Raw genomic sequence first — 46,453 nt, forward strand, 5'->3', positions numbered from 1 at the left:
CCCTGCCTTATCAACTCCTTCTGGCTTCGATGAACTGAAGCGTAACCGCTGTCGAAAACTGCGTAACTCATTGTTTACCAAGGAGTTTTCCGTTTCGACTGCGCCGGAAGTGGGGCGAATTATAGACGTCCTGAATCTGCCGTCAACCTCTAATTACGCCTTTCTTGCAGAAGGTGCCTTTTTAACGATTAAACGTGGAATTCGGCGCGTTACAGGCGGCAATCTCAATACTAATAACAACGCACCTATAGAAGCGTAGATCGCCCACTCCCTCAGATCGGCGCGAACGATCCACAACATATGCAGCAACCCAAGCCCGAGAATCACATAGACCAACCGATGCAATCTTTTCCAGCGAACGCCCAAACGCCGCTGACTGTAACGATTGGAGGTAACCGCCAGCACCAACAAACCGAGAAGCCCCAGCACCCCGACGATAATGTACGGCCGCTTGCGCAACTCGATACCCAGTTGTGACCAATCAAAGCCGAGGATGAACGCCGTATAGCCGCTCAAATGCAAAACCACATAGGCGAAACACCACAACCCCAACTGCCGTCGGACAGCTATCCACCCCGACCAACCGGTGAGCTTCTGCAAAGGCGTCATGCTTAACGTAATGAGCAGCAGGACAAGCGCCCCCAACCCCAGACGATCAACCAGCACCTTTCCCGGATCAGGCCCCAGCACATCCGCCCAGGCTTGATACAACCAAAGCAGCGGCCAAATCGCCGCGGCGATAAAGACACCAATACGCCAGAACAGATATCGCATCAGTAATTCTTCCGCAGATCGAGCCCTGCATATAAAGAAGCGACTTCATCCGAGTAGCCGTTGAACATTTGCGTGTCCCGCACATTGGGCTTGAACAGACCGCTCGGCAAACGTCTTTCCCGTGCCTGCGTCCAGCGCGGGTGGTCGACTGTCGGGTTCACGTTCGCATAAAAACCATACTCATTCGAGGCAATGCTCTGCCAGGTGGTTTTCGGCTGCTCACTGACCAGACTGATTCGCACGATGGACTTGATGCTCTTGAAGCCGTATTTCCACGGCACCACCAGACGTAGCGGCGCGCCGTTCTGATTGGGCAACTCACGTCCATACATGCCTACAGCGAGAATCGCCAACGGATTCATCGCCTCATCCAGACGCAGCCCTTCTACATATGGCCAGTCGATCAAGGCGAAGCCAGAACGCTGTCCAGGCATACTCTTGGGATCTTGCAGGGTTTCAAAGCGAATGAATTTGGCCTTGGACGTCGGTTCTACCTCCTTCAGCAAAGCCGAAATTGGAAAACCTATCCACGGAATGACCATCGACCAGGCCTCCACACAGCGAAGACGATAAATACGCTCTTCCAGCTGATAAGGCTTCATGAAGTCTTCCAGCGCATACCGCCCCGGCTTACCCACCTCCCCGTCTACCACCACGCTCCACGGTTCGGTTTTCAGCCCGCCGGCGTTGGCCGCAGGATCGCCTTTGTCGGTACCGAACTCATAGAAGTTGTTGTAGTGGGTCGCATCCTTGAAAGGCGTGATTGCTTCATCCTTGACGTTGACCGCGCCCCATTTAGTGGAAGGCAGTTTTTCGGCAAACCAGGACGGCGCCCTGCCAGGCTCGACATCGGCATAACGCGCAGCGCCGTCGGCACTCGCCCAGCGCGGCAGAGTACTCACAGCCAAACCGGCGACGGCGGCGCCTAATATATTGCGACGGGAAAGGTAGAGAGATTCAGGCGTGACGTCCGACTCATGACAGTCAGACGCTTTGGGGACTTTGATCAGCATGGCAACTCCGCAGCAATGGAGGACAGATGCACCCATAGACTGCGGAGTATGAGGGAAATTACATTACTCGGCTTTTTTGTGCCGACGAAGACGCAGCAGGTACTGCACCGGCCCGGAAGCCGCATAGGCAAGGAAAACCAGCAGCAGGATGCGCGGCGGATCACTGAATACAACGGCAAATACCAGCACCACTGCCAGGATCGCGACAAAGGGAACGCGCCCCTTCAAGTCCAGCTCCTTGAAGCTGTTGTACTTGATGTTACTGACCATCAGCATGCCCGCGGCGGCGACCATCAGCGCAACCAGGAACGACATTTTGGAACCCTGAATGCCGTAATCGCTGAACGCCCAGACAATGCCCGCGACCACACCGGCCGCAGCCGGGCTGGCCAGACCGATGAAGTAGCGCTTGTCAGCGGTGCCGACCTGCGTGTTGAAGCGCGCCAGGCGCAACGCCGCACCCGCCACATAGATGAAGGCGACCATCCAGCCGACTTTGCCCATATCGCCCAAGGCCCAGCCGAATGCCAGCAAAGCCGGCGCGACGCCAAAGGCAACCATGTCCGACAGCGAGTCGTACTCCGCACCGAAGGCGCTTTGGGTGTTGGTCATGCGAGCGACGCGACCGTCGAGGCCGTCGAGCACCATGGCGACGAAAATCGCGATCGCGGCAAACGCAAAATATTTGCTCGCGCCGATTGCATCACCGGCACTCAAGGCGCTCTGGGCGCTCATCGAGTTGATAATGGAATAGAACCCTGCGAACAGGTTCGCAGTGGTGAACAGATTCGGCAGAAGATAGATACCACGATGCCGGACTTTACGGCCTTCAGCGTCATGCCCTTCTTCGATGTGCTCATCGATGGGCAGAAGGCTTTCGGCGTCAGAAGCCTGCTTTGGCTCTTCGGGACGTTCGCTCATGGACATTACCTTGCAACGGGGTGGAAAGTTTCGACAGGTGTCTGGGACGACGGTTCGACCGCAAACGATGCAGCTTTATACCAGAACCGGCGGATCCAAACGAAAAAACGCGGCCTAGGCCGCGTTTTCCGTACAAGCTCGTGACTTAGTTCTTGGCTTTGTCGACGATCTTGTTGGCACCGATCCACGGCATCATGGAGCGCAGTTGCTCACCGATGATTTCGATACCGTGAGCGGCGTTATTACGACGCTTGGCGGTCATCGAAGGATAGCCGGTGGCGCCTTCGCTGATGAACATCTTGGCGTATTCGCCGTCCTGAATACGTTTCAGGGCGTTGCGCATGGCCTGACGGGATTCGGCGTTGATTACTTCCGGACCTGTCACGTACTCGCCGTACTCAGCGTTGTTGGAGATCGAGTAGTTCATGTTGGCGATACCGCCTTCGTACATGAGGTCAACGATCAGCTTCAGTTCGTGCAGGCATTCGAAGTAGGCCATTTCCGGCGCGTAGCCAGCTTCAACCAGGGTTTCGAAACCGGCTTTTACCAGCTCAACGGTACCGCCGCACAGAACGGCTTGTTCGCCGAACAGGTCGGTTTCGGTCTCGTCCTTGAAGGTGGTTTCGATGATGCCGGTACGACCGCCACCAACGCCGGCAGCGTAGGACAGTGCAACGTTTTTGGCGTTGCCCGAAGCATCCTGGTAGATAGCGATCAGGTCAGGGATACCGCCGCCTTTGACGAACTCGGAACGCACGGTGTGGCCCGGAGCTTTCGGCGCGATCATGATCACGTCGAGGTCAGCGCGCGGCACAACCTGGTTGTAGTGGATCGCGAAGCCGTGGGAGAAGGCCAGGGTGGCGCCTTTCTTGATGTTCGGCTCGATTTCGTTCTTGTACAGGGAGGACTGGAACTCATCCGGGGTCAGGATCATGACCAGGTCGGCAGCCGCTACGGCGGAAGCAACGTCAGTCACTTTCAGGCCGTGGGCTTCGGCTTTGGCAACGGTGGCCGAGCCTTTACGCAGGCCAACGGTAACGTCAACGCCGGAGTCTTTCAGGTTGCACGCTTGAGCGTGGCCTTGGGAGCCGTAACCAATGATGGCAACTTTCTTGCCCTGGATGATCGACAGGTCGCAGTCTTTATCGTAGAAAACTTTCATGAATTTCCCCTTTATATCTGGCCCTCAGGCCATTCGCTAATTTGGTTTAGATGCTCAGTACTTTGTCGCCGCGGGCAATCCCGGTGACGCCACTGCGTACGGTTTCCAGAATCGAGGCAGTACCGATCGATTGAATGAAGCTGTCGAGCTTGTCGCTGGTACCGGTCAATTGAACGGTATACACGCTGGCGCTGACATCAACGATCTGCCCACGATAAATATCGGTGGTGCGCTTGATCTCGGCGCGCTGGGCGCCGGTGGCCTTGACCTTGACCAGCATCAGTTCGCGCTCAATGTGAGCACTCTCCGACAAGTCGACCAGTTTGACCACTTCGATCAGCTTGTTCAGGTTCTTGGTGATCTGCTCGATGATTTCATCATGGCCGACAGTGGTCAGCGTCAGACGCGACAAAGTCGGGTCTTCGGTTGGCGCCACGGTCAGGCTTTCGATGTTGTAGTTGCGCTGCGAAAACAGGCCGACTACACGAGACAGAGCGCCCGGTTCGTTTTCCAGAAGCAGGGAAATAATGTGCCGCATGATTAAGTACGCTCCGTCTTGCTCAACCACATATCACGCATGGAGCCGTCTTTGATCTGCATCGGGTAGACGTGCTCGCTGGTGTCAACCGAGATATCGATAACCACCAGGCGATCTTTCATGGCGAACGCCTCCTCCATCTTCGACTTCAAATCTTTCGAGTCGGTGATGCGCACGCCAACGTGACCATAGGCCTCTGCCAGTTTGACGAAGTCAGGCAGCGATTCCATGTAGGAGTGCGAGTGACGGCTGCCATAACTCATGTCCTGCCACTGGCGAACCATACCCAGCACGCCATTGTTCAGGATGACGATTTTTACCGGCAAACCGTATTGCAGGCAGGTCGACAGTTCCTGAATGTTCATCTGGATGCTGCCCTCGCCTGTTACGCAGGCGACATCGTCATCCGGGAAGCTCAGCTTGATGCCCATGGCCGCCGGAAAACCGAAGCCCATGGTGCCCAGGCCACCGGAGTTGATCCAGCGGTTCGGCTTGTTGAACTTGTAGTACTGCGCCGCGAACATCTGATGCTGACCCACGTCGGAGGTCACAAAGGCGTCGCCCTTGGTCACTTCGCACAGGGTTTCGATCACGGTCTGCGGCTTGATCACGCTGCCGTCGCCCTTGTCGTAAGGGAACAGACCGCGGTCACCGCGCCACTCATCAACTTGCTTCCACCAGCTGGCAACGGACTCCTTGTTCGGGGTCTCGCCGATTTCCTTGAGGATCGCGACCATTTCGGTCAGGACGCTCTCGACCGGGCCAACGATAGGCACGTCTGCCTTGATGGTCTTGGAGATCGAAGCCGGGTCGATGTCGATGTGAATGATCTTGGCATTCGGGCAGAACTTGGCCGGGCCGTTGATCACGCGGTCATCGAAACGCGCGCCGACTGCAAGGATCACATCGGCATGGTGCATCGCCAGGTTGGCGGTGTAGCTGCCGTGCATGCCGAGCATGCCGATGAACTGACGGTCAGTGCCAGGGTAGGCACCCAGGCCCATCAGGGTATTGGTCACTGGCAGGTTGAGCATCTTCGCCAGCTCGGTCAGCGGCGCAGAGCCACCACCGAGGATCACGCCGCCGCCCGAATACAATACAGGGCGCTTGGCCGCCAGAAGCATTTCGGCTGCCTTGCGGATTTGCCCGGAGTGACCGCGAACGGCCGGGCTGTAGGAACGCAGCTTGGCTTTTTTCGGGAAGATGTATTCGAACTTTTCGGCCGGGTTGGTCATGTCTTTCGGGATATCGACAACGACCGGACCAGGACGACCGGATTGCGCCAGGTAGAACGCCTTCTTCATGACTTCCGGGATTTCCGAAGCGTGCTTGATCATGAAGCTGTGTTTCACGATCGGCCGGGAGATACCGATCATGTCGGTTTCCTGGAACGCATCGGTGCCTACCATGGTGCTAGGCACCTGGCCGGAAATGATCACCATCGGAATGGAGTCCATGTAGGCCGTGGCAATACCGGTGATGGCGTTGGTTGCGCCCGGGCCGGACGTCACCAGTACCACGCCGGCTTTACCGGTGGCACGGGCATAGCCGTCAGCCATATGGGTCGCAGCCTGCTCGTGACGAACCAGGATGTGGGTCACTTCCGGTTCTTTGAACAGGGCATCGTAGACATGAAGAAGAGCACCACCCGGGTACCCGTAGATATATTTGACGCCTTCGTCACGCAAAAAGCGGACGAGCATCTCACCGCCAGATAAAAGCTCCACGTTGTTCACCTCTAAAACGCCAGAATACCGCCCACATACAAGAGGACGGGTCTTAATAGGTTTACTTCTCGGCAGAGCATGAGCGACGGTGGTCGCCGACTACGTCAGCACTGACTGAGCAAGTATTGGGATCGTCCCAAGTGTTGCGGGCCTTTCCCACCCAGCGCGAGGTAACGCGTTGCGGGTGTAACAGGTCGGCGCGGATGTGCGCCTCATGATCTACCGAGTGGGTCTGCTTCTGGCAGTCCCTCTACAGCGGACTTTGGATTCTTCTGTTTCGCCCATCGCAAGTCAAGCCGTCAATGTGCTTTATTGAACTAAGCGCATGAGAACGCAAGAAAAAACCTTTAAACCGCAACTGTGTTAGCTTCAATTGCGCACCCCCGATAAGGAATGGCATGCGAACGCTCATCTTCACCGCCAGCTTGCTGATCAGCCTGAGCCCTTTGTGCATGGCGGGTCAGATCTATAAATGGGTCGATGCCCAGGGCGTCACCCATTTCGATGCGCAACCACCCCAGGGCCGAGAGGCCACCTTGATGGTCACGCCCTCCCCGCCCGTCGGCAAGCCTAGCGCGCCATCGCGCGGCAACATTATAGGCGATCAAAAAGCCATCGATAAAAAAGTGAAAAAGCAGGTCGCCGAGCAGCAGGCCCAGCTAAAAGTGTTCTGCGAACAGGCTCGGACGAACCTGGCTCAACTGCAGAACAATCCGCGATTGCGGGAGGAAGTCGACGGCGAGACGCGCCGCCTGACCGACCAACAACGTCAGGAGCGCATCACCGAAGCACAAAAACAGATTGCGAAAAACTGCATGTAGGAGCTGTCGAGGGTTCGGGATCAGCGGGAGGCGGTGATCAACACGTCGAACTCTTTGAGCAAGACCTGAAGCTGCCGATCCTTGCCCCGGACGTTGCGGGAGGCGAAGACCATTTCGGCCATCTCCTGAATCCCCGATGCGTTGGGCAATGGCAGGTTCTGCTCCAGGATCGACTTCATCCTTGGCAGGAAGATCCATTGCAGCCACTGCTCGAAATCCAGCGTATCCACCGAAAACGGTTCAACGCTGGAGAGCGCCTCAGCGGACGGCGGCACTTCATCCCACCAACCCTGAACGCGCAGTTCGCGCTCGATCAACAGCAACTGCTCGGCAATCTTCGGAAAGCGCATATCCATCACAGCGAAACCTTGGCCTTCTGACGAGCCAACGCCGCACCGGCCGGATCACCCTGTTTTTCACGGGCCTGGGCGATCAATTCCCACAGGCTGGCCTGAAGGTCCGGACGCCCATTGGCGAACGTCAGGCCACGACGGGCAAACTGCTCGGCCTGCGCCGCATCACCTTGAGCCATACGTACCTGGGCCAGGCGATAAAGCACTTGCGGCTCGCGCGGTGCAACACGCTGGGCACGTTCGAGGCTGGAAGATGCGCCATTAAGGTCGCCACTGGCCTGTTGCTGCTGGGCGGTGGTCAACAATGCCAGGACCGGACCGTCCAGTTGCTCATCGGCGGACAGACCGCCGGAGTTCGCCGAAGGAATCCCGCTGGGCGTCGACGGCATGCTGTAACTGCCCTGATTGATCGGTGCCGACTGAACCGGCGAGGTATCGATCGGCCCTGGAGTAATCGGACCCGGGGTGATCGGCGAAGTGCTGATCGGTGCCGAGGAGACGGCGCCACCACCCGGGACCATCACCACGACGCCGGTGTCACCTTGCGGGATCGCCTGAGTCTGAGCTTGTACAGGACGTTTCACCGTCGACTGACGGAAACCGCCATTCGCCGAAATCCGCTCACTGTTGGAGACAGCAGTCCCGGCGTCCACAACCGGGATCGAACCACGCTGTACAGTGGAGCAGCCGCTGAGCAAAGCCACGGCAGTCACCGCTGGAATCAACCACTTGTTCACTTCAAATCCTCTTTGCTTAATTCATCCAGCCCTTGACCCAATCCATCACCGATTCAGCAGGGCTTTCGCCACCGCAAGCAGCACCGGGAGGCGGTTCGCTGCCGCGAATATACGGCATCTGCACCGCGCCTGGGCAGCTGGCTTCGGAACCTTGCCCGGTACGTGAATCGACCCAGGCCTGAACAATGTTATCCGGCTGCGGCATGTCCAGCGGCAGCGGATCGGCCTTGCGCATGAAACTGGTCCAGACCTGCAACGCACCGGTGGCACCGGTAAACGGTGTCTTGCCATTATCATCGCGCCCCAGCCAGACCACGGCCAGCAGATCCTGACTGAAACCGGCGAACCAGCTGTCCCGCGAATCGTTACTGGTACCGGTCTTGCCGGCCAGGGTCAGGGTTTTCGGCAACACGTTGTAAACCGAACTGCCGGTACCTTCACGCATGACGCGCTGCATGGCGTTCTGGATCAGGTAAATGGACGCCGGATCAAATTGCTGCTGAATCTGGAACGGATAACGCTTGAGCGGCTCGCCCTCGGCAGTCAGTACGCTGCGAATCCCGCGCATCGGCGTATTGAACCCGCCATTGGCCAGCGTCTGGTACATGGTCGCCACTTCGATCGGGGTCATACCGCCGGCACCGAGCAACATCGACGGGAACGCCGGGAACTCGCGACTCACCCCCAGTCGTGCCAGGGTCTTCAAGACATTCGGCACGCCCACCGCCAACCCGAGACGCGCGGTCGACAGGTTGTAGGAATGCGCCAACCCTTGGTACAGGAACACCGTGCCGTGGGAGCGGCGATCATAGTTCTGTGGTTTCCAGATCTGACCATCCGCGCCTTTGACCGAGAAGTAGTCATCCGATAGCCAACTGGTCAGCGTGTACTGGCTCGGCTTTTCAAGAGCGGTCAGATAAACCGCCGGCTTGATCAAAGAGCCGATCGGTCGCACCGCGTCCAACGCACGGTTAAAACCGGCAAAACTCGCCTGACGGCTGCCGATCATGGCCTGGACCTCACCGGTTTCCGGGTTGGTCACGACCATCGCCGCTTCCACGTCATCGGAACCCTTGCGCCCGGCCAAGCGCTTGAACGTGTCGTTGACCGAAGCTTCGGCTTTCATCTGCAGGATCGGGTCGAAACTGGTGAAGATTCGCAGCCCTTCTTCAGTCAAGTCTTCGTCGCGGTAGTCTTCGCGCAACTGACGTTTGACCAGATCGAGGAAGCCCGGGAACGAGCTGTCGGCCAACTTGCCGCGAGTGGTCACACCCAGTGGCATTTTCTTCGCCGCCTCAACCTGCTCGGCGCTGGCAACGCCTTGCTCCTTCAGAACATCGAGCACCAGATTGCGCCGCTCCAGCGCCCGCTCAGGGTTGCGACGCGGGTTGTAATAGGACGGCCCCTTGACCATGCCCACCAACAAAGCGACTTGATGCAGTTTCAGCTCGGACAATGGCTGCCCGAAGAAGAACTGGCTGGCCAGGCCGAAGCCGTGCACCGCGCGCTGACCATCCTGGCCGACGAACACTTCATTGAGGTAAGCCTCAAGAATTTCGCTCTTGTCGTAATGCAGCTCAAGCAACATCGCCATCATGGCTTCGGTGAGCTTACGGGTCAGGCTGCGTTCATTGGTGAGGTAGAAGTTCTTGACCAACTGTTGCGTCAGCGTACTACCGCCCTGGGTCATCTTGCCGCCCGAGGTGTTGACATAGATAGCTCGAGCAATCGACTTCGGCGACACGCCCCAGTGGCTGTAGAAATCCCGGTCTTCTACGGCAACCAGGGTTTCGAGTAGATACGGCGGAACCTGATCGATCTTGATCAGGATGCGGTCTTCAAGGTTTTTCGGGTAAATCCCGCCGATCAGCAGCGGCTCCAGTCGCACCACGGAAAGCTTCGAACCGTTGGTCGCCGAGAGCTCGGCCACGTAATCGCCGGAGAACCGCACGCGCACGGGCTGCGCCTGCTCCATGCCTTCATAGAACTGGAAGCCTCGGGTATTCAAGTCGACGGTATTGCCATTGACCGCTGCCGCGCCGGGGCCGTTGCTGACCGCTTCGCGCCGGTAGCCCAAGGCATCGAGTTCGGTGAGGAAGTCGTCCTTGCTGAGCTTTTGTCCGACGAACAGCTCGAGCGGGCGCGCGTACACCTTGGCCGGGATGGTCCAGCGCTTGCCGGAGAACTTCTCCTGGACCACGGCGTCGAGGTAAACCGCGAACCCGGCGAGCACCACAAGGCCGACCAGGCTGAGTTTAAGGGCCCAGCCCAGCCAGGGGCGCATGCCCTTGGAAGGTGGTTTTTTAGGGGTGCGGGGGGATCGAGTTCGAGTCATGGCGGCGGATTATACGCACTTTATTCATCCTCAACAGGAGCCCTCTGAGGTTTGCGTCGGACGGACTTGCAGCCATAATGACGGCCTTGAATTTTCCCCCAGACTCTGAAGGATCACCTGTGAGCCAGTCCCTGATCGCTGCCCTGCAAAACCCGGCCCTCTACCCGCATCCCGTAGAAGCGTTCCAGGTCATCGAGACCCATATTTCCTGGGTGATACTCACAGGCCCCTATGCTTATAAAGTGAAGAAGCCAGTGAACTTCGGCTTCCTCGACTTCACCAGCCTTGAGGCTCGCGAGCATTTCTGCGGTGAAGAACTGCGCCTGAACCAGCGCCTGACCCATGACTTGTATCTTGAAGTGCTACCGATCACCGGCAGCGCCGAGGCGCCACAATTGGGCGGCGATGGTCCGGTTGTCGAATACGCCCTGAAAATGCGTCAGTTCCCACAAAGCCAACTGCTCAGCACCCTGCAAGCCAACGGCGAATTGACCACCACGCACATCGACGAGATGGCCGCGCAGATCGCTCAATTCCACCTCAGTGCGCCGAAAGTGCCTGCCGAACACGAAGCCGGCACGCCGGACAGCGTCATGGCGCCGGTACGGCAGAACTTCGAACAGATCCGCCCGTTCCTCAGCGACAAGGCCGATCTGCTGCAACTCGATGCACTGCAAGCCTGGGCCGAAAGCAGCTTCGAGCGCCTCAAGCCGCTGTTCGCCCAGCGCAAGGCCGACGGCTTCATTCGTGAATGCCATGGTGACATTCACCTGGGCAACGCTACCGTGATCGACGGCAAAGTGGTGATCTTCGACTGCATCGAGTTCAACGAACCGTTCCGCTTCACCGACGTTTACGCCGACACCGGTTTCCTGGCAATGGACCTGGAAGACCGCGGCCTGAAGAGCCTGGCACGCCGTTTCATCAGCCAATACCTGGAACTGACCGGCGACTACCAGGGCCTTGAGCTGCTGAACTTCTATAAAGCCTACCGCGCGCTGGTTCGCGCCAAGGTCAGCCTGTTCAGCATGCCGGCCGAAGCCGATCCGGTGCAGCGCGCTACCACTCTGCGTCAGTACCGCAACTACGCCAACCTGGCGGAAAGCTACAGCACTATTCCTTCGCGTTTCCTGGCGATCACCCACGGTGTTTCCGCCGTCGGCAAAAGCCATGTGGCCATGCGCCTGGTGGAGGCATTGGGCGCCATTCGCCTGCGCTCGGATGTAGAGCGCAAGCGTATGTTCGGCGAACAGACCGTACCGAACGCCCCGCAAGCCGGCATCTATAGCGCCGACGCCAGCGTCGCCACCTATGCCCGCCTGCATGAGGTTGCCAATGTAATTCTGCGCGCCGGCTTCCCGGTGGTGATCGATGCCACTTATCTCAAGCGCGACCAACGCGACAGCGCGGCAAAAATTGCCGAGGCCACCGGCGCGCCGTTCCTGATCCTCGATTGCGACGCGCCGCAAGCGGTGATCGAGAGCTGGTTGAAGCAACGCCAGGCGGACAACAACGATCCGTCCGACGCCAACCTGGCTGTTATCGCCGCCCAGCAAGCCAGCCGCGAGGCCCTGACGCCAGCAGAAATCCTCTGCAGCAAGCGCGTCCAGACCAATGAAAGTGGCACCCTCGATACGGTCGTTGCGCAGATTCGCCAGCGCCTGCCTGGTCTGTAAGAAACTATTTCAACCGTGAAGCCCTCGCCGGCTTCACGGCTGTCAAATAGTGGCACTATACTGGCGTCATAAAACCATCAGGTGATGCGACATGAGCCAGCCGAAACTTCTCGACACCCCGCTTTATGCCTTGCTGCACAAAGACGACATCACAAGCTTCAACAATGAACGCCCGAAAGATGGACCTATCGACATGGTCGGTGGTGACTTCCGCGGGCTCGATCTGCGTGAACTGAACGCCGACGGCATCGACTTCACCGATGCCTATTTTCGCTCTGCCGACTTGCGCGGCATCGATTTTCGCAACTCATCCCTGGAAGGCGCGAGCCTGGCCCACGCGCAGATCTCCGGCGCCTACTTCCCGCCAGAGCTGAGTGCCGATGAGATTCTGATGTCGATGAATTTCGGGACACGTCTGCGTTATCGCACCCGCTGAATAAGCGAGCTTCACTCAGTCCAGCGCCCCCGCCTGCGCTGGACTTTGTAGTTTTTTTGCTCGAAAACTCAATTTTCCATACGCCATCGGGTTGCATCAGCCACCTTTTCCCGCCGCTTCTTGAGTTTTCCTCTTAGAAGCTTTTGCGTCGAAACCGACCAAACAATCACGCTTTTCCTACTGATGGCTACACTGCTGAGAGGCTCGCCCACGCACCATTCGGCTGTCGCAAGGAGGCTTGATGAATGATGAACTGCAACACCTGAAGAATCTTGGCAAGACGTCGGCGCAATGGCTGCATGCCGTGGGCATCCACAGTGCCTCGGACTTGCGTCGGCTGGGAGCTGTGGACGCCTATCGGGCCGTGCGCACTCGCGGTTTTCGGGCGTCCAAGGTGTTGTTGTATGCGATTGAAGGCGCGTTGATGGATGTTCACTGGAACGACATTCCCGCCGAGCGCAAGGAAGCCTTGAACAAACAGCTGGATGCTATTTCGTCTCGCCACAAGAATTGAACGGATAATTTCACTCGAACGCACAGCCTGAAACCCAATGATTACGAGACTTCCCAGTGAAGGAATGACGTAATTCACGAATACGGGAAATCAGCGGTTGACTTGGTAATGAGAATCGCTATGATTATCACAACTGGTCGCGAGACTGGTCGATATTCTGAAAAGCCCTTGGTTCGGACTCTCAGATTATCTCCTCATCAGGCTAATCACGGTTATTTGACCCGGCTCTTGCCGGGTCTTTTTTTGCCTGTGGAAAACTCGCCTGATTTTATTGGCCTGACGGCTTGCCGAACTGCTTGCGCATTTGCGCGCAGTAATCCTGCGGCGGCGTGGTGGGCGTATACCAGACGTAATCAGCCATGGCCGACGTGACCTCCGCACCCTGCTCCGCCAGCATCAATACCGTTGGTGCCTCGGGCTCCCCCAGATCCAGCACATGGATCGGCACCCCGACATCCTTGCGTGCGTGGAACGCGCCGGCAAACAACAGAGAAGGCATCGGTGCCGCCCGTAATCGCTCGGCTATCCGCCGGTCACGCTGCTGCTGCACGGCCAGCATCGCGGGCATCTGTGATTCAGGCAGCAAGCCGCAGTGGGAATCGCTGATCTGTGCCAGCAACTCATTCTTGACCGTGGGAGCGTTGGAGCGCGTACCGCTCAATGTTGTCGGTTTGGCATAGACCGTACGGACTTCAGGCGTATCCAGATTGGCCGCCAGTAACGGGTATGGCTGAGTCAGGGCAAAACGAACGATCGGCCCGTATAGACTCCAGTCCCATCCCGGCTGCCAGGCCAATGCCCCGGCCAAGTCGGTCGGCAGCGGTGAGGCATGCCGAACGTCATCGATGCGCTGTTGTTGAGCCGGCGTCAGCATTTCCAGCAGCAGACTGCCTTGGGGCCGTCGCTCACCCAGCGCCCGCAATAACCACAATTGCAGTTGATGGTGATCACGATTGTCATGCTGCTCACCGACGATCAGCCGCGAAGGTTCCGCCAACCGTGCAAGCAGTTCTTGCGCCGTCAGGGTCTGACCGCTGCGCAGATCCCGAATTTCGCCGCTGACCGGCGGTACCGCTACATGCTGGCAAGCACTCAGTAACAGCGCGGCCAGAAAAACCATCATGCGTGTTTTCATCCCTAAAACACCTCAGCGGGCGATGATCAGCGGATGCCCACGCTCCGGGTGCGGTTGCACCAATACTTCCAGCCCGAACACAGCCTTGAGCGGTTCCGGGCGCAATACCTGCTCCGGCGTGTCCAGCACCACAGGACGCCCACCTTCGAGCAGTAACAGTCGGTCACAATAACGCGCCGCCAGGTTCAGATCATGCAGGATCACCAGCACCGCCGTACCGCGATCGGCGAATTCACGCACCGCTTGCAGAGTGGTGTGCTGATGCAGCGGGTCGAGCATCGACGTCGGCTCATCGAGCAACAACGTCTGCCCCGCCTCGCCCGGCCAAAGCTGCGCCAACACCCGCGCCAAATGCACCCGCTGACGTTCGCCACCGGACAACGCCAGATAACTGCGACCGCTCAAGTGCCCCGCATCGGCCGCCTGCAACGCGGCGGCGACAATCTCCTCATCCCGGACCCGACCGCTTTGATAAGGCAGACGGCCCATGCCGACCACTTCTTCGACGCGAAAGGCAAAGTCCAGGGTCGACACTTGCGGCAATACTGCCAAACGCCGGGCTCGCTGCGCTCCGTTCCAATGACTCAACTCACGCTCATCGAGCCAGACGCTGCCATGGTCCGCCGGCAATTCTCCGCACAGGGCGCCGAGCAACGTGCTTTTGCCGGCGCCATTAGGCCCCAACACGCCGAGCACTTCGCCCGGTTTAAGCTCAAGGGTGATGTCCGTCAGGACAACTTTTCGACCGCGACGGATTTGCAGGTTCTGCGCTCGCAACATCAGGCACGCCCTCTGAGCAATAAATACAGAAAGAACGGCGCGCCGATGAGGGCGGTGACAATCCCGATCGGCAACTCAGCCGGCGCCAGCGCCAGCCGCGCCACCAGATCAGCAAACAACAGGAGACTGGCCCCCGCCAACACCGACGCCGGCAACAACACCCGATGATCGGGGCCGACCAGCAGCCGCACCAGATGCGGCACCACCAGGCCGACAAACCCGATCATCCCCGCCGCAGCTACCGCCGCGCCGACACCCAACGCCGTGCAGAACACCAATTCGCGCTTGAGTCCTTCGACGTCGATACCCAGGTGGCCGGCCTCCGACTCCCCCAGCAACAATGCGTTCAAGGCCTTGGCCCGACGCGGCAACCACAGTGCCACACCGGTGCTCACCAGCAATAACGGCCAGAGTCGCGCATAACTGGCGCCGTTAAGGCTGCCCAGGTTCCAGAACGTCAGGGTGCGCAGGGTCGCGTCATCCGCCAGATAGGTGAAGAGCCCGACCGCCGAACCAGCCAGGGCAGTCAATGCAATACCGGCCAGCAGCATGGTCGCGACGTTGGTCTGGCCATTGCGTCGCCCCAGTCGATAGACCAGCGCCGTCACCCCCAACCCGCCGAGAAACGCGCACACCGACAACAGATATGGCCCGAAGGATTCAGACAGTCCACCGAATACCGAGCCGCCGACAATCGCGATAGCCGCGCCCAATGCCGCACCGCTCGACACCCCTACCAGGCCCGGGTCGGCCAGAGGATTGCGAAACAAGCCCTGCATCGCCACGCCGGACAGCGCCAGAACCCCGCCCACCACCAAGCCCAGCAAGGTTCGCGGCAGGCGGATTTGCCCGAGGATCAGTTCGGCCTGCTCCAACCCGTCGGCAGCAATCGGCAGGCCGACCAAGCGCAGCGCCGCGCGCAAGGTGTCGAACAACGGCAAGCTCACCGACCCCAACGCCAGCGACAGCCAGATCGCCAGCAAACACAGCAAGCTCAAGCCAATGAACAACGCACGAGGTTTAACCAGAAGGGTCATTGGCCAGTCGTACCGGGATCGAACAGGTGCATAAACAGCCTCCTTTAAAGGTTTCCCGGGCATAGAGCTGACAGGCCAAGTATTCTCGGCATCCGGTAATCGCCCCGAGGGCGAGCTACCATTTGATAATTGCTTGCATTTGAACGTCAAGCTCGGACATTCCGGGTCACGAGCTGCTGGACTTGAGGATAGACATGAAGTTTCTTTGCACAGGCGCCGAATTGGCTGACGCCAGCAGTCGCGGTTTCGACGTCGACGGCCAGAAGCTCCTGGCCGTGCGCCGGGGCGGTCGGGTGTATGTGTATGAAAATCGCTGCCCGCACCGGGGCGTCGGACTGGAATGGAAACCCGACCAGTTTCTCGACCCCAGCAACAGCTTGATCCAGTGCGCGACCCACGGCGCACTGTTTCTGATCGAGGACGGTGAATGCGTCGCTGGCCCCTGCGCCGGACAATCCCTGACTACCATCCTCTGCCGCGAGGATGAACAAGGGATCTGGGTTACGCTCTAAAGCAACACATCCAGCTGCCGATCGACCACCATCTCTTCGTGAGTCAAGCGCACGCCATACGCCAGCACTTCGACTCCACACGCCACCGCCTCACGCAACGCAGCTGCGTAGGCCGAATCGATTTCTTCGGCAGGACGCACCGCGTCGATCCCTGTCAGGTTCACGCAATACAACTGCACTGCCCGAATCCCGTCCCTGGCCAAATGCGCCAGTTCGCGCAAATGCTTGGCCCCACGCTGGGTCACCGCGTCAGGAAATGCCGCCACCGCCGAGCCATCAAAGCCCAGGGTGACGCTTTTGACTTCCACATAAGCCGGCCCGCCCGGGTAATCGAGACGAAAATCGATGCGGCTGTTTTCCTGACCATAGGCCACTTCGCGCTTCAGTTCGGTAAAGCCGTTCAACTCGGTGATGACGCCAGCCTGCAACGCTTCCTCGATCAAGCCGTTGGCGCGCCCGGTGTTCACACAGAACAGCCGTCCCTGTGGGGTTTCGCCAACTTCCCAAGTGCCGGGCAACTTGCGCTTGGGGTCGGTGGAGCGGCTGAACCAGACTTGCCCGCCCTCGACCTGGCAATTAAGCATCGAGCCAGTGTTCGGGCAGTGAATGGTCAGCAACTCGCCGCCAACGGTTTCGATATCGGCGAGAAAACGCTTGTAACGACGAATCAAGCGACCTTCTTCAAGGGGAGGATGAAAACGCATCAGCCTTGCCAGCTCTTCAAACCGCGGGCGATCCGCTCGACTGCTTCCTGCAAGCGCGGAAGGCTTTGGGTGTAGGCAAACCGCACATGATGCCCGGCCTGATGACGCCCGAAGTCCAGGCCCGGAGTAATTGCAACATGCTCGGTTTCGAGGAAGTGTCGGCAGAACGCGAAGGCATCGCCGCCGAACTTGCTGATGTCGGCGTACAGATAGAACGCGCCTTCCGGTTCAACGGCGATACCGAAACCCAATTCCCGCAGGGCTGGCAGCAGGAAATCACGACGTCGACCGAACTCGGCGCGGCGCTCCTCGAAAATGCTGATGGTGGCGGGTTCGAAGCAGGCCAATGCCGCGTGCTGGGCCATGCTCGGTGCGCTGATGTAGAGGTTCTGGGCGAGCTTCTCCAGTTCACCGACCGCCGCTTCAGGTGCGACCAGCCAACCAAGGCGCCAGCCGGTCATGCCGAAATACTTGGAAAAACTATTGAGGACGAACGCGCTGTCATCGACTTCCAGCACGCTGGCCGCATCCGTGCCGTAAGTCAGGCCATGGTAGATCTCGTCGACCACCAAATGACCGTGGCGGGCCTTGATCGCCGCGGACAGCCCGGCCAGCTCATCACGGGTCAGGATGGTCCCGGTGGGGTTGGCCGGCGATGCTACCAGGGCACCGACGCTGTCGTGATCCCAGTGACGCGCGACCAGGTCCGGGGTCAGTTGATAACGCACGTCCGGGCCGACCGGCACCAGCTGCGCCGCACCTTCCACCAGGCGCAGGAAGTGCCGATTGCACGGGTAACCCGGGTCGGCCAGCAGCCAGTGCTTGCCTGGGTCCACCAGCAAGGCACTGGCCAACAGCAATGCGCCTGAACCGCCAGGCGTGATCAGAATGCGTTGCGGATCGATGTTCAGCCCGTAACGCTGCTGATAAAAGCCCGAAATGGCCTCACGCAGCTCGGGAATGCCGCGAGCGGCGGTGTAACGGGTCTTCCCCGCCGTCAGCGCGGCCTGGCCAGCCTGGATGATCGGCTCGGCGGTGGTGAAGTCCGGCTCGCCGATTTCCAGGTGAATCACGTCGTGGCCAGCCGCTTGCAGCTCGTTGGCCCGCGCCAGCAGGGCCATAACGTGGAACGGTTCGATAGCGCGACTGCGCGCACTGTAGGACGGAGCCATTAGCCTTCCTTACAACGGGGAAAAGAATTGATTCTACCCAAGCGCAGGAACGAGCGAGAGTCTAAAGCGGTCAGAGCCCATATAATGCTGGTCTCAATCGATTCAAGCGTATGTCTCAGGTTTGGCTAAAATCAATAATTGATCAGGTCTCCTTAGCCACCAGACGTAGCTTTGCAATCTTTTGCAAGCACCACGGGCCGCGGGCTCGACATCCGGGAGTAGCGCGGTCCGATTTGATCTGGTAAGTTCGCCCGCTTGCAGCCGCAGGGCCGGCAGGTGTCGGTGATGGAGCAATCCTGCGCAATGGATTACAAGAGTAGAGGCGGTCCATTTCATGCCCACCCAAGCAAAGCAGCAAAATCAGTCGATCAGCGGCTTCGAACCCTACAAAGAAGTGAAGGGCGAAGAGTATATGGGCAAACCCATGCGTGCTCACTTCACCAAGATCCTGAACAAGTGGAAACAGGACTTGATGCAGGAAGTCGACCGTACTGTTGATCACATGAAAGACGAAGCGGCCAACTTCCCTGACCCGGCAGACCGTGCCAGCCAGGAAGAGGAATTCAGCCTCGAATTGCGCGCCCGCGACCGTGAGCGCAAGTTGATCAAGAAAATCGACAAGACCCTGCAACTGATCGAAGACGAAGAATACGGTTGGTGCGAGTCCTGCGGCGTCGAAATCGGCGTCAAGCGACTGGAAGCCCGTCCTACCGCCGACATGTGCGTTGACTGCAAGACCCTGGCGGAAATCAAGGAAAAGCAAGTCGGCAAGTAATCTCGACTTGAACGAAAAACGGAGCGTGCGAACGCTCCGTTTTTGTTTCTGACGCTTTTAGACGTTAAATAATCGCCATGACTGCCATCTCCTCCCCCACCTACATCGGGCGCTTCGCCCCCACGCCCAGCGGGCACCTGCATTTCGGTTCGCTGGTGGCCGCGCTAGCCTCGTACCTCGACGCCCGTTCGGTCGGCGGGCGCTGGCTGGTGCGCATGGAGGATCTAGATCCGCCACGCGAGGAGCCCGGCGCTCAGGCGGCGATTCTCAAGGCGCTGGAAAGCTACGGTTTCGAGTGGGATGGCGAGATGGTCCGACAGAGTGACCGCCACGCGGCCTACGCCGACGTCCTCAATCGCCTGTTCAGCCAGGGCCTGGCCTATGCGTGTACCTGCTCGCGCAAGCAACTGGAGCCCTATCACGGCATCTATCCCGGGTTCTGCCGCAACGCGGGGCACGGCACCGAGAATGCGGCGATCCGCGTGCGCGTACCGGAGCTGGAATACCACTTCATCGACCGGGTGCAGGGCGAATTCCGTCAACACCTGGGCCGCGAGGTGGGTGACTTCGTGATTCGTCGCCGTGACGGGCTCTACGCCTATCAATTGGCGGTGGTGCTGGACGATGCCTGGCAAGGCATCACTGATATCGTGCGCGGCGCCGACCTGCTGGACTCCACGCCACGCCAGCTTTATCTGCAAGAACTGCTCGGCCTGCCGCAACCGCGCTACCTGCACATCCCGCTGATTACCCAGCCGGACGGCCACAAACTCGGCAAATCCTATCGCTCGCCGCCGTTGGCCGAAGATCAGGCCACGTCGCTGTTGCTGCGCGCATTGCGGGCGCTGGGGCACAATCCTGTTATCGAACTGAATGACGCCACGCCACGGGAGGTGCTGAATTGGGGCATTGCCCACTGGGATGCGTCGCTGATCCCGCGCACACTGACGTTGCCTGAAGCGCAACTGCAGTGATGCCACTTGCAGTGGCGCACCCATCCGTTACCATCGCCGCACGTTTTCGGGCACGCGCATAAAAGAGAGAGGCCGGGATGTACATCTATCGCTTGGTCCTGCTCCTGGTAGTGGGGATTTATCTGTTCTCCCCGGCCATCATGGATTGGTGGATCGACGCCACTGGCGCCTGGTATCGCCCTTATTTGCTCTGGCTGATTCTGATCGTCGTGACCTTCATCCTGCAGAGCCAAAAAGATGCCGATGAGCTTTAGCCTGACCCAGATGATCCTGATCAGCGCCGCGTACCTGGCGGTGCTGTTCGGTGTGGCCTGGATCAGTGAACGGGGGATGATCCCCCGGGCGATCATTCGCCACCCGCTGACGTACACCCTGTCGCTGGGCGTTTATGCCAGTGCCTGGGCGTTTTACGGCACAGTGGGCCTGGCCTATCAGTACGGCTACGGTTTTCTGTCCAGCTACCTCGGGGTTTCCGGGGCGTTTCTGCTGGCGCCGGTGCTTTTGTACCCGATCCTGAAAATCACCCGCACTTACCAACTCTCATCGCTGGCCGACCTGTTCGCGTTCCGCTTCCGCAGCACCTGGGCCGGTGCGCTGACGACGATTTTCATGCTGGTCGGCGTACTGCCGTTGCTGGCGTTGCAGATTCAGGCGGTGGCCGACTCCATCGGCATCCTCACCCGTGAGCCAGTTCAGCATCGCGTGGCCCTGAGTTTCTGCGCGCTGATTACGCTGTTCACGATTTTCTTCGGTTCGCGCCACATCGCCACCCGCGAGAAGCATGAAGGCCTGGTGTTCGCGATTGCCTTCGAGTCGGTGATCAAGCTGATCGCGATTGGTGGCGTCGGCCTGTATGCGCTGTATGGCGTGTTCGACGGCCCGCAACAGCTGGAACTGTGGCTGCTGCAAAACCAGACCGCCCTCGCCGCCCTGCACACGCCACTGCAGGAAGGCCCATGGCGCACGCTGCTGCTGGTGTTCTTCGCCTCGGCGATCGTCATGCCGCACATGTACCACATGACGTTTACCGAAAACCTCAACCCGCGCTCTCTGGTCAGTGCGAGCTGGGGCTTACCGCTGTTCCTGCTGCTGATGAGCCTGGCAGTGCCGTTGATTCTCTGGGCCGGGCTGAAACTCGGCGCCACCACCAATCCGGAATATTTCACCCTGGGCATCGGCATCGCCGCCAATAGCAAAGCCCTGGCGCTGTTGGCGTATGTCGGTGGATTGTCGGCGGCCAGCGGGCTGATCATCGTTACTACGCTGGCGCTGTCCGGGATGGCACTGAACCACTTGGTGCTGCCGCTCTATCAGCCGCCGGCCGAGGGCAATATCTACCGCTGGCTGAAATGGACCCGCCGGGCGCTGATCGTCGCGATCATCATGGCCGGCTACGGTTTTTACCTGATGCTGGGCGCGGAACAGGATCTGGCCAACCTCGGCATCGTCGCCTTCGTCGCCACGTTGCAGTTCCTGCCGGGAGTGTTGTCGGTGCTGTACTGGCCGACCGCCAACCGTCGCGGCTTCATCGCAGGCCTCCTGGCGGGGATTCTGGTGTGGCTGGTGACCATGCTGTTGCCGCTGGTCGGCAATCTGCAAGGCTTCTACATTCCGTTGCTGAACATGATTTACGTGCTGGACGACACCAGCTGGCACATGGCGGCAATTGCCTCGCTGGCCGCCAACGTGCTGATGTTCACCCTGATTTCACTGTTCACCAACGCCAGCCCCGAAGAGGCCAGCGCCGCCGAAGCCTGCGCGGTGGACAACGTTCGCCGCCCGCAACGCCGCGAACTGCATGCCGCCTCGCCTCAGGAATTCGCCACACAACTGGCCAAACCACTGGGCGCCAAAGCAGCGCAGAAAGAAGTCGAACAAGCGCTGCGTGACCTTTATCTACCGTTCGACGAACGCCGGCCTTACGCCTTGCGTCGTTTGCGTGACCGTATCGAAGCCAACCTCTCCGGCCTGATGGGCCCGAGCGTGGCGCAGGACATGGTCGAAACCTTCCTGCCCTATAAGGCCGGCGGCGAAAACTACGTCACCGAAGACATCCACTTCATCGAAAGTCGCCTCGAGGATTACCACTCGCGCCTTACCGGCCTTGCCGCCGAACTCGATGCCCTGCGCCGCTACCACCGCCAAACCCTGCAGGAATTGCCGATGGGCGTGTGCTCGCTGGCCAAGGATCAGGAAATCCTCATGTGGAACAAAGCCATGGAGGAACTGACGGGGATTGCCGCGCAGCGTGTGGTCGGTTCGCGCCTGAGCACCATTGCCGATCCGTGGAAAGAGCTGCTGCAAGGCTTCATCAATCTGCCGGACGAGCACTTGCACAAGCAGCACCTGGCCCTCGATGGCCAGACCCGCTGGCTGAACCTGCACAAAGCGGCGATCGACGAACCGCTGGCGCCGGGTAACAGCGGCCTGGTGCTGCTGGTGGAAGACCTGACCGAAACCCAGATGCTCGAAGACAAACTGGTGCACTCCGAGCGCCTGGCCAGCATTGGCCGACTGGCGGCCGGCGTGGCCCATGAAATCGGCAATCCGATCACTGGCATTGCCTGTCTCGCGCAGAACCTGCGCGAAGAACGTGAAGAAGACGCCGAACTCACGGAAATCAGCGGGCAGATCCTCGAGCAGACCAAACGCGTGTCACGCATCGTTCAGTCGCTGATGAGCTTCGCCCACGCGGGCGCTCATCAGCACAGCGACGAGCCCGTTTGTCTGGCGGAAGTGGCCCAGGATGCCATCGGCCTGCTGGCCTTGAACCGGCGCAATTTCGAAGTACAGTTCTACAACCTGTGCGACCCCGATCACTGGGTCGAAGGCGACCCGCAGCGGCTCGCCCAGGTATTGATCAATCTGCTCTCAAACGCCCGTGACGCCTCGCCTCCGGGCAGTGCAGTGCGCGTCAAGAGCGAAGCCGGCGAACACACGGTCGATCTGATCGTCGAAGACGAAGGCAGCGGTATTCCCTCGAGCATCATGGACCGACTGTTCGAACCCTTCTTCACCACCAAGGATCCTGGCGAAGGCACCGGTCTGGGCCTTGCACTGGTCTATTCCATCGTTGAAGAGCATTATGGACAAATCACCATCGACAGCCCGGCTGATGTTCAAAGCCAACGCGGCACCCGTATCCGGGTGACCTTACCGCGTCATGTCGAAGCGACGTCCGCTGTGAACTGAGACCGTCGAGAGTATCGAATCAATGCCGCACATTTTGATCGTCGAAGACGAAACAATTATCCGCTCCGCCTTGCGCCGTCTGCTGGAACGTAACCAGTACCAGGTCAGTGAAGCCGGATCCGTGCAGGAAGCACAAGAGCGTTTCAGCATTCCCACGTTTGACCTGATCGTCAGTGACCTGCGCCTGCCGGGCGCGCCGGGTACCGAGTTGATCAAACTCGGCCAGGGCACTCCGGTGCTGATCATGACCAGTTACGCCAGCCTGCGTTCGGCCGTCGACTCCATGAAAATGGGCGCGGTGGACTACATCGCCAAGCCTTTCGATCACGACGAGATGCTCCAGGCCGTCGCGCGAATCCTGCGTGACCGGCAATCGGCGCAAGCCAGCGGTGAGCCGGTCGTCGGCAAAGCGTCCAATGGCGCCGCAGCCAAAAGCGGTGTCGACAACAGCAACGGCGAAATTGGCATCATCGGCTCTTGCCCGCCGATGCAGGACCTGTACAGCAAAATCCGTAAAGTCGCGCCGACCGATTCCAATGTCCTGATCCAGGGCGAATCCGGTACTGGTAAAGAACTGGTAGCACGTGCCCTGCACAACCTGTCCAAACGCGCCAAGGCACCGATGATTTCGGTGAACTGCGCAGCCATCCCGGAAAGCCTGATCGAGTCCGAACTGTTCGGCCACGAAAAAGGCGCGTTCACCGGCGCCAGCGCCGGGCGTGCCGGGTTGGTGGAAGCGGCGGACGGCGGCACCTTGTTCCTCGATGAAATCGGTGAACTGCCACTGGAAGCCCAGGCCCGCCTGTTGCGCGTATTGCAGGAAGGTGAAATCCGCCGGGTTGGCTCGGTCCAGTCGCAGAAGGTCGATGTACGCCTGATCGCCGCGACCCACCGGGACCTCAAGAGCCTGGCGAAGATCGGCCAGTTCCGTGAAGACTTGTATTACCGCCTCCACGTGATCGCCCTGAAACTGCCGGCCCTGCGCGAGCGCGGTGCGGACGTCAATGAAATTGCCAATGCCTTCCTGGCGCGGCAGAGCGCGCGGGTCAACCGCACCGATCTGAAATTCGCCCTGGATGCCGAGCAAGCAATTCGGCATTACTCCTGGCCGGGTAACGTTCGCGAACTGGAAAACGCGGTCGAGCGCGCGGTGATTCTGTGCGAGAGCCCGGAGATTTCCGCCGAGCTGCTGGGCATCGACATCGAACTCAGCGATCTGGAAGACGACGATTTCATCGGCCTCGCGCCCCAGCAGGGCAACAGCGCCGGTAACACCAGCCACGAACCGACCGAAGATCTGTCCCTGGAAGACTACTTCCAGCACTTCGTACTCGAGCATCAGGACCACATGACCGAAACCGAACTGGCCCGCAAACTCGGGGTCAGTCGCAAATGCTTGTGGGAACGCCGTCAGCGCCTGGGCATCCCGCGGCGCAAGACCGGGGTGGCCAGCGAGAGCTGAACCGCGCCTGTCGGATGCGCGGGTAACACGTGACATTGTGGAAAAACTGTTACCTCAGCTTTTTCACGTAACAGAAGCCGGGGCTTACGGTAACGAAGCCCCGGTTTTTTTTGGCCTCGAAAAGCCCCATTAGCCCGCCTAACCCCTTGTTTTATTGGACTTCACAAAAGTTGGCACGCACCCTGCTATATGTTCAGTACAAGAACAATAACAAGTAATGCACAAGACAATAAAAATAAGACGAATCGACTCACGCACAATAAAAACAAGACGGCGAGAGGCGTAGCTAACTGATTCTTTTGGAGAGGCGTTGTATTTGGGGTTTGCCCCGCAACCAGGCCGAGAATAATAAAAAACTGTCTTAAGACAGTGCCTGAACTGGTTGGATCACACGATCATAGCAACACAGCGACCAAAGCAATCCGTTTGCTCTTGGCTCCCGATTGGGAGGGTCATGAAGGAAAACTTCATGGCGAGGGCGCTCAACAAAAACAAGAAGCCCGAAACCAATAATAAAAATAGAGCACGCAACTACTTCTGGGGGAGCTTCGGCTCCCCTTGTGGTTTCTGCCGTTTGGCATTCTCTGTCTGTAGCAGCTGCCGAGCAGCGCGAGTCTGCGTTCGACTGCGCAGCAGTCGCAAATACGGGCAACCGGTTCCTACTGACACACCGCAATCTCTGGTTTTACGACGGCTTCGCCGCCGAACGCAGCCTCGCGCTGCTCGGCAGCTGCTACAAAACCGCCCCTTTCAAGACATTCCCCTTCAAGCGCTTGCGCAGCTTCCTACACCATCCCCCGACTAAATGCTAGAATCCCGGCCCATCATGCGGTCATTCTTCGTTATGGCCGAACATTCCTTCAAACAGTGCATCCCATGCTGAAGAAGCTGTTCCAGTCATTCCGTTCTCCCCTGCGTCGTACGCAACACATCCGCAGCACGCCTGAAGTGCTCAATAGCGGCCAACATTCGCTGCAAAAGGCGCAATTCAGCCGTTACGCGGTCAACATCGTCGAACGCTTGCAGAACGCCGGTTACCAGGCTTACCTGGTCGGCGGCTGTGTGCGTGACATGCTGCTCGGCATCACGCCGAAAGATTTCGACGTCGCCACCAGTGCCACCCCTGAACAGGTACGGGCCGAATTCCGCAACGCGCGGATCATCGGTCGTCGCTTCAAACTGGTGCATATCCACTTTGGCCGCGAAATCATCGAAGTCGCGACCTTCCGCGCCAATCACCCGCAAAACGACGAGGACGAAGACAGCAACCAGTCTTCCCGCAACGAAAGCGGGCGCATCCTGCGCGATAACGTCTACGGCACCCTGGAAGAAGACGCGCAACGCCGCGACTTCACCATCAACGCCTTGTATTACGATCCGGTCAGCGAGCGCATTCTCGACTACGCCAATGGCGTACACGACATCCGCAATCACCTGATCCGCCTGATCGGCGATCCGAAGCAGCGCTACCAGGAAGACCCGGTGCGGATGCTGCGGGCCGTGCGTTTCGCCGCCAAGCTGAATTTCGGTATCGAGAAGCACAGCGCCCTGCCGATCCGTGATCTGGCACCGATGCTGCGCGAGATTCCATCGGCCCGTCTGTTCGAAGAAGTGCTCAAGCTGTTCCTCTCCGGCCACGCCGCGGACACCTTCGAGATGCTGGTCGACCTGCAGCTGTTCGATCCGCTGTTCCCGGCCAGTGCCGAGGCACTGGAATACAACCCGACGTACACCCACACGCTGATCAGTGAAGCACTGATCAACACGGACTTGCGGATCAAGCAGAACAAACCGGTCACCCCGGCGTTCCTGTTCGCCGCCCTGCTCTGGCCTGCCCTGCCGGCCCGCGTGCTGCGCTTGCAAGAACGTGGCATGCCGCCGATTCCAGCGATGCAGGAAGCAGCGCATGAGCTGATCGCCGAACAGTGCCAGCGTATTGCGATTCCAAAACGCTTCACCATGCCGATCCGCGAGATCTGGGACATGCAGGAGCGTCTGCCGCGCCGCAGCGGCAAGCGGGCCGACCTGTTGCTGGACAACCCGCGGTTCCGTGCCGGTTACGACTTCCTGCTGCTGCGCGAAAGCGCTGGCGAACAGACTGATGGCCTGGGCGAATGGTGGACCGACTATCAGGACGCCAACGACAGCGAACGTCGGGACATGATCCGCGAACTCAGCGGCAAGGACGACGGCAGCGGAGCTCCGCGCAAACGTCGCCGCAGTGGCGGAGCCAAACGCAAACGCGCTGCCGGCGCCTCGAGCACGACAGGCGAATAAGCCATGGAACGCATCTACATCGGCATGGGCAGCAATCTGGCTGACCCTGCCGAACAGTTGCGCAGCGCTGTCGAGTCCTTGGCACGCTTGCCGCAGACCGAACTGGTCGGCGTTTCCGGGTTTTATCAAAGCGACTCGCTGCTGCCCGGCCAACCGCGTTATACCAACGCGGTCGCCGCTCTCGACAGCCGCCTCGCGCCGCTGGAGCTGCTCGATGCCCTGCAAGCCATCGAGAACGGACAAGGCCGCCAGCGCCTTGAACGCTGGGGCCCGCGCACGCTGGATCTGGACATCGTGTTGTTCGGCGATCGACTGATCGACGAACCGCGCCTCAAAGTCCCTCACTATCACCTGCAGGAACGAGCCTTTGTGCTCTATCCGCTGGCCGAACTGGCATCAGCGGACTTGCGCCTGGCTGACGGCCGCACCCTCGCAGAATTACTCGCCGCCTGCCCGTTCGTCGGCCTGGAACGCCTCCCGGCAGCCTGAGTTGCCGCCAAAAGATCGCAGCCTTCGGCAGCTCCTACATACATCAGTAGGAGCTGCCGAAGGCTGCGATCTTTTGACGAGACAAGCCCATCGCTAATCTGCTGAATCGCATCAGTAACGTCGGTAACACCCCACACGTAACAATGCGGTAACACACGCAATTGACTTCCCGGGTTCTCCTCACGACTATAGGCGTCCCGCTGCCGCCAACGCGGCGCTAAAGGGCGCAGTCCAGGCCTTACAAGCACCACGAAAGAGGGTGCGCCTGTATAAATGACGAATCACGCGCGTTACTCGCAGTAGTTTTCATAGCGCCTGTAATGAGGATTTTTTTCATGCCAGCCATCACCCTGACCACGCTCCAGAGCCTCAAGCAGACAGGTGAAAAGATCACCATGCTGACCTGCTATGACGCGACCTTCGCCCACGCCTGCAATGAGGCCGGGGTTGAAGTGCTGCTGGTGGGCGACTCCCTCGGCATGGTCTTGCAAGGTCATGACAGCACCCTGCCGGTGACCACTGCTGAAATGGCCTACCACGTGGCAGCCGTCAAACGCGGCAACACCGATGCCCTGATCCTCGCCGACCTGCCCTTCATGGCCTACGCCACCATTGAACAAACCATGACCAACAGCGCGCTGTTGATGCAGGCCGGTGCGCACATGGTCAAGGTTGAAGGGGCATTGTGGCTCGCGGACTCGATCCGTCTGCTGGCCGAACGCGGCATCCCGGTGTGCGCGCACATGGGGCTGACACCGCAATCGGTCAACATCCTCGGCGGCTATAAAGTCCAGGGCCGCAATGAGAACCAGGCACGGCAGATGCGTGCCGACGCGATTTCCCTGGAACAGGCCGGCGCGGCCATGCTGCTGCTCGAATGCGTACCGAGCGAACTGGCCGAAGAAATCAGCCAGGCGGTGAAGATCCCGGTGATTGGCATTGGCGCCGGCAGTGGCACCGACGGTCAGGTCCTGGTTCTGCACGACATGCTGGGCTTGTCCATGACCGGCCGCGTGCCAAAGTTCGTGAAGAACTTCATGACCGGCCAAACCAGCATTCAAGCCGCCTTGAGCGCCTACGTCACTGAAGTCAAAGCGGCGACTTTCCCTGGCATCGAACACGGATTCTCTGCATGAACACCGTAAAAACCGTACGCGAACTGCGGGCCGCGGTGGCCCGCGCCCGTAGCGAAGGCAAGCGCATCGGCTTTGTGCCGACCATGGGCAACCTGCACAGCGGGCATATCGCGCTGATTACCAAAGCCAGCCAACGGGTGGATTTCGTGGTCGCGAGCATTTTCGTCAACCCGCTGCAATTCGGCGCTGGCGAAGACCTCGACAAATACCCGCGGACCCTGGCCGCCGATCAGGAGAAACTGCTCCAGGCCGGTTGCCATCTGCTGTTTGCCCCAACCGTCGAAGAAATGTACCCCGACGGCATGGCCGGCCAGACCCGCGTCAGCGTTCCGCAACTGTCTGAAGGTCTGTGCGGTGCCAGCCGTCCGGGGCATTTCGAAGGGGTGGCGACGGTAGTCAGCAAACTGTTCAACATGGTCCAGCCGGACCTGGCGATCTTTGGCCAGAAAGACTTCCAGCAACTGGCGGTGATTCGCGCCCTGGTGCACGACCTGAACATGCCGATCCAGATCATCGGCGAACCGACCGTACGGGCCGCCGACGGTCTGGCGTTGTCGTCACGCAATGGTTTCCTCAGCGAAGAACAGCGGGCCATCGCACCAGAGGTCTATCGCACACTGACCCGGATCAGCGACGCGATCAAACAGGGCGAGCGCGATTACCCGACGCTGATCAACGAGCAGATCAAGCAACTGGAAGCCGCTGGTCTGCGTCCGGATTACCTGGAAATTCGCCATGCGCTGACCTTGCGTCCGGCGACAGCGCAAGATCGGGATCTGGTGATTCTGGTGGCGGCGTTCCTCGGCACGACGCGGTTGATCGACAACCTGCATCTGAACCTCGACGCACCCGCCTGAACACCGCAAAACCCTGTGGCGAGGGGGCTTGCCCCCGTTGGGCTGCGAAGCAGCCCCAAAATCTCTGATATATCAAAGATCCTGTGAGTGCTATGCACTCAAACGGGGGCAAGCCCCCTCGCCACAGGCCCGCTCCCACATTAGATCTGCGTCGTTTCCAGACTGTATTGCCGCCCACAAAGCCTTCGGGCAAACTGCCCCCCGTTCGATTCCGACCCGGGGAAACACTCATGCACGCCATCATGCTCAAGGCCAAGCTGCATCGCGCCGAAGTCACCCATGCTGTACTCGATTACGAAGGCTCTTGCGCCATCGACGGCGAATGGCTGGACCTGTCCGGCATCCGTGAGTACGAACAGATCCAGATCTACAACGTCGACAACGGCGAACGCTTCACCACCTACGCGATTCGTGGCGAAGAAGGTTCGCGCATGATCTCGGTCAACGGTGCCGCGGCCCACAAGGCCAAGGTCGGCGACCGCGTGATCATCTGCGCTTACGCTCACTACAGCGAAGCCGAACTGCTCAACTTCAAGCCGCGCATGCTCTACATGGCGCCGGGTAACGAACTGAGCCACACCAGCAATGCCATTCCGGTTCAGGTCGCCTGACCGAACCGCCCCCCCTGCCAGCTTTCCGTTTGTCGGACCGCTCCTGGTTAAATGTTAAAAAAGTACCGGGAGCAGGTCAGACAAAGTCAAGACAGATTGCAGCGCGAGGTTTACTGTATTCGCCCTGCGCCAGAAATCGTGTCGACGCAGTTGACCGGACGCCCACCCACAGCGCTCCGGGATTTTTAGTGTTCAAAAGGCCGTTCAAGTAAAAGGAAAACCGCAGCGATGGCGTATTACCGCACTCCTCACGACGTTACCGCTCTGCCCGCTTGGCAAGCGCTGAATGACCACCGCCAAGCCATGCAGGATTTCAGCATGCGCGAAGCCTTTAATGCCGATCCGCAGCGTTTTAATCAATTCACCCTCAGCAGCTGCGGCCTGTTTCTCGACTACTCGAAGAACCTGATCAACGCCGAGACCCGCAATCTGCTGGTGGGCCTGGCCAACGAAGTCGACCTCAAGGGCGCGATCAAAGCGCTGTTCTCGGGCGAAATCGTCAACGCTTCCGAAGGTCGCCCGGCCCTGCACACCGCACTGCGCCGCCCGGTGGGTGACAAGCTGTCGGTCAACGGCGTCAACGTGATGCCCGACGTACACAAAGTGCTGAACCAGATCACCGACCTCGTGGGCCGTATCCACGACGGTTTGTGGCGCGGTTACACCGAGAAGCCGATCACTGACGTGGTGAACATCGGCATCGGTGGCTCGTTCCTCGGCCCAGAGCTGGTGTCCGAAGCGCTGCTGTCCTACGCCCAGAAAGGCGTGCGCTGCCATTACCTGGCGAACATCGACGGCAGTGAATTCCACGAACTGACCATGAAGCTGCGCGCCGAGACCACGCTGTTCATCGTCTCGTCGAAATCCTTCAACACCCTCGAAACCCTGAAAAACGCCCAGGCCGCACGCGCCTGGTATCTGGCTCAGGGTGGTTCGGAAGCCGAGCTGTACCGTCACTTCATCGCCGTTTCCAGCAACAATGCTGCGGCGGTGGCGTTCGGTATTCGCGAAGAAAACATCTTCCCTATGTGGGACTGGGTCGGCGGGCGTTACTCACTGTGGTCGGCTATCGGTCTGCCGATTGCACTGGCCATCGGCATGTCGAACTTCAAGGAGCTGCTGTCCGGTGCCTACACCATGGACCAGCACTTCCAGAGCGCGCCATTCGAACAGAACATGCCAGTGCTGCTGGCGTTGCTCGGCGTCTGGTACGGCAACTTCTGGGGCGCGCAAAGCCACGCGATCCTGCCGTACGACCACTACCTGCGCAACATCACCAAACACTTGCAACAGCTGGACATGGAATCCAACGGCAAGAGCGTGCGCCAGGACGGCACGCCAGTGTCCACCGATACCGGCCCGGTGATCTGGGGCGGCGTCGGCTGCAACGGTCAGCACGCTTATCACCAGTTGCTGCACCAGGGCACCCAGCTGATTCCGGCCGACTTTATCGTGCCGATCGTCAGCTTCAACCCGGTGTCCGACCACCACCAGTGGCTGTACGCCAACTGCCTGTCGCAAAGCCAGGCATTGATGCTCGGCAAGACCCGCACCGAGGCTGAAGCCGAGCTGCGTGACAAGGGTATGGCCGAGGATGAAGTGCAAAAACTGGCCGCGCACAAGGTGATCCCGGGCAACCGTCCGAGCAACACCCTGGTGCTCGAACGCATCAGCCCCCGGCGTCTTGGCGCACTGGTGGCGTTGTACGAACACAAAGTCTTCGTGCAAAGCGTGGTCTGGGGCATCAATGCCTTCGACCAGTGGGGTGTGGAGTTGGGTAAAGAGCTGGGCAAAGGTGTCTACAACCGCCTGGTCGGCAGCGAAGAAACCCCGGCCGACGATGCTTCCACCCAAGGCCTGATCAACTACTTCCGCGGTCGTCACCGCGGGTGATAGGCTGAAGGGGCGGTTTACCCGCCCCTTCAACTTGCAGCACCGACAGTTCCACGGCACCGGGTTTACTGCAAAATCGGTGGCGTGCGCTATCACTGTAGGAGCGGCCGAAGGCTGCGATCTTTTGATCCTGGTTGTAAAAAACAAGATCAAAAGATCGCAGCCTTCGGCAGCTCCTACGAGGGTCGCGCAGCTCCCCTCTTGTCGCAAAACAAGAATAAGGAACCGTCATGTTCGATATCAGCACGTTCCCCAAAGCCGATGCCGTCCGCCGGGCTGCACAGTTGAGTCAGGACGACTATAAGCGCCTGTACCGTGAATCCATTGAGCACCCCAGCACCTTCTGGGCCGAACAGGCCACACGGTTCCTCGACTGGAGCACGCCGTGGCAGACCGTTCAGCGGTACGACCTGAAAACCGGTGACGCAAGCTGGTTTGCCGGCGGAAAGTTAAACGTCAGTTACAACTGCATCGATCGTCATCTGGAAAAGCGTGGCGATCAAACCGCGATCATCTGGGAAGGCGATGACCCCGCCGAATCCATCCAGATCACCTACAAAAAACTCCATCACAACGTCTGTCGACTGGCCAACGTGCTCAAAAGCCGTGGCGTGAAGAAAGGCGACCGCGTGTGCATCTACATGCCGATGATCCCCGAAGCCGCCTACGCCATGCTCGCCTGTGCGCGGATCGGCGCGATTCATTCGGTGGTGTTCGGCGGATTCTCCCCAGACTCACTGCGTGACCGGATCCTCGACGCCGACTGCCGCACCGTAATCACCGCCGATGAAGGCGTGCGCGGCGGTAAATTCGTGCCGCTCAAACAGAACGTCGACAAGGCCCTGCAAAGTTGTCCGCACGTCAGCAGCGTGATCGTGGTCGAGCACACCCAAAACCAGGTGAATTGGGTTGAAGACCGCGACCTCTGGTATCACCAAGCCCTGCGCGATGTCGGTGACGATTGCCCGCCAGAGCCGATGGACGCCGAAGACCCGCTGTTCATCCTCTACACCTCCGGCAGCACCGGTAAACCCAAAGGCGTGCTGCACACCACTGGCGGCTACCTGCTGCAAGCGGCGATGACCTTCAAATACGTGCTCGACTATCGCGACGGTGAAGTCTTCTGGTGCACCGCCGACGTCGGCTGGGTCACCGGCCACAGCTACATCGTCTACGGGCCGCTGGCCAACGGCGCGACCACGCTGATCTTCGAAGGCGTACCGAGCTACCCCAGCACCTCGCGCTTCTGGCAGGTGATCGACAAGCACCACGTGAACATCTTCTACACCGCCCCGACCGCCCTGCGCGCGTTGATGCGTGAAGGTCCCGGGCCGTTGAAGGAAACGTCCCGCGAGAGCCTGCGCTTACTCGGCACTGTCGGCGAGCCGATTAACCCGGAAGCCTGGGAGTGGTATTTCAATACGGTCGGCGAGCAACGCTGCCCGATTGTCGATACCTGGTGGCAGACCGAAACCGGCGGCATCATGCTCAGCCCGCTGGTCAGCACCCAACGGGTCAAACCCGGTTGCGCCACCCAACCGATGTTCGGCGTGCAACCGGTGTTGCTCGATGAGCACGGCAAGGAAATCAAAGGCGCCGGCAGCGGCGTGCTGGCCATCAAGTCCAGTTGGCCAGCGCAGATCCGCAGCGTCTACGGCGATCCGAAACGGATGGTCGAAACCTACTTCAAGCCCTACCCCGGCTACTACTTCACCGGCGATGGCGCACGCCGCGACGAGGACGGCGATTACTGGATCACCGGGCGCATCGACGACGTAATCAACGTCTCCGGGCACCGCATCGGCACCGCCGAAGTGGAGAGCGCGCTGGTGCTGCACGACAGCATCGCCGAGGCCGCCGTGGTCGGTTACCCCCATGACATCAAAGGCCAGGGGATCTACGCCTTCGTCACCCCCATGAACGGCATCGACCCCAACGACGATCTGAAGAAAGAACTGCTGGCCCATGTCAGCCAGGAAATCGGCAGCTTCGCCAAACCGGACTTGATCCAGTGGGCCCCGGCCCTGCCGAAAACCCGTTCGGGCAAAATCATGCGACGGATCCTGCGCAAGATCGCCTGCAACGAACTGGACAGCCTCGGCGACACCTCGACCCTCGCCGACCCGAGCGTGGTGCAGGGCTTGATCGACAAACGCCTGAACCTGTAACTCGCTCGTGCATCCGCCGTTTGGTCGAGCCTTTCGGCGGTTCGAGGCAGCGGCTCCGGCATCCGGGTTTGCCGGGCCAAGACCGGCGCGCATACAACCCGACCGGGCGGTTCGCATTTGGAACCGCCCTATGGCTGTGTTCGAGGCGAACGCATGTAAGCCTGTTCGAGACACCAATCCCCTGTGGCGAGGGAGCTTGCTCCCGTTGGGCTGCGAAGCGGCCCCAAAATCTCTATGTACCAAAGATTTTGTGAGTGCTACGTACTCAAACGGGGCGCTACGGCGGTCCGACAAGCCCCCTCACCACAGAGCACCTCGATTCTGCGCCAAGCTGTTAAACTCCCGCGCCCTCAATTCCCTCCAGCAAGGCGCCCAGCATGTCTTCCTTGAATCAGGCGCTGTGCGCCGCCCTCGATCGTCGCCAGGACCTGCTCGCCGAGCTGCATCAGCAAGGCACCGATTGCTATCGCCTGTTCCACGGCAGCCAGGAAGGTGCCGGCGGCTTGACCATCGACCGCTACGGCCCACAACTGTTGGTGCAAAGCTTTCATCAGTCACTGGAGCGTGACGCCCTGCTGCAATTGCACGAGACCATCAATCAACAGCTGGGCCTCGATACCCTGCTGGTGTACAACGACCGCTCCCGCGGCAACTCGCGCATCGACCGCGAAGACACCGTGTACCGCGCCGACGAGGCCGCCCTGCAAGACTTGATCGGCCACGAATGGGGGCTGAATTATCGGGTTCGCGGGCGCCATGCCGGCCAGGACCCGTTGCTGTTTCTCGACCTGCGCAATGCCCGCGGCTGGGTCAAGGCGCACAGCAAAAACAAAAGTGTGCTGAACCTGTTTGCCTACACCTGTGGCGTCGGTCTCTGCGCTGCGGCCGGTGGTGCCAGCGAGGTGTGCAACCTGGACTTTGCCGAAGGCAACCTGGCGGTCGGCCGCGAGAACGGTCTACTCAACCCGCATTTGCCGACCATGGAGTTCATCCAGTCCGATTACTTCCCGGCGATTCGTCAATTGGCCGGCCTGCCGATCAGCCAGCGTCGCGGGCAGAAACTGCCAAGCTATCAACGTCTGGAGCAGCGTCAGTACGATCTGGTGCTGCTCGATCCACCGGCCTGGGCCAAGAGTGCATTCGGCACGGTCGACCTGTTGCGCGACTACCAGAGCCTGCTCAAACCGGCACTGCTGACCACTGCCGACAATGGCGTGTTGATCTGCTGCAACAACCTGGCGAAGGTCAGCATGGACGATTGGCGCGAGCAAGTGCTGCGCTGCGCAGAGAAGGCCGGGCGCCCGGTGCGTGAGTGGACAGCGCTGACACCGGGCAGCGACTTTCCGTCGATGGATCAACAACCGCCGCTGAAAACGCTGATCCTGCAGCTCTGAAAATCCACACCCATTATCAGACAAATCCTATAAAGCGTGATTGCTTCGGAACCGCAAACGCATGCCATACTCCAAGGCACTCCGATTCCGACAGATGAAGCCACACATGCCCAAAGGATTGATCCGCGCTATCGGCGCCCTGTTAACAGCCCTGGCCCTTTACAGCCTGCTGGGGTTTCTGATTTTGCCGGGCATCGCGTTGCGGGTTGCCAACCAGCAATTGGCCAACTACGCCACGACGCCCGCGACGATTTCGCGGATCGAACTCAACCCGTTCAGCCTTGAAGTAACCCTTTGGGGCCTGATCATCGGCGAGCCGGGCAAGGAACAAGTGGGCTTCGAACGCCTGTACGCCAACCTGCAGATCGACAGCCTGTGGACCAAGGCGCTGCATCTGTCCGATATCGAACTGGACAAACCCAAGACCGAAATACTCTTCGGCAAGGACGGCCAGCTCAATCTTCTCGGGCTGTTCAAAATCCCCGCCAGCGAACCGACCCCGGTCGACCCGAACGCCAAACCCTTCCCGCTGCGCGTGGAGCGGATCAAACTGGCCGGCGGCTACGTACATTTCGTAGATGCCCGGCCCAGCGAGCCCATCGAGTTCCTCTACGACAAACTCGATTTCGAGCTGAAGAACCTCAGCACCCTGCCCGACGACAACGCCGACATGACCCTGGTCGCGGTCGGCCCCGCCGGCGGGCAGATCGACTGGACCGGCAATTTCAGCCTGAGCCCGATCGCCTCTGAAGGTAAGCTGAAAATCACCGATGGCAAGATGAAATCCTTCTGGCCCTACGTGCGCGATGCAGTGCCACTGGTCCTGGAAAATGGCGTCCTGAACCTGAGCACTGACTACAAACTCAATCTGAACAAAGGCACCGAACTGCTGCTGGACAACGTCGCCGTCAGCGTTGCGCCTTTCGCCATCAAGGCGCCGGACGGCCGACCGCTGGCGAAGCTCGAACGTCTGGACATCAGCGACACCACCGTGGACCTGGCCAAGCAACAAGTGATGGTCGGCAAGATCCGCAGCCAGAAACTGGAAACCTGGGCAGCCCTCGAAGCCGATGGGCAACTCGATTGGCAAAAACTGTTCGCCAGCCAGCCGTCCAAACAGGCGGCCAAAGCCAACGCCGAACCCACCAGCACACCCGCGGCAGCCGATTCACCGAAGCCCGAACCGACTGCGCCGAGCAAGCCCTGGCAGGTGCTGCTCAAAGACGTGCAACTGCGTAATTATCAGGTGCACCTGGCCGACCGCAAGGCACAACCCGCCGTAGCGCTGGAGCTCGGCCCGCTGAACCTGGACCTGCAGAATTTCGACAGCCTCAATGGCTCCCCTTTCAACCTCAAGCTCGACACGGGCGTGGGCAAGCAAGGCAAGATCATGGCGGACGGCACGGTCAATCTGGCCCCGATCAGCGCCAAACTGAACGTGCAGACCAGGGATATCGACCTGCGCGTCGCCCAGTCCTACATCAATCCGTTCATTCGCCTCGAACTGCGTAGCGGCATGCTGGGCAGTGATCTGGCGGTCGACTTGAAAAGCACCGAGCCGCTGGCGTTCAGCGTCACAGGTAAAGCCCAGATCGATCAGTTGCATACCCTCGACACTCTGAAAACCCGTGACTTCCTCAAGTGGCAACAGGTGGCGCTCGAAGGCCTGAACTATCAGCACGGCGACAGCCTGTCGATCGACAAGGTCAATCTGTTCCAGCCCTATGCGCGCTTCATGATCAACGATGACCGCACCACCAACATCGATGACCTGCTGATCCCGCAACCGGCCGACTCCGGCGCCAAGACCGCTGCCGCCAAACCGGCAACCGGAAGCGAAAAACCACTGGGCATCCACATTGGCAGCATCGCCATCAATGACGGTTCGGCAAACTTCGCCGACTTCAGCCTGACGCCGAACTTCGCCACCGCCGTCCAACAACTGAACGGCAACATCGGCACCATCGACAGCCGCCACGTAAAACCGGCCAACGTCGACGTCAAAGGCAAGGTCGACCGCTATGCGCCGGTGACCATCAAGGGCTCGGTCAACCCGTTCGACCCGATGGCCAGCCTGGACATCGCCACCAGTTTCAAACGGGTGGAACTGACGACCCTGACGCCCTACTCCGGCAAGTTCGCCGGCTACCGCATCCGCAAGGGCCGGCTCAATCTGGATCTGCATTACAAGATCACCAACGGTCAGCTCCTGGCCGAAAACAAAGTGGTGGTCGAGCAGCTGCAACTGGGTGAAAAAGTCGACAGTCCGGATGCAGTAAGCCTGCCGCTGAAACTGGCGATTGCCTTGCTCAAGGATGTCGACGGCAAGATTTCCATCGAATTGCCGGTGAGCGGCGACCTGAACAACCCGCAGTTCAGCATCATGCCGATCATCTGGCAGACCCTGCGCAATCTGATCGTGAAGGCGGCCGCGGCGCCGTTCAAAATGATTGGCGGGCTGGTCAGCGGCGGTGGTTCAGAGGACTTGGGCACTGTGGCGTTTGCACCAGGTTCGAGTGACTTGAGCAAGGAAGCCGAAGCAACACTGATCAAACTGTCCCAGGCACTCAAGGAGCGTCCGGCCCTGCGCCTGGAAATCGAAGGCACTGCCGCCAAGAGCAGCGACGGCCCGCTGCTCGCCGAGCAACGCCTGGAACGGGAATACCAGTACAACTACTACAAAATGCTCCAGCGCCGCGGCGACAAGGTGCCGGCCCAGGCCTCCATGCTGGAAGTGCCGGAAAGCGAGAAAGGCCCGCTGCTCGAAGGAATCTACCGCACACGCCTCAAGATCCAGCCGCCCGCGGAATGGAAGGATTTGGGCAAGGAAGAACGCAGCAAAAAAATGCGTGAAAGCGTGATCGGTTTCTGGAGCTCCAGCGAGGTTCTGTTGCGTCAGCTGGGCCAGGAACGGGCCAGCAGTATCAAGGACTACCTGGTGGACAAAGGGCAGTTGGCCGATGACCGCGTGTACTTCATCGACGCCAACCTCGGCGAGGCCGAAAGTGATGGCCGCGTGGTGACGGCCTTGCATCTGGATGCCGAGTGATGGGCGCGCAATGGCTTGTGAGCCTGGCCCTGGTATTGGCTGCCGGCCAAGCCGCGGCGGCCGATACCCTGCGCTGCGGCAGCCAGCTGATCAGCGTCGGGGACAGGTCCAGCGAAGTGCTGCAAAAATGCGGAGAGCCTGTCGCACGTGACCTGCTCGGCTACAAGCGCAGCGCCAATCGCCGGGAAGAGTTTCAGGTCGAGGAATGGACCTACGGGCCCAACAGCGGGATGTACCAGTACCTGCGCTTTGAAGGAAACCGGTTGGTTCAAATCACCAGCAAACGCGGTAACTGAACCCACTACAAACCAATGTGTGGCGAGGGGGCTTGCCCCCGTTGGGGTGCGGAGCGCCCCTGAAACCCGTCACTGCGATCTTGAATGGGAAAGCGGTAACCGGTTTACGATTGCTTCGCAATCGAACGGGGGCAAGCCCCCTCGCCACAAAGGCTTGCTCCCACAGGTTTTTGCGTTGCTCCCAATAGAACAGGCCCCCGACACGAATGTCGGGGGCCTGTAACGGCCACGTCCATATGGCCTTTCGCATGAACTCTCAAAAAGCGACAGACGTATGACCTGGCCCGCCTGCCGCATCTTCTCCCGGTCCAGGCGAGAAGCCTTGCCTTACTCGGCTTTCAGGCCGTCAGCGGACACCGCTTTGACGCCTTTGATTTTCTTGGCAATGGCCACGGCGGTGGTTTTCTGAGCTTCAGTCACCGCAACAGTGGACGACAGCGACACGACACCTTTGTTGGTTTCGACTTTGATGTCGGTGCCAGGGATGCCTTTTTCAGTCACCAGGTCTGCTTTGACTTTGGTCGTGATCCAGGTATCGGAAGTAGCTTCCTTGGCTTTGGTCACTTCACCGGCGGCCAGCGTCATGGGAGCCTGGGTGGTTTGGGTGGTCTGTGCAAATGCAGCGTTGACCATCGTCAGGGTCAGCGCGGTAGCAGTAGCGGCAGCGATAGCGAACTTCTTCATACGAGTAACTCCTGTTCTTCTGGAAAGTCTGCTGCGTGTCGTCTTGTCAGCAGGGTTACCAGAGAGAGTGCGAACGCTGTGCCAACTAGCGACCTAAAAATAAATACCTATAAATCAACAACTTAATAAAAATGACAACTTTCGAAATCATGCAAAATGCATGAGTGCGACATTATCTACATGCAAGTTGCGGGTTTTAGCGTAGGCCTAAGGGCATGAATTGTCGGGGGTTTTCGTGATCATCCGAATCGCCCCCGCCCAAATGACCAACAAAAATGCCCCGCGTCGTGAGAAGCGGGGCATTGTTTATGCCGGGTGGTATGGATCAGGTGCCGGTGCAGCCTTTGGGTGCGTACTCTTGTAGAGCCGTGGTGGCGCATGTCCAGCCACCGGCGAGGGTACGCGAAAGCGTAATGGTTTTGCTGAGCACAGGCCCTGGAGCATTGAGGATCGTGCAGGCAATAGTGCCCACACCGGTAGCGGTGGTACCCGATGCCGTAATCGTGCAGTTACCTGTAGTCGCCGTACCGCCGATCAAAGCGAGGGTAGGATCGGTACCCTGATTCATAATGTCTTCGAAAGGCACCTTCAGTGCCGAGATTTCCGCAAGCGCAGCGGTGACCTTCGCCCGTGATTGGTACTTCGAATACTGCGGCAACGCAAACGTCGCCAGAATCCCGATGATCGCCACCACGATCAGCAGTTCGATCAGGGTAAAACCATTTTGATTTTTCATAGACAGGCTCCATGCATGAGTCGAAATCTCATGATCTGTACAGGGTACAGCACAGGTCATGCCAAGTCGTATGCGCCCCTGCAGACTGGGCTCGGGATCACGACAAAGACCTTTCCTACCCCCAGGATCCGCACTTTCTGACACTTTTTGTCACCTCACCTCGGCTGGTTTGGTTCCACTGCTTGACTAGGCTATAAGTCATTAACCGCCTGCGTCCGGAATCCCAATGAATGACATTGCCCTTAGCGGTCTGGCCAAGCAATTGGTACTGGCCGAGCTGATCACTGATCAAAGTGCGCAACAGGCATATCAGCAAGCCCAACGCGATCGAGTCTCACTGGTCAGTTATCTGGTGCAAAACAAACTGCTGAAAAGCTGGCAGGTCGCCGAGGTGGCTTCGGAGCATTTCGGCATGGCCCTGCTGGACCTCAACTGCCTGGAAAAAGACACCCAGCCCAAGGGGCTGGTCAGCGAAAAACTGATCCGCCAGCACCACGCCCTACCCCTCTGGCGGCGCGGCAACAAACTGTTCGTGGGGGTTTCCGATCCGAGCAATCAACAGGTCATCAACGACATCCAGTTCAGTACCGGGCTGAACACCGAAGCCATCCTGGTCGAAGAAGACAAGCTCAGCGACGCCATCGAAAAATTCTTCGACAGCCACGCCACCGGCCTGGAAGAGATGGCCGATGTCGACCTCGACGGTCTGGACATCGAATCGGTCGATGACCAGAAACAGGACGCCATCGCCGGACAGGATACCGATGACGCGCCCGTGGTGCGCTTCGTCCACAAGATGTTGCTCGATGCAATCAAGAGCGGTTCTTCCGACCTGCATTTCGAACCCTACGAAAAAACCTACCGCGTGCGGATGCGCACCGATGGCATCCTGCATGAGGTCGCCAAGCCACCCACGCAACTGGCCAACCGCATTGCTTCCCGGCTCAAAGTCATGGCCAGTCTCGACATCTCCGAGCGGCGCAAACCCCAGGACGGGCGGATCAAGATGCGCCTGTCCAAGAGCAAGTCCATCGACTTCCGGGTCAACACCCTGCCGACCCTGTGGGGCGAAAAAGTGGTGATCCGGATCCTCGATCCGTCCAGCGCGCAAATGGGCATCGATGCCCTCGGCTATGAGCCGGAGCAGAAAGACCTGTACATGGCCGCCCTCAAACAACCACAGGGGATGATCCTGGTGACCGGGCCCACCGGTTCAGGCAAGACCGTGTCGCTCTATACCGGGCTGAACATCCTCAACACCGTCGACATCAACATCTCCACTGCCGAAGACCCGGTGGAAATCAACATGGAGGGCGTTAACCAGGTCAACGTCAATCCCAGGCAGGGAATGGATTTCGCCCAAGCGTTGCGCTCGTTTCTGCGCCAGGACCCGGACGTGATCATGGTCGGCGAAATCCGCGACCTCGAAACTGCCGAAATTGCCATCAAAGCCGCCCAGACCGGGCACATGGTGCTTTCAACCCTGCACACCAACAGCGCCGCGCAAACCCTGACCCGCCTGCACAACATGGGGATTCAGGGCTTCAACATTGCGACCTCGGTCAGCCTGATCATTGCCCAGCGCCTGGCGCGCAAGTTGTGCAGCCATTGCAAGAAACCCATCGAGATTCCCCGCGAGACGCTGCTCAAGGAAGGCTTCCCCGAGGAACGCATCGGCTCGTTCACGATCTATGAACCGGTCGGCTGCAATCAATGTAACGCTGGCTACAAAGGGCGAGTGGGGATTTATGAAGTGGTAAAGAACACCCCTGACCTGCAACGGCTGATCATGGCCGAAGGCAATTCACTGGAGATCGACCTCCAGATGCGCAAGGACGGCTTCAACGACCTGCGCACCTCGGGCTTGCTCAAGGCCATGCAAGGCATCACCAGCCTTGAAGAAATCAACCGGGTCACGAAGGACTGAATATGGCGGTCAAAGCAGCGAAAATCAGCGTGTATGCCTGGGAAGGCACGGATCGCAAAGGTGCGAAAATGACCGGCGAGTTGACCGGACAAAATCCTGCGCTGATCAAGGCCCAGTTGCGCAAGCAGGGCATCAACCCGGGCAAGGTGCGGAAAAAGTCCACGTCCATTTTCAGTGCCGGTAAGCGCATCAAACCCTTGGACATTGCCCTGTTTACCCGGCAGATGGCGACCATGATGAAAGCCGGCGTACCGCTGCTGCAATCGTTCGAGATCATCGGCGAAGGCTTTGATAACCCGAACATGCGCAAGCTGGTGGACGAGGTGAAACAGGAAGTCGCGGCCGGTAACAGCTTCGCCGCGGCCCTGCGCAAAAAGCCCCAGTATTTCGACGAGCTGTACTGCAACCTGGTGGACGCCGGCGAGCAGGCCGGTGCCCTGGATACCTTGCTGGAACGGGTGGCGACCTACAAGGAAAAGAGCGAAAGCCTCAAGGCCAAGATCAAGAAAGCCATGACCTACCCGCTGGCGGTGGTGTTCGTTGCAATCATTGTGACCGGCATTCTGCTGGTCAAGGTTGTGCCGCAGTTCCAGTCGGTATTCTCGGGGTTCGGCGCCGAACTGCCGGCGTTCACCGTGATGGTCATCGGCTTGTCGGAGTTCATGCAGGACTGGTGGTGGATGATACTCGGCGTGCTGGCCGGGGGGATCTTCGGCCTGCGCCATGCCTTCAAGAACTCCCCGGGCTTTCGCGACCGGACGGACACCTGGCTGCTGAAACTGCCGTTGGTTGGCGCGCTCATGTACAAGTCCGCCGTGGCCCGATACGCCCGCACCCTGTCGACGACGTTTGCCGCCGGCGTGCCACTGGTCGAAGCCCTGGAGTCAGTGGCGGGCGCGACCGGCAATATCGTGTTCAAGCGAGCGGTGTTGCGCATCAAGCAGGACGTTTCGACCGGCATGCAGCTGAATTTTTCCATGCGTACCTCCGGCATTTTTCCGACCATGGCGATCCAGATGACGGCCATTGGCGAAGAGTCCGGCGCGCTGGACGACATGCTCGACAAGGTCGCGAGTTTCTACGAGGCTGAGGTGGACAACATGGTCGATAACCTGACCAGCCTGATGGAGCCATTCATCATGGTGGTGCTGGGTGTTATCGTCGGCGGGCTGGTGGTTGCAATGTACCTGCCCATCTTCCAACTCGGCTCAGCGGTCTGATATGTCCTTGAACGAATTTCTGAGCCTCAACCCGCTGGCCTTCGTGATGACCGCAGGGCTGATCGGCCTGCTGATCGGCAGTTTTCTCAACGTGGTGGTCTGGCGCCTGCCGAAAATGCTTGAGCGTGAATGGCGCCTGCAGGCCCATGACGTACTGGACTTGCCAGCCGAAGCCCCCGGCCCGACCTACAACCTGATATTGCCCCACTCCGAGTGTCCCCACTGCGGTCATCGGATTCGAGTATGGGAAAACATTCCAATACTCAGTTATCTGTTTTTACGTGGGCGCTGCTCGAGCTGTGCAGCGCCGATCAGTAAACGTTACCCGCTGACCGAACTGGCCTGCGGCCTGCTGTCAGCGTTCGTCGCCTGGCATTTCGGTTTCGGCTGGCAGGCCTGCATGGTGCTGGTCCTGAGTTGGGGCCTGCTGGCGATGAGCCTGATCGATGCCGAACATCAACTATTGCCGGACGTACTGGTGATGCCATTGATGTGGTTGGGACTGGTCCTCAACAGCTTCGGGCTCTTCGTATCACTGCATGACGCGTTCTGGGGCGCGGTGGCCGGCTACATGGCGCTGTGGACGGTGTTCTGGCTGTTCAAGCTGGTCACCGGCAAGGACGGCATCGGTTACGGTGACTTCAAGCTGCTGGCGATGCTCGGCGCCTGGGGCGGCTGGCAGATCCTGCCCATGACCATTCTGCTGTCATCGCTGGTAGGGGCCATTCTCGGGGTGATTTTGCTGCGCCTGCGGGATGCGAAAACCTCGACGCCGCTACCCTTTGGACCCTATCTGGCCATTGCCGGCTGGATTGCCTTGCTCTGGGGTGGTCAAATAACCGGCTTCTATTGGCAGTTTGTCGGTTTGAAATGAATACCCCTGTGGAAAAACCCTGGATTCTCGGCCTGACCGGCGGCATCGGCAGCGGCAAAAGCGCGGCCGCGCAGCACTTCATCGACCTCGGCGTGCACGTGGTGGACGCCGATCATGCGGCTCGCTGGGTGGTCGAACCCGGTCGCCCGGCACTGGCAAAAATCGCCGAGCACTTTGGTCCCGGCGTGTTGCAATCCGATGGCCAGCTGGATCGTGCGGCCCTGCGCAAGCTGATCTTCGAGGTGCCGGAAGAACGCCGCTGGCTCGAAGCGCTACTGCATCCGTTGATCGCCGAGGAAATCGCCCATCATCTGGCCAAGGCACAATCGCCTTATGCGATTCTGGTTTCGCCGCTGCTGATCGAGTCCGGGCAGTACGCCATGACCCAACGGGTCCTGGTGATCGATGCCCCGGAACAGCTACAGATCGAACGCACCCTGCAGCGTGACCAGACCAGCGAACAGCAAGTCCAGGCGATCCTCAAGGCTCAGTCCAGCCGACAGGACCGCGTGAGCCATGCCGACGATGTGGTGGTCAACGACCGCGACCTCGCCTGGCTGCACAGCGAGGTCGAACGGCTGCATCACTTTTACCTTACTTTGCGTGGAGGCCAGTCATGAGCCAAACCCCGACCGTCGATTGCCCAACCTGTGGCGCCCCTGTCGAATGGAGCCCCGAGAACAAGTTCCGGCCATTCTGTTCGGACCGTTGCAAACTGATCGACCTGGGCGCCTGGGCGTCGGAAGAGCACAAGATCCCGGTGCCCCCCGATGCCGAGGACGAGTTGTTCAGCGGCGACTTCGACCCACGTCACTGATCCCGGCCATCAGGGCCGCATAAAGCCATAGTCCTGACCCTCGTCGAGGTTCTCGGCGAGAAACCGCAACTCATCGGCCAGGTCTTCGATATTGCGTACTGCCTTGCTCTGCTGCACCACTGCACTGAGCAAGGCGCGCAGGCTCAATCCCGGATCGAAACCCACCTCTTGCGCCACATCCAGACTCTGACGCAGCTCTTGCCTGGCCCACTCGTAGACACTCATTTCGATGCTCCTGAAAGTTTTCCGAAGCATGGATTCGTCAGCGTTTTTTGGATTTGATGTGGATCAAGATTCGGGATCGTCATCTTTCCAGGGCGCCGATAGATAGCGCGTGCGATTGAACGTTTCCAGCCATTCGGGGCAGAACACCACCAACGCGCTGATCACCATGCCGTTGATGAACGCTTCCGGAAAAATCAGCAACCACAGGTAACCAACAAAGTCTTCCAGCCAGTACGGCATGACGAATCTTTCGTCGTACCACAGCAGCGTGAGCGTCAGGATCAGGCACAACAAGGCCGACAGCGCAGCGGCAAAAAAACCGGAACAGAAGATATACACAAAGGGATTACGTGGCTGCGCGCGCTCCACCAGGATGGCGCAGCACTCGGTGACCAGCACCGGCAGCAGAATCAGCAGCGCTCCGTTTACGCCGACAGCGGCCAGGTCCTGACGCCCGAGCAACACCAAGCCCACCTGCGCGACCAACCCGCCGACAATCGCCAACGGCCAATCCAGCAGTAAGGTCACGGCGGTCATGCCGATGAAGTGATAAGACACGCCGGTATCAAAGTCCCGTCGCACCAGCCACAGCATGAACAGCGCGAACACCGTACCGAATAGCAGATGCTGGCGACGGCTGTCGCTGAACAGTTCGACCCATGGCGCTCGTGCAATTGCCCAGATCAGCGCCGGTATATAGATCAGCCAACCCACCGTCAGGGTTTCGGATGACAGTAACTCGGCACCGATCATGGCTGGGCACACTCCCTTGTCTTGCCAGAAGAGAACAGGTCATCAGTCTACACCGGCCTTCGACTTTGCTCTGGAGGGGCGTTTTAGGATTAGGGGGCATATGGCGGCTCTTTTCTGATCGTGTACATATCCGTTACTGCGGTAACGGCGACTTATGGTTTCGCTTTTACAGCGAGTCACTTTCGAAAAGCGCGAAAGTAACCAAAGCGCTTTTGCCCCTCCATTCGGTGCCTCGCCTAGGCTCGGCATGCCCTCACTCCGGCATTGCTCCGGGGGCCCGCCGCCATCGGCCATCCA

The 46,453-nt window shown here is 59.4% G+C and carries 43 protein-coding genes; 25 read left to right on the forward strand and 18 right to left on the reverse strand.

Annotated elements, in window-relative coordinates:
- Positions 1-153 precede the first annotated feature (153 nt).
- From msrQ to ACCC96_RS25240, 6 genes are all read right to left on the reverse strand, one after another.
- On the reverse strand, positions 154-774 hold the full coding sequence (msrQ, locus tag ACCC96_RS25215) for a protein-methionine-sulfoxide reductase heme-binding subunit MsrQ (protein WP_413697233.1): 621 nt from the start codon (positions 772-774) through the stop codon (positions 154-156).
- On the reverse strand, positions 774-1,787 hold the full coding sequence (msrP, locus tag ACCC96_RS25220) for a protein-methionine-sulfoxide reductase catalytic subunit MsrP (protein ID WP_413697234.1): 1,014 nt from the start codon (positions 1,785-1,787) through the stop codon (positions 774-776). The genes msrQ and msrP overlap by 1 nt, the downstream gene beginning before the upstream one ends.
- Positions 1,788-1,850: 63 nt before the next feature.
- Positions 1,851-2,708, reverse strand: coding sequence for a CDP-diacylglycerol--serine O-phosphatidyltransferase (gene pssA / locus ACCC96_RS25225; RefSeq protein ID WP_008006914.1), 858 nt, complete (start codon positions 2,706-2,708; stop codon positions 1,851-1,853).
- 145 nt (positions 2,709-2,853) lie between these two features.
- Positions 2,854-3,870, reverse strand: a complete 1,017-nt coding sequence (gene ilvC, locus ACCC96_RS25230; RefSeq protein ID WP_003228216.1) for a ketol-acid reductoisomerase — start codon at positions 3,868-3,870, stop codon at positions 2,854-2,856.
- A 46-nt stretch (positions 3,871-3,916) separates the two neighbouring features.
- Positions 3,917-4,408 carry an acetolactate synthase small subunit gene (ilvN, locus tag ACCC96_RS25235; protein ID WP_003205610.1) on the reverse strand — a complete coding sequence of 164 codons (492 nt, stop codon included), beginning with the start codon at positions 4,406-4,408 and terminating at the stop codon, positions 3,917-3,919.
- Positions 4,409-4,410: 2 nt separating this feature from the next.
- Positions 4,411-6,135: an acetolactate synthase 3 large subunit gene (locus ACCC96_RS25240; RefSeq protein WP_026331976.1), complete on the reverse strand. Its 1,725-nt coding sequence runs from the start codon at positions 6,133-6,135 to the stop codon at positions 4,411-4,413.
- A gap of 398 nt (positions 6,136-6,533) precedes the next feature.
- Here ACCC96_RS25240 and ACCC96_RS25245 point away from each other — a divergent pair, with 398 nt between their 5' ends.
- The gene (locus ACCC96_RS25245; RefSeq protein ID WP_413697235.1) at positions 6,534-6,956 is read left to right on the forward strand and encodes a DUF4124 domain-containing protein; all 423 of its coding nucleotides are present in this window, start codon (positions 6,534-6,536) and stop codon (positions 6,954-6,956) included.
- Between the two features lie 20 nt (positions 6,957-6,976).
- On the opposite strand, the gene ACCC96_RS25250 is transcribed toward ACCC96_RS25245, so the two are convergent.
- From ACCC96_RS25250 to mrcB, 3 genes are read right to left on the reverse strand one after another with little or no spacing between them, the layout of a single operon-like run.
- Positions 6,977-7,312 carry a YqcC family protein gene (locus tag ACCC96_RS25250; RefSeq protein WP_258671171.1) on the reverse strand — a complete coding sequence of 112 codons (336 nt, stop codon included), beginning with the start codon at positions 7,310-7,312 and terminating at the stop codon, positions 6,977-6,979.
- On the reverse strand, positions 7,312-8,046 hold the full coding sequence (locus ACCC96_RS25255; protein ID WP_019582850.1) for a tetratricopeptide repeat protein: 735 nt from the start codon (positions 8,044-8,046) through the stop codon (positions 7,312-7,314). The genes ACCC96_RS25250 and ACCC96_RS25255 overlap by 1 nt, the downstream gene beginning before the upstream one ends.
- Before the next feature lie 16 nt (positions 8,047-8,062).
- Positions 8,063-10,381, reverse strand: coding sequence for a penicillin-binding protein 1B (mrcB, locus tag ACCC96_RS25260; protein WP_026346007.1), 2,319 nt, complete (start codon positions 10,379-10,381; stop codon positions 8,063-8,065).
- Positions 10,382-10,500: 119 nt separating this feature from the next.
- Between mrcB and ACCC96_RS25265 the strand changes: the two genes are divergently transcribed.
- The 3 genes from ACCC96_RS25265 to ACCC96_RS25275 all read left to right on the forward strand — a co-directional run bounded on the left by ACCC96_RS25265 (position 10,501) and on the right by ACCC96_RS25275 (position 13,007).
- Positions 10,501-12,057: an AAA family ATPase gene (locus ACCC96_RS25265; protein WP_413697236.1), complete on the forward strand. Its 1,557-nt coding sequence runs from the start codon at positions 10,501-10,503 to the stop codon at positions 12,055-12,057.
- Positions 12,058-12,148: 91 nt separating this feature from the next.
- Complete coding sequence (locus tag ACCC96_RS25270) at positions 12,149-12,493, forward strand: pentapeptide repeat-containing protein (protein WP_019582853.1); 345 nt, start codon at positions 12,149-12,151, stop codon at positions 12,491-12,493.
- A gap of 241 nt (positions 12,494-12,734) precedes the next feature.
- Positions 12,735-13,007: a TfoX/Sxy family protein gene (locus ACCC96_RS25275; RefSeq protein ID WP_009050884.1), complete on the forward strand. Its 273-nt coding sequence runs from the start codon at positions 12,735-12,737 to the stop codon at positions 13,005-13,007.
- 268 nt (positions 13,008-13,275) lie between these two features.
- Here the strand turns inward: ACCC96_RS25275 and ACCC96_RS25280 are convergent, their stop codons facing one another.
- The 3 genes from ACCC96_RS25280 to ACCC96_RS25290 are packed head-to-tail and all read right to left on the reverse strand — an operon-like array spanning position 13,276 to position 15,905.
- Positions 13,276-14,142 carry a ChaN family lipoprotein gene (locus tag ACCC96_RS25280; RefSeq protein WP_413697237.1) on the reverse strand — a complete coding sequence of 289 codons (867 nt, stop codon included), beginning with the start codon at positions 14,140-14,142 and terminating at the stop codon, positions 13,276-13,278.
- 12 nt (positions 14,143-14,154) lie between these two features.
- Positions 14,155-14,922 (reverse strand): heme ABC transporter ATP-binding protein, encoded by a 768-nt coding sequence (locus ACCC96_RS25285; RefSeq protein WP_413697238.1) that lies wholly within the window; start codon positions 14,920-14,922, stop codon positions 14,155-14,157.
- Positions 14,922-15,905 carry a FecCD family ABC transporter permease gene (locus ACCC96_RS25290; protein WP_413697250.1) on the reverse strand — a complete coding sequence of 328 codons (984 nt, stop codon included), beginning with the start codon at positions 15,903-15,905 and terminating at the stop codon, positions 14,922-14,924. The genes ACCC96_RS25285 and ACCC96_RS25290 overlap by 1 nt, the downstream gene beginning before the upstream one ends.
- 248 nt (positions 15,906-16,153) lie before the next feature.
- On the opposite strand from ACCC96_RS25290, the gene ACCC96_RS25295 reads away from it, so the two are divergent.
- Positions 16,154-16,471 (forward strand): Rieske (2Fe-2S) protein, encoded by a 318-nt coding sequence (locus tag ACCC96_RS25295; RefSeq protein WP_007938052.1) that lies wholly within the window; start codon positions 16,154-16,156, stop codon positions 16,469-16,471.
- Here the strand turns inward: ACCC96_RS25295 and sfsA are convergent.
- Complete coding sequence (gene sfsA / locus ACCC96_RS25300; protein WP_413697239.1) at positions 16,468-17,175, reverse strand: DNA/RNA nuclease SfsA; 708 nt, start codon at positions 17,173-17,175, stop codon at positions 16,468-16,470. The two genes, ACCC96_RS25295 and sfsA, sit on opposite strands and share 4 nt — an antisense overlap.
- On the reverse strand, positions 17,175-18,347 hold the full coding sequence (locus ACCC96_RS25305; protein WP_413697240.1) for a pyridoxal phosphate-dependent aminotransferase: 1,173 nt from the start codon (positions 18,345-18,347) through the stop codon (positions 17,175-17,177). Before ACCC96_RS25305 ends, sfsA begins: the two co-directional genes overlap by 1 nt.
- Before the next feature lie 334 nt (positions 18,348-18,681).
- Here ACCC96_RS25305 and dksA point away from each other — a divergent pair, with 334 nt between their 5' ends.
- From dksA to ACCC96_RS25380, 15 genes are all read left to right on the forward strand, one after another.
- Positions 18,682-19,122 carry an RNA polymerase-binding protein DksA gene (gene dksA / locus ACCC96_RS25310; protein WP_007902025.1) on the forward strand — a complete coding sequence of 147 codons (441 nt, stop codon included), beginning with the start codon at positions 18,682-18,684 and terminating at the stop codon, positions 19,120-19,122.
- Between the two features lie 77 nt (positions 19,123-19,199).
- Complete coding sequence (gene gluQRS / locus ACCC96_RS25315) at positions 19,200-20,096, forward strand: tRNA glutamyl-Q(34) synthetase GluQRS (protein ID WP_413697241.1); 897 nt, start codon at positions 19,200-19,202, stop codon at positions 20,094-20,096.
- A 77-nt stretch (positions 20,097-20,173) separates the two neighbouring features.
- A complete protein-coding gene (locus ACCC96_RS25320) occupies positions 20,174-20,350 on the forward strand; it encodes a hypothetical protein (protein WP_003176118.1) in 177 nt (58 codons plus the stop codon).
- The gene (locus ACCC96_RS25325) at positions 20,334-23,288 is read left to right on the forward strand and encodes a sensor histidine kinase (RefSeq protein ID WP_026286733.1); all 2,955 of its coding nucleotides are present in this window, start codon (positions 20,334-20,336) and stop codon (positions 23,286-23,288) included. Before ACCC96_RS25320 ends, ACCC96_RS25325 begins: the two co-directional genes overlap by 17 nt.
- A gap of 22 nt (positions 23,289-23,310) precedes the next feature.
- Positions 23,311-24,750: a sigma-54-dependent transcriptional regulator gene (locus ACCC96_RS25330; protein WP_019582860.1), complete on the forward strand. Its 1,440-nt coding sequence runs from the start codon at positions 23,311-23,313 to the stop codon at positions 24,748-24,750.
- Between the two features lie 876 nt (positions 24,751-25,626).
- Positions 25,627-27,027, forward strand: coding sequence for a polynucleotide adenylyltransferase PcnB (locus ACCC96_RS25335; protein ID WP_018930200.1), 1,401 nt, complete (start codon positions 25,627-25,629; stop codon positions 27,025-27,027).
- Between the two features lie 3 nt (positions 27,028-27,030).
- A complete protein-coding gene (folK, locus tag ACCC96_RS25340) occupies positions 27,031-27,516 on the forward strand; it encodes a 2-amino-4-hydroxy-6-hydroxymethyldihydropteridine diphosphokinase (protein ID WP_413697242.1) in 486 nt (161 codons plus the stop codon).
- A 335-nt stretch (positions 27,517-27,851) separates the two neighbouring features.
- Positions 27,852-28,652, forward strand: a complete 801-nt coding sequence (gene panB / locus ACCC96_RS25345; protein WP_413697243.1) for a 3-methyl-2-oxobutanoate hydroxymethyltransferase — start codon at positions 27,852-27,854, stop codon at positions 28,650-28,652.
- Entirely contained in the window at positions 28,649-29,509 is an 861-nt protein-coding gene (gene panC, locus ACCC96_RS25350) for a pantoate--beta-alanine ligase (protein WP_019650995.1), read from the forward strand. The genes panB and panC overlap by 4 nt, the downstream gene beginning before the upstream one ends.
- Positions 29,510-29,739: 230 nt before the next feature.
- A complete protein-coding gene (gene panD, locus ACCC96_RS25355; RefSeq protein ID WP_003228271.1) occupies positions 29,740-30,120 on the forward strand; it encodes an aspartate 1-decarboxylase in 381 nt (126 codons plus the stop codon).
- Positions 30,121-30,348: 228 nt separating this feature from the next.
- Positions 30,349-32,013 carry a glucose-6-phosphate isomerase gene (pgi, locus tag ACCC96_RS25360; protein ID WP_018930196.1) on the forward strand — a complete coding sequence of 555 codons (1,665 nt, stop codon included), beginning with the start codon at positions 30,349-30,351 and terminating at the stop codon, positions 32,011-32,013.
- 230 nt (positions 32,014-32,243) lie between these two features.
- The gene (gene acs / locus ACCC96_RS25365) at positions 32,244-34,181 is read left to right on the forward strand and encodes an acetate--CoA ligase (protein ID WP_413697244.1); all 1,938 of its coding nucleotides are present in this window, start codon (positions 32,244-32,246) and stop codon (positions 34,179-34,181) included.
- A 377-nt stretch (positions 34,182-34,558) separates the two neighbouring features.
- Complete coding sequence (locus ACCC96_RS25370) at positions 34,559-35,575, forward strand: class I SAM-dependent rRNA methyltransferase (RefSeq protein WP_413697245.1); 1,017 nt, start codon at positions 34,559-34,561, stop codon at positions 35,573-35,575.
- A gap of 94 nt (positions 35,576-35,669) precedes the next feature.
- The gene (locus ACCC96_RS25375; protein ID WP_413697246.1) at positions 35,670-38,624 is read left to right on the forward strand and encodes a DUF748 domain-containing protein; all 2,955 of its coding nucleotides are present in this window, start codon (positions 35,670-35,672) and stop codon (positions 38,622-38,624) included.
- Positions 38,624-38,920 carry a DUF2845 domain-containing protein gene (locus ACCC96_RS25380; protein WP_007938996.1) on the forward strand — a complete coding sequence of 99 codons (297 nt, stop codon included), beginning with the start codon at positions 38,624-38,626 and terminating at the stop codon, positions 38,918-38,920. The genes ACCC96_RS25375 and ACCC96_RS25380 overlap by 1 nt, the downstream gene beginning before the upstream one ends.
- A gap of 327 nt (positions 38,921-39,247) precedes the next feature.
- Here ACCC96_RS25380 and ACCC96_RS25385 read toward each other — a convergent pair whose 3' ends face one another.
- Positions 39,248-39,604 (reverse strand): BON domain-containing protein, encoded by a 357-nt coding sequence (locus ACCC96_RS25385; protein ID WP_019650991.1) that lies wholly within the window; start codon positions 39,602-39,604, stop codon positions 39,248-39,250.
- A gap of 325 nt (positions 39,605-39,929) precedes the next feature.
- The gene (locus ACCC96_RS25390; RefSeq protein WP_019650990.1) at positions 39,930-40,340 is read right to left on the reverse strand and encodes a pilin; all 411 of its coding nucleotides are present in this window, start codon (positions 40,338-40,340) and stop codon (positions 39,930-39,932) included.
- A gap of 226 nt (positions 40,341-40,566) precedes the next feature.
- Here ACCC96_RS25390 and pilB point away from each other — a divergent pair, with 226 nt between their 5' ends.
- The 5 genes from pilB to yacG are packed head-to-tail and all read left to right on the forward strand — an operon-like array spanning position 40,567 to position 45,178.
- Complete coding sequence (pilB, locus tag ACCC96_RS25395; protein ID WP_413697247.1) at positions 40,567-42,267, forward strand: type IV-A pilus assembly ATPase PilB; 1,701 nt, start codon at positions 40,567-40,569, stop codon at positions 42,265-42,267.
- 2 nt (positions 42,268-42,269) lie between these two features.
- Positions 42,270-43,487, forward strand: a complete 1,218-nt coding sequence (locus ACCC96_RS25400) for a type II secretion system F family protein (RefSeq protein ID WP_019650988.1) — start codon at positions 42,270-42,272, stop codon at positions 43,485-43,487.
- A gap of 1 nt (position 43,488) precedes the next feature.
- Positions 43,489-44,361, forward strand: coding sequence for a prepilin peptidase (locus ACCC96_RS25405; protein ID WP_018930187.1), 873 nt, complete (start codon positions 43,489-43,491; stop codon positions 44,359-44,361).
- Complete coding sequence (gene coaE / locus ACCC96_RS25410; protein ID WP_413697248.1) at positions 44,358-44,981, forward strand: dephospho-CoA kinase; 624 nt, start codon at positions 44,358-44,360, stop codon at positions 44,979-44,981. Before ACCC96_RS25405 ends, coaE begins: the two co-directional genes overlap by 4 nt.
- Entirely contained in the window at positions 44,978-45,178 is a 201-nt protein-coding gene (gene yacG / locus ACCC96_RS25415) for a DNA gyrase inhibitor YacG (protein ID WP_007938961.1), read from the forward strand. The genes coaE and yacG overlap by 4 nt, the downstream gene beginning before the upstream one ends.
- Before the next feature lie 9 nt (positions 45,179-45,187).
- Here the strand turns inward: yacG and ACCC96_RS25420 are convergent, their stop codons facing one another.
- Together ACCC96_RS25420 and ACCC96_RS25425 are read right to left on the reverse strand one after the other, a co-directional pair.
- Positions 45,188-45,403: a hypothetical protein gene (locus ACCC96_RS25420; RefSeq protein WP_007938959.1), complete on the reverse strand. Its 216-nt coding sequence runs from the start codon at positions 45,401-45,403 to the stop codon at positions 45,188-45,190.
- 63 nt (positions 45,404-45,466) lie between these two features.
- Positions 45,467-46,156: an energy-coupling factor ABC transporter permease gene (locus ACCC96_RS25425; RefSeq protein ID WP_413697249.1), complete on the reverse strand. Its 690-nt coding sequence runs from the start codon at positions 46,154-46,156 to the stop codon at positions 45,467-45,469.
- Positions 46,157-46,453 lie beyond the last annotated feature (297 nt).

The organism is Pseudomonas sp. Pseusp11 (assembly GCF_047304405.1).
Taxonomy (GTDB): domain Bacteria; phylum Pseudomonadota; class Gammaproteobacteria; order Pseudomonadales; family Pseudomonadaceae; genus Aquipseudomonas.

Excerpts from the sequence above, each read along its gene's own strand:
- msrQ (WP_413697233.1), bottom strand. The coding sequence starts at position 774 with ATGCGATATCTGTTCTGGCGTATTGGTGTCTTTATCGCCGCGGCGATT.
- msrP (WP_413697234.1), bottom strand. The coding sequence starts at position 1,787 with ATGCTGATCAAAGTCCCCAAAGCGTCTGACTGTCATGAGTCGGACGTC.
- pssA (WP_008006914.1), bottom strand. The coding sequence starts at position 2,708 with ATGAGCGAACGTCCCGAAGAGCCAAAGCAGGCTTCTGACGCCGAAAGC.
- ilvC (WP_003228216.1), bottom strand. The coding sequence starts at position 3,870 with ATGAAAGTTTTCTACGATAAAGACTGCGACCTGTCGATCATCCAGGGC.
- ilvN (WP_003205610.1), bottom strand. The coding sequence starts at position 4,408 with ATGCGGCACATTATTTCCCTGCTTCTGGAAAACGAACCGGGCGCTCTG.
- ACCC96_RS25245 (WP_413697235.1), top strand. The coding sequence starts at position 6,534 with ATGCGAACGCTCATCTTCACCGCCAGCTTGCTGATCAGCCTGAGCCCT.
- ACCC96_RS25250 (WP_258671171.1), bottom strand. The coding sequence starts at position 7,312 with ATGGATATGCGCTTTCCGAAGATTGCCGAGCAGTTGCTGTTGATCGAG.
- mrcB (WP_026346007.1), bottom strand. The coding sequence starts at position 10,381 with ATGACTCGAACTCGATCCCCCCGCACCCCTAAAAAACCACCTTCCAAG.
- ACCC96_RS25270 (WP_019582853.1), top strand. The coding sequence starts at position 12,149 with ATGAGCCAGCCGAAACTTCTCGACACCCCGCTTTATGCCTTGCTGCAC.
- ACCC96_RS25275 (WP_009050884.1), top strand. The coding sequence starts at position 12,735 with ATGAATGATGAACTGCAACACCTGAAGAATCTTGGCAAGACGTCGGCG.
- ACCC96_RS25280 (WP_413697237.1), bottom strand. The coding sequence starts at position 14,142 with ATGAAAACACGCATGATGGTTTTTCTGGCCGCGCTGTTACTGAGTGCT.
- ACCC96_RS25285 (WP_413697238.1), bottom strand. The coding sequence starts at position 14,922 with ATGTTGCGAGCGCAGAACCTGCAAATCCGTCGCGGTCGAAAAGTTGTC.
- ACCC96_RS25295 (WP_007938052.1), top strand. The coding sequence starts at position 16,154 with ATGAAGTTTCTTTGCACAGGCGCCGAATTGGCTGACGCCAGCAGTCGC.
- sfsA (WP_413697239.1), bottom strand. The coding sequence starts at position 17,175 with ATGCGTTTTCATCCTCCCCTTGAAGAAGGTCGCTTGATTCGTCGTTAC.
- ACCC96_RS25305 (WP_413697240.1), bottom strand. The coding sequence starts at position 18,347 with ATGGCTCCGTCCTACAGTGCGCGCAGTCGCGCTATCGAACCGTTCCAC.
- dksA (WP_007902025.1), top strand. The coding sequence starts at position 18,682 with ATGCCCACCCAAGCAAAGCAGCAAAATCAGTCGATCAGCGGCTTCGAA.
- gluQRS (WP_413697241.1), top strand. The coding sequence starts at position 19,200 with ATGACTGCCATCTCCTCCCCCACCTACATCGGGCGCTTCGCCCCCACG.
- ACCC96_RS25320 (WP_003176118.1), top strand. The coding sequence starts at position 20,174 with ATGTACATCTATCGCTTGGTCCTGCTCCTGGTAGTGGGGATTTATCTG.
- ACCC96_RS25325 (WP_026286733.1), top strand. The coding sequence starts at position 20,334 with ATGCCGATGAGCTTTAGCCTGACCCAGATGATCCTGATCAGCGCCGCG.
- ACCC96_RS25330 (WP_019582860.1), top strand. The coding sequence starts at position 23,311 with ATGCCGCACATTTTGATCGTCGAAGACGAAACAATTATCCGCTCCGCC.
- ACCC96_RS25335 (WP_018930200.1), top strand. The coding sequence starts at position 25,627 with ATGCTGAAGAAGCTGTTCCAGTCATTCCGTTCTCCCCTGCGTCGTACG.
- folK (WP_413697242.1), top strand. The coding sequence starts at position 27,031 with ATGGAACGCATCTACATCGGCATGGGCAGCAATCTGGCTGACCCTGCC.
- panB (WP_413697243.1), top strand. The coding sequence starts at position 27,852 with ATGCCAGCCATCACCCTGACCACGCTCCAGAGCCTCAAGCAGACAGGT.
- panC (WP_019650995.1), top strand. The coding sequence starts at position 28,649 with ATGAACACCGTAAAAACCGTACGCGAACTGCGGGCCGCGGTGGCCCGC.
- panD (WP_003228271.1), top strand. The coding sequence starts at position 29,740 with ATGCACGCCATCATGCTCAAGGCCAAGCTGCATCGCGCCGAAGTCACC.
- pgi (WP_018930196.1), top strand. The coding sequence starts at position 30,349 with ATGGCGTATTACCGCACTCCTCACGACGTTACCGCTCTGCCCGCTTGG.
- acs (WP_413697244.1), top strand. The coding sequence starts at position 32,244 with ATGTTCGATATCAGCACGTTCCCCAAAGCCGATGCCGTCCGCCGGGCT.
- ACCC96_RS25370 (WP_413697245.1), top strand. The coding sequence starts at position 34,559 with ATGTCTTCCTTGAATCAGGCGCTGTGCGCCGCCCTCGATCGTCGCCAG.
- ACCC96_RS25375 (WP_413697246.1), top strand. The coding sequence starts at position 35,670 with ATGAAGCCACACATGCCCAAAGGATTGATCCGCGCTATCGGCGCCCTG.
- ACCC96_RS25380 (WP_007938996.1), top strand. The coding sequence starts at position 38,624 with ATGGGCGCGCAATGGCTTGTGAGCCTGGCCCTGGTATTGGCTGCCGGC.
- ACCC96_RS25385 (WP_019650991.1), bottom strand. The coding sequence starts at position 39,604 with ATGAAGAAGTTCGCTATCGCTGCCGCTACTGCTACCGCGCTGACCCTG.
- ACCC96_RS25390 (WP_019650990.1), bottom strand. The coding sequence starts at position 40,340 with ATGAAAAATCAAAATGGTTTTACCCTGATCGAACTGCTGATCGTGGTG.
- pilB (WP_413697247.1), top strand. The coding sequence starts at position 40,567 with ATGAATGACATTGCCCTTAGCGGTCTGGCCAAGCAATTGGTACTGGCC.
- ACCC96_RS25400 (WP_019650988.1), top strand. The coding sequence starts at position 42,270 with ATGGCGGTCAAAGCAGCGAAAATCAGCGTGTATGCCTGGGAAGGCACG.
- ACCC96_RS25405 (WP_018930187.1), top strand. The coding sequence starts at position 43,489 with ATGTCCTTGAACGAATTTCTGAGCCTCAACCCGCTGGCCTTCGTGATG.
- coaE (WP_413697248.1), top strand. The coding sequence starts at position 44,358 with ATGAATACCCCTGTGGAAAAACCCTGGATTCTCGGCCTGACCGGCGGC.
- yacG (WP_007938961.1), top strand. The coding sequence starts at position 44,978 with ATGAGCCAAACCCCGACCGTCGATTGCCCAACCTGTGGCGCCCCTGTC.
- ACCC96_RS25420 (WP_007938959.1), bottom strand. The coding sequence starts at position 45,403 with ATGAGTGTCTACGAGTGGGCCAGGCAAGAGCTGCGTCAGAGTCTGGAT.
- ACCC96_RS25425 (WP_413697249.1), bottom strand. The coding sequence starts at position 46,156 with ATGATCGGTGCCGAGTTACTGTCATCCGAAACCCTGACGGTGGGTTGG.